Raw genomic sequence first — 55660 nt, forward strand, 5'->3', positions numbered from 1 at the left:
GACCGCTTGGCTCGCGATGACAGTTGCGGCGGTCGCCAGCACGACCATGCAGCCGCGGAAAAAACCTTGCGGAAAGAGCTGGAAGAACGGGCTGACGATCGCGCCGGGGTCGCCGAGCACGAGGGCGCCCTGCCCCAGATAGTTCAATGCCAGCGACGGCACCACGATGAACAGCCAGGCGGTCTGGATCGGTCGCTTGCCGAAATGGCCGAGGTCGGCATAGAGCGCCTCGGCACCGGTGACCGCCAGGAACACCGCGCCGAGCGTCACAAAGCCTATGATGCCGTGGTGGATCATGAAGGACACGGCGTAGAGCGGGTTCAGCGCGAACAGCACCTGCGGCTGCTCGATGATCGGATGGATCGCCGCAATCGCGATCACAGCGAACCAGACGCACATGATCGGCCCGAAGAAGGCGGCGACGCGAGCGGTCCCGCGGGATTGCACGGCAAACAGACCGACCAGGATGATCACGGTCAGCGGTACGATGTAGGGCTCGAAGTGCAGCGTGATGTCCTTCATGCCTTCGATCGCCGACAGCACCGAGAGCGCCGGCGTGATCACGGCGTCGCCGTAGAACAGGGCGCCGGAAATGATGCCGAGCAGGACGATGGTGGCTCCGCGGGTGCCGACTGCGCGCTGGGCCAGCGCCATCAGCGCCAACGTGCCGCCCTCGCCGTTGTTGTCGGCACGGAGCAGGATCACGACGTATTTGAGCGTCACCACGACGATGAGCGCCCACAGGATCAGGGAGAGCACGCCGAGCACGGCTGCCGGCGTCGGCACCCCCTCCGCGCCAGAGGCCGCCATGACGGCTTCGCGGAACGCGTAGAGCGGGCTGGTGCCGATATCGCCATAGACGACGCCGATGCTGCCGAGTGTCAGCGCACCGAAACGGGCGGTGGTGTGGGCATCGCCATGCCCATTGGCCGCCGCCGTTTCCGGGGCGGAAATCGCTACATCACTTGTCATGGGAGAGCCTGATGGCCTCTAAAATGCTTCACTGCACAACGGCAGAAGGGCGCGCGGCTTATAGGCCTGCGCTACCGGCATAGCCTAGCCCGATTTCGGGGCTTAGGCATGCAATTTCGCATAGCTTCGCCGGCCGCCTCTTAGATGGTGACCTGGGTTCCGACTTCAACCACCCGTCCGGTGGGAATCTGGAAATAGTCGGTGGCGTCGTTGGCGGACCGGCTCAGCGCGATGAACAAATGGTCCTGCCAAAGCGGCATGCCGGACTGCGCCGACGCCTTCAGTGAGCGCCGGGACACGAAGAACGACGTCGACATGATGTCGAACTGCCAGCCCTGCTTGCGCGCGATCGCAAGCGCCTTGGGCACATTCGGCTGCTCCATGTAACCGAAGCGCAGGCGGACCTTGAAGAACTTGTCGCTGATCTTCTCCATCCGGAAACGCTCCGACAGATCAACCCGCGGCGTATGCGCGGTCTCGATCGTCAGGACCACGTTATACTCGTGCAGCACCTTGTTGTGCTTGAGATTGTGCAGCAGCGCGGTCGGCACAAAAGAGGGATCGCTGGTCAGGAACACCGCGGTGCCCTTGACGATATGCGGCGGCCGCTTCTCCAGGCTCCGGATCAGATCGTCCAGCGGCACCTCGATGCGGCGTGTTTTCTGGATCAGGATCCCCGACCCTCGCCGCCAGGTCCAGATTGTCCCGGCCATGATGACGCCGAACAGCAGCGGCACCCAGGCGCCTTCCAGCAGCTTCAGAAGGTTCGCGCTGAAGAAGCTGATGTCGACCACGACGAAGGGCAGGATCACGGCTGCGGCCGTCGCGGCGCGCCAGTTCCACAATTTCCAGATCACGATGAAGCCCATGATGCCGTCGGCAACCATGGTGGTGGAGACCGCGATGCCGTAGGCGGATGCCAGGTTGCTGGGGGTGTGGAACAACAGCACCAGCAGCATCACACCAATGAGGAGCAGCCGGTTTACCCGCGGCAGATAGATCTGGCCGGCGTGGGTTTCCGAGGTGAAGCGCACCTCGAAGCGCGGCAGGAGGCCGAGTTGCACAGCCTGATAGACCAGCGAATAGGCTCCGGTGATCACCGCCTGGCTCGCGATCACGGTCGCGGCGGTCGCAAGCCCGACCAGCGGCAGCACGAAGTGCTCGGGCACCATGCGGTAGAAGGAATGTTCGATCGCGCTGGGATCGGACAGCACCAGTGCGCCCTGCCCGAAATAGTTGATCAGGAGCGAGGGCAGCACGAAGAACATCCAGGCCGACTGGATCGGCTTGCGGCCGAAATGGCCAAGATCTGCGTAAAGCGCCTCGCCGCCGGTCACCGCCAGGAACACCGCGCCCAGCGTCACCAGGCCGATGGTGCCGTGCGACAGCAGGAATTGCAGCGCGTAATAGGGATTGATCGCAGCGAGTACCGACGGATCGTCGGCGATGTGAATGGCGCCCAGCACGGCAAGAACTGTGAACCAGACGACCATCACCGGCCCGAAGGCCGAGGCCACCAGCGCCGTCCCCTTGCTCTGGACCGCGAACAGCAGCGCCAGGATGAGAACGGTCAGGGGAACGACATAGTGCTCGAAGGCAGGAGTTGCGAGTTTCAGACCCTCGACCGCCGACAGCACCGAGATCGCCGGCGTGATCATGGAATCGCCGATGAACATGGAGGCGCCGACGACGCCGAGCGCCGTCAGGAACCAGCTCCGCCGCCCGAGCGCGCGCTGGCCGAGCGCCATGAGGGAAAGCGTGCCGCCCTCCCCGTTGTTGTCGGCGCGCAGCAGCAGCAGAACGTATTTGGCGGTGACGACGATCAGCAGCGCCCACAGGATCAGCGAGAGCACGCCGAGCACCATGACCCGCGAGACCGGCTGGCCATGAGCCGCGCCCCTGACCGCCTCGTGAAATGCGTAAAGTGGCGACGTGCCGATGTCGCCGAAGACGACGCCGATGCTCCCGAGCGTCAGGCCCCAGAAACCAGAGGTGACCGGCCCGTCCTGAGCTTCGGTCGATGTGATGCTCGCCGTCATATGAAACTGGAACGCTTCTGCCCGAGAATTGATCCGGCGCCTTTTGACGGTTCCGGCGCCCCTGTCAATCGGCACATCACCATAGCAGGCGCCGGGGCAGATGCTGTGACGCCGCAGCAACGGTCGTCGCCCACGCGACGACATGCCTCAGGTACGATGGTGGCACAAGAGCCCTGAGCCTTTCCGTCCCGATTGAAGCGGAACGGGCTCTACATCCTTGTTTTGTCGCGTTTTCTTCAGACGAAGCGGCGTCCGCCTCGCTCGGAGACGTCCTAAGGCTTCAGATTCGGCGGCAGCGGCGGATCTTCACGCATCAGGGTGATGGTCACCCGCCGGTTGGCGGCAAGCGACGGATCGTCCGGGAACAGCGGCTGGGTGTCCGCCTTGCCGGAGACGGCAAAGACATGGGCGCCCGGCAGGCCCTCGCGTTCGAGGATCTGACGGACGGCATTGGCGCGGTCGGCCGACAGGTCGAAGGCACCGTAGTCGCTGCGGGTCGGCACAAATCCAGCCGCGGTGTGGCCGGCGATGGAGACGCGCAGCGGCGTCGCCTTGAGCGGAACAGCGAGCTTCTCGATCAAGCGGCGGGTGCGGTCATAGGGCACTTTGGAGCCGTCGGCGAACATCGAGCGGCCGTCCTGGTCCACGATCTCGAGGTTGAGGCCCTGCTTGGTCTCCTCGAACATGATGTGCTTGGACATCTCGGTCAGTTCCGGCATGTCCTGCAACGCCTGGCGCAGCGAGGCCGCCGCCAGCGCAAAATTGCGGTCGACCTTGATCTTGGCGCCCGACGTGCGGTCACGATCCTCCTGGTCCGGCGTCGGCGTGTTGGAGGAGTCCTCGGGCTGAATGTGATCGACGTTCTTCAGCCGAGGGCGGGTCGGCAGGCCGTCGGACTCGACAATACCGGAATAGCGCGCTTCGGTCTGGACACCAAAGGCGTCGCGCATTGAGCCTGCGACGACCTTCAGCTTGTTGGCATCCTGGGTCGAAAACGCGACAAGCATCACGAAGAAGCTCATCATCAGGCCCATCAGGTCGGCGAAGGTCACGAACCAGCCGTGACCGCCTCCGTGTGAATCGCCGCGCTTCTTCTTGGCCATATCTCAAATCCCGGCGGGCAGAATCAGGCCGGAACCGGCTCGCCTTCGGCGTGGCGGTGCTTCTCGGGCAGATAGGCCAGCAGCATTTCGCGGACCAACGTCGGACTCTTGGAGTCGCGGATCATCAGGATGCCGTCGATGATCAGCGTGCGGTTGGTCTCTTCGTCCAGGAGCTTGCCATGCAGCTTGTCCGCGATCGGGGTACAGAACAGGTTGGCGACCAGCGCGCCGTAGAGAGTCGCGAGCAGCGCGGTCGCCATGAACGGGCCGAGCTTTGACGGGTCGGTCATGTTGGCGAACATCTGCACCATGCCGATCAGCGTGCCGACCATGCCAAAGGCCGGGGCGCAGTCGCCGATGGCGCGGTAGATCTTGCTGCCTTCGTCCAGATGCATCAAGAAATTGTCGCGGTCGCGCTCGAGATTGTCGCGAATGAAATCGAGGTCGTAGCCGTCGGCGACGTAGCGGATGCCCTTGGCCAGGAACGGCTCGTCGGTCTCTACTTTTTCCAGCCCCACCGGGCCCTGCTTGCGGGCGATCTCGGCGATGCGGGCGAGCTCGTCGACCAGATCGTGCGCCGACAGACGGCTCATTGTGAAGGCAAATTTGGCGCCGAGCGGCAGGCCATGGATCAGCGTCGAGAGCGGAAAGCGGATCATGGTCGCAGCCGTCGAGCCGCCGAAGATGATGATCATCGCATGCTCGGAGACGAACATGTGGAGATCGCCGCCCAGCAGCATCATCGTCGCGATGACGATAATGCCCGCCACGAGCCCGATGCTCGTCATGATATCCATGGGAGACTCCAACGCGAACGCAACAACGGCCGTCCTGGCCGATGGCGCGGCCCAACCCCGAACCGCATCGGAGACCCTAGTGAGCCGCGATTAAAGACGCGTAAAGGTTAAGTTGAGCCGTCGCGCCTGGCGGCCGCAGCGCGCTGAAAGGCGCCGGCTTTTGCCGACTGCCGACAGGGATTTCAACATTTTGCTAACCATACGGCGCCGCGCACCCATCACCGTGCGTGCGCGAAACCTTCGGCTGCGGCCCTGCGCCACATCGGGCGCGACCGATCAGTTGGTATTCTGGACCGGACCGGCACCTCATGGCGGAAGGCATCGCAATGGTGACGCTGTTCAGTCTTCTCACCGCGCTTCCCGCAGTGCTGGCGCTCCACATGCTCGAACCCGAGCTCGTCTTGCCGGCGTTCAGCGTGCTGCTCTTTGTCGAGGCGGCCCTGGCCGTGATCGCAGCGCGCCTGATCCAGATGCCGGACAATGCGGAAGATATCACCCTGTGGGATTTTGCCGGCGGCTTCACCTTGATCGGATGCGCTGCCGCGGTATTCGGCGAGCCAGATCAAGCCGCCCTGTTCCTGACGGACCAGGGCGGCCTGCGAGCAACGTCGCAGCCGTAGATCGTTCCGGTCCGGCCGTTAGTGGATCTCCGCCGACCGCTTCAGTGCGGCCTTCAGCTTCTCCAGCGAGAAGTCGGGGCTGCGGGCGATTTCGAGGATCGGCGTCTCGCGGCGGCCGCAGAGCTCGGCGGCCTCGGGCAGCTTTGCGGCGATGTCGCGCGGGATCACGATGGCGCCGTGCAGATCGGCGTGGATCAGGTCGTCCGACTTCACGGTCATGCCCGCAACGCGCACCTCGCCGCCAAAGCTCTCGGCATGCACCCACGCATGCGACGGTCCGATCGAGCCGGCCAGCGCCTGGAATCCAGGTGCCCATTGCGGGATGTCGCGGATCGAGCCGTCAGTGATCACGCCGAGACAGCCGAGCGCCTTGTGCACGTTGCTCTGGACCTCGCCCCAGAACGCACCGTAGCCGACGTCGGGACCGTCGATGTCCTGGATCACCGAGATGCGCGGACCATGGCCGGTCCCGACATATTCGTAATATTCGATGCGGCGCTTGGACTGCTCTTCCGGCGGTAGCGAATTTTTCAGCACCGAGCGGATCGCGACCGTGCGGGCGTAGCCGACGATCGGCGGCAGATCGGGGAATGGGCAGACCAGTGGCTTGGTGGTGTAGCCGATCAGCCGCCGCTCGGGCGCCACGATCTCCATGGCATTGCAGATCGTCGGGGTGTCATAGCGGCCCAGCGCTTCGAGGACGGAAGCGGGCAGCGGCCCGGTCGCAGTATTCGTCACGGCGTTCTCTCCCAGATTGGCGGCCGCTGTTGGCGCGGTGTCGCCGGCACCTGGCGATATAGCCGAGATCGGGTCTCAACCCAACTCGGGGCGCCTCATGGCAGATATCCAAGTCTTGTTGATCAGTGGCTTGCTGCTCAGCGCCTTGCTGCTTAGTGCCCTGCCGCTCAGTGCAAGCGGTCGGGCCGATCGTCGCCGCGCGGCGGCTCCGACAGGTTTGTCAGCGTCGGTGCCGACGGCGGCGACGAGACTTCGCCTCCTGCCGACCCGGTGGCTTCCAACGCGCGCGCCTGATCGCGATAGGATTTGTAGCCGAGCGGCAAAGCGAGGAGATACAGCACCGTGCCGATCGACAGCACGTGCCAGGGATAGGCGATCAGCAGCGCGATGAAGACGATGACTGCGACGAACGCAGGCAGCACCAGTTCGGGCGGCACCCGCATGCGCTTGGTCTTGCCGGAGAACACCGGTAGGCGCGACACCATCAGGAAGGCGATCAGCAGCGTATACGCAGCCGTCACCGCCGCAGGCAGCCGGCCGAGATCGAGGAACGCGACATAGATCGGCAGCAGTACCGTGATCGCGCCGGCCGGCGCCGGGACGCCGGTGAAGAAATTGGCGGCGAAGGCCGGCTTGTTGGGATCGTCCATGGTGGCATTGAAGCGCGCCAGGCGGAGGCCACCGGAGATCGCAAACACCATGGCGGCGATCCAGCCGGCATTGCCGAGCTCGTGCAGCTGCCAGAAATACAGCATCAGGCCGGGCGCCACGCCGAAATTGACGAAGTCGGCGAGGCTGTCGAGTTCGGCGCCGAACTTGGACTGCCCCTTGATCATGCGCGCGATGCGGCCGTCGATGCCGTCGAGCGCCGCCGCGAACACGATGGCGTAGACCGCGAGCGACATCCGCCCCTCGATCGAGAGCCGGATCGAGGTCAGGCCGGCGCAGATCGCCAGCAGCGTGATGACGTTGGGCACCAGCATGCGCACCGGGATCGGGCGGAACCGCCGCCGGCGTACGTCTGGATCTCTAGAGTCGTAGGGCGTCATGGCTCGTCCTCACCTTGAGGCGAGATATAGCAAGCCGCGTTCCCCTCCGCCATTGCGGCGGAAGGCCCCTCAGGCCGACTTATTGGTTAATTGGCGCGATAGGCGCGGCTCGGGTCGTCTCCGGCGAGATCGGCCAGAATCGTCTCGCCGGCGATCGCCGTCTGCCCTTCCGAGACCAGCGCCTTGGTGCCCAGCGGCAGATAGACGTCGAGCCGCGAGCCGAAGCGGATCAGGCCGAAACGCTCGCCGGCGCCGATCGCCTGCCCCTCTTTGACGAAGCAGACGATGCGCTTGGCGACCAGGCCCGCGATCTGGATCACGCCGATCCGCGCCGTTGGCGTCGTGATCACCAGCGAGTTGCGCTCATTGTCCTCGCTCGCCTTGTCCAGCTCGGCATTGATGAACAGGCCGGGGCGGTAGGCAATACGGTCCACCCGGCCCGCGATCGGGCTGCGGTTCACGTGGCAGTTGAACACGCTCATGAACACCGAGACGCGCGGCAGCGGCCGGTCGCCGAGCCCAAGCTCGGCCGGCGGCAGCGCCATGGTGATCATCGAGACCCGGCCGTCGGCCGGCGACACCACGAGCCCCTCGCGCACCGGCGTCACCCTGACGGGGTCGCGGAAGAACAGCGCGCACCACACGGTCAGGATGGTGCCGATCCACCCCAAAGGCGACCACAGCCAGAACAGGACGAGGCTTGCCAGCGCAAAGCCACCGATGAAGGGATAACCCTCCTTGTGGATCGGCGGGATCTGACGCTGGATCGAATCGAGAATGGACATCGCTATTGCCGCTCAGGGTTGATGGCGCAGGTCGTCCCGCGCGGTGGTGTTGTTTAGGCCAGAGTTGGGACCGGAGACAAGGTCACTCCGCCGCGGCAGGCGTCGTCAGGACATCGGCGACCGGCGGTGGCTCCCGGTTGGGTGCCTCGCCGGAATCGGCCATTCTGGCCAGTTTCTCGCGCGCCGCCTCGGCCTCGCGCTGCCTGTTCCACATGCTGGCGTAAAGTCCCTCCTCCGCGAGCAGTTTCGCGTGGGTGCCGCGTTCGGCGATGCGGCCTTGGTCCAGCACGATGATCTCGTCGGCGCCGACGATGGTCGAAAGCCGATGGGCGATCACCAGCGAGGTGCGGTTCTTCGCCACGCGCTCGAGCGCGCCCTGGATCTCGTGCTCGGTGTGGGTGTCCAGCGCGGAGGTCGCCTCGTCCAGCACCAGGATCGGCGGCGCCTTCAACACGGTGCGCGCGATCGCGACCCGCTGTTTTTCACCACCGGACAGTTTCAGACCGCGCTCGCCGACCTGGGTCTCGTAGCCTTTAGGCGCCATCCGGATGAAACGATCGATCTGCGCCAGCTGCGCTGCCTGCTCGACCTCGGCATCGCTGGCGTCCCAGCGACCGTAGCGGATGTTGTAGCGGATGGTGTCGTTGAACAGCACGGTGTCCTGCGGCACCATGCCGATGGACGCGCGCAAGCTCGCCTGCGTGACTTCGCGAATGTCCTGGCCATCGATCAGGATCTTGCCGCCGGAAATGTCGTAGAGGCGAAACAACAGGCGTGAGATGGTCGACTTGCCCGCACCGGACGGTCCGACGATCGCGACCGTCTTGCCGGCCGGCACCTCGAAGCTGATGCCCTTGAGGATCGGACGGGACGGCTCATAGGCAAAGCGCACGTCCTCGAAACGCACATTGCCCGCGGAGACCACCAGCGGCTTCGCGCCCGGCGCATCCTTGATCTCGGCCTCGCGCCCCAGCACGTTGAACATCTTCTCGATATCGATGATCGCCTGCTTGATCTCGCGATAGACCATGCCCATGAAGTTCAAGGGCTGGTAAAGCTGGATCATCATGGCATTGACCAGCACGAAATCGCCGACCGTGTTGGTGCCGTTGCGCACACCGATCGCGCACATCAGCATGGTCGCGGTCAGCCCCAGCGTGAAGATCACGGCTTGCCCGGTGTTGAGCACGGCAAGCGAAGTGTAAGCCTGGACGCTCGACTCCTCGTAACGCGCGACCGATCGGTCATAGCGCTGCGACTCACGGGTCTCGGCGCTGAAATATTTGACGGTCTCGTAGTTCAACAGCGAGTCGATCGCCTTGGTGTTCGCCTCAGTGTCGGCATCGTTCATCTTGCGGCGGATGCCGATCCGCCACTCGGTCGCGATGTAGGTATAGTACATGTAGACCGCGACAGTGACGAGGGTCGCGAGCACGTAGCGCCAATCGAACTGCCACAGCAGCACGGCCATCAGCAGCGAGACCTCGACGATGGTCGGGATCAACTGCAGGATCACCATGCGCACGATGACCTCGATACCCTCGCGGCCGCGCTCGAGCACGCGCGTCAGGCCGCCGGTCTTGCGCTCCAGGTGGAAGCGCAGCGACAGCTCGTGCATGTGGATGAAGGTGATGGTGGCGAGCTTGCGCACCGCATGCATGGCAACGCGCGCGAAAATGCCGTCGCGCCATTGCGTCAGCACCGCCATCACGATGCGCATCACGCCGTAGCTCGCTGTCAGCAGCAGCGGCGAGGCAATCACCCAAAGGTGCCAATTGTCGGCCTGAACCGGCGCGGTATTGGCGCCGGTCAGCGCGTCGGTCGCCCATTTGAAACTGAAAGGAACCGTCAGCGTGATCAGCTTGGCGGCGAGCAGCAGCACCATCGACCAGACCACGCGCATCTTCAGGTCGAAACGGTCGCCCGGCCAGATATAGGGCCACAGATGCGCCAGCGTGCCCATCAGCGTGGCCCGCTCCAGCGGCCCCCCGGCGGGATCAGGAACGTTGGGGCCGGCGGGCGATTGAGCTTGGTCCATCAAGAAGCCTGAAAAGCCCGTCAGATGCGGGCTGCGTTGCCATTAAGGATTTTCGTTTGTCATATAGAGCCTTACCGATGCCCATGCACCCCGCCAGATGGCGAATCTTCGATTGTTCTTCGTCGTTTACCGGTAGATTTCCGGAAGTCCCGAATCACCGATTGGGCTTGACGCCTCTTCGCTGCAATGCATCATGGCACCAATGAGCACGATCAAAACCGTCTGTGTCTATTGCGGCTCCGGCCCAGGAACAAATCCCCGTTTCACCGAAGGCGCCAAGGCGTTCGGCAAGGCGCTCGCCGAGAACAACATCCGCCTCGTCTACGGCGGCGGCTCGCTCGGCCTGATGGGCTCGGTCGCGACCTCCGTGCTCGATCACGGCGGCACCGTCACCGGCATCATCCCCGACTTCCTGCGGATGCGCGAAAACGCGCTGACCCGCGTGCAGGAGATGATCGTCACCCCCGACATGCACGAGCGCAAGCGGCTGATGTTCGAACGCTCCGACGCTTTCGTGGCCTTGCCTGGCGGCGTCGGCACGCTGGAGGAGTTGGTTGAGCAATTGACCTGGAAGCAGTTGGGACGTCATGCCAAGCCGGTGCTGCTTGCCAACATCGATAATTTCTGGGAGCCGCTGTTCTCGCTGCTGTCGCACATGCGTCAGACCGAGTTCATCCGCGCCGGGCTTTCGGTCGACATCCTCAAGGCCGATCGGATCGAAGAGATTTTGCCGAAGCTGAAGGCGGCTGCGGCACAGATCGACGATGCCGAAAAGCAGCTCGCCCCGGAAATGGCGCGCAAACTTTAGTCCGCAGGAAACGTCACCGCCTCGATCCGGTTACCATCGGGGTCGACGACAAAGGCTGCGTAATAACGCACGCGGTCGTGCGGGCGGATACCCGGCGCGCCGTCGGACGCGCCGCCGGCGGACAGCGCGGCAGCGTGAAATGCATCGACCTCGGCGGTCGTCTTGGCCCGCAGGCAGATATGCACGCCGCTCTCCGGCGGCACGTGCGGCATGCCCTCGCGCAGATTGATCCAGACTTCGGGATAGGCCTTGCCAAAGCCGATCGTCCGCGGCCGCGTGACGACGCGCGTGAGCCCGATGGCCCCGAGCGTTGCTTCGTAAAATGTCGCCGAGCGTTGCAGATCGCTGACGCCGACGGAGATGTGGTCGATCATGGGTCGCGCTCCCCTCTCTCCTCGTCATTGCGAGCGAAGCGAAGCAATCCAGACTGGCTCTGCGGAAGCACTCTGGATTGCTTCGTCGCTTCACTCCTCGCAATGACGGCATTGATGGCGCCGCCATAGCTCACGTCACTATTCCCTACGCCGGCGCCCCCGACTTCACCAGCTTGTAGATCACCGAATCCATTAGCGCCTGGAACGAGGCGTCGATGATGTTGGGGGAGACGCCGACCGTGGTCCAGCTGTCGCCGTTCTCGTCCTCGCTCTCGATCAGGACGCGCGTGACCGCGCCGGTGCCGCCGTTGAGGATACGCACGCGATAGTCGATCAGCGTCAGGCCTTCGATATATTTCTGGTACTTGCCGAGATCCTTGCGCAAGGCAACGTCGAGCGCGTTGACGGGACCGTTGCCTTCGGCTGCCGAGATCAGATGCTCGCCCGCGACGTCGACCTTGACCACCGCCAGCGCCACGGTGACGCGCTCGCCATGCGAATTGTAACGCTGCTCGACATTGACGTCGAACTGTTCGACCTCGAAATAGTGCGGCACCTTGCCGAGGGTGCGCCGCGCCAGCAGCTCGAACGAGGCGTTGGCGGATTCATAGGCGTAGCCTTGCGCCTCGCGCTCCTTCAACTCCTCGACCAGCCGCGACAGCTTCGGATCGCTCTTCTCGTAGGCGATACCGGCGCGATCGAGCTCCGCAATGACGTTGGAACGGCCGGCCTGATCGGACACCAGCACCTTGCGGTGATTGCCGACCAGCTCCGGCAAGACATGCTCGTAGGTCTGCGGATCCTTCAGCACGGCGGAGGCATGGATGCCGGTCTTGGTGACGAAGGCGCTCTCGCCGACATAGGCTGCATGACGGTTCGGCACCCGGTTGAGCATGTCGTCGAGCGTGCGCGATACCTTGACCAGAGTTGCGAGCTTCTCCGCCGTGACGCCGATCTCGAAGGCGTCACCATACTCGGCCTTCAGCTTCAAGGTCGGGATCAGCGAGCAGAGATTGGCGTTGCCGCAGCGCTCGCCGAGGCCGTTCAGCGTGCCCTGGATCTGCCGCGCGCCGGCGCGCACCGCGGCCAGCGAATTCGCCACCGCCTGCTCGGTGTCGTTATGGGCGTGGATGCCGAGATGATCGCCGGGGATGTGCTTGGTCACCTCGGTAACGATGGCTTCCACCTCGTTCGGCAGGGTGCCGCCGTTGGTGTCGCACAGCACCACCCAGCGCGCCCCGGCTTCATAAGCAGCTTTGGCGCAGGCGAGAGCGAAACTGGAATCCTCCTTGTAACCGTCGAAGAAATGCTCGCAGTCGAGCATCACCTCGCGGCCGGCGGCCTTTGCTGCTGCGACACTGTCGCGGATCGAGGCGAGGTTTTCCTCCTTCGTCGTCTCCAGCGCAACGCGCACCTGATAGGCCGACGCCTTCGCCACGAAGCAGATCGCGTCGGCTTTGGCTTCCAGCAGCCCGGCCACGCCCGGATCGTTGGACACCGACCGGCCAGCTCGCCGCGTCATGCCGAACGCCGTGAAGCGCGCATGCGAAAACTTCGGCTTGGTGCCGAAGAACTCGGTGTCGGTCGGATTGGCGCCCGGATAGCCGCCCTCGACATAGTCGATGCCGAGTTCATCGAGCATCTGGGCGATGATTTGCTTGTCGGTCAGCGTGAAGTCGACGCCATTGGTCTGCGCACCGTCGCGCAGCGTGGTGTCGAACAGATAGAGGCGCTCTTTGCTCATTGCAGTGCTCCCGATGCGGGTCCGCTGCCGAGCGTCTTTTGCATGGTGGTGTTGGCCAGCCATTCGTCGTTGACGGTGATGCTGTTGCGCTGCATGGCGACATAGCCGCGCTTGGCGAAAAAGCCCTGTACGTTGTCGCTGGCGTCGACCGTCAGCTTGTCGGCACCGCGGCCGCCCGCAAGCTTTTCCAGCGCATCGACCAGCATCGTCGCGAGGCCCTGCCCGGCCACGGCCGGATGCACATAGAGCATGCGGATATGATCCTTGCCGCGCAGCGACGCAAAGCCCACGGGCGATCCCTCCAGCGTTGCGATCAGCGTCAGGTCGGAGGCGAGCCGATTGCCGAACTCTTCGTCCTCCGCCGCCGCCATCCAGGCCTGCTGCTGCGCTTCGTTATAGTCGTCGCCGGTCAGCTCTTCGATGCTGGCCGTGAAGATCGCGGCGAGAACCGGCACGTCTTCCGGCAGGAAGGGCCGCAGGCCGGGCTTTGGGAGTGCTTGTGCCATCGTCTTCACCACATCCCATAGAGTTTCAGCGCCAGCGCCACGGCAGCGCCGAGCAGTAGGATTTTCAGCGCGATGTAATAGAACCAGTGCCGCGGAAAAGGCGTGTCGGGCCGCTTCATCGCGCGACCTCCCAAGTCGTCCCTTCCTTGGAATCCTTGATCGCAACGCCCATCGCGGCAAGCAGATCGCGGATACGATCGGATTCCGCAAAGTCCTTGCGCGCACGCGCCGCCGTTCGCTCAGAGATCAGGCGCTCGACTTCCTTGGCATCGACGCCGCTCGCCTGCTGCTTGCGCCCTTCCCACTGCGCGGCACTCTCGGAGAGAAAGCCGAGCAGACGCAACGAACCCGCGAGCGCACCAACATCGCTGCCGCGCAGGCCATGCAGCGCCGCGATCGCCAGCGGGGTGTTGAGGTCGTCGAGCAGCGGCTCGACCACTGACGGGGCGGGCTTGCCGGGTACGACGTCAGCCGCAACCCGATACCAGTCGTCGAGCGTCTTGGCGCTCTCCTCAAGCGACTTCATCGTCCAGTCGATCGGCGAGCGGTAATGCGTCTTGAGCATATTCAGGCGCAACACTTCGCCCGGCCAATCCGCGAGCAGCTCGTGAATCGTGACGAAATTGCCGAGCGATTTCGACATCTTCTCGCTCTCGACCTGCAGGAAACCGTTATGCATCCAGTAATTCGCCATCCGCTCCCGGTGGAAGGCGCAGCAGGTCTGCGCGACCTCGTTCTCGTGATGCGGAAACACGAGATCGATGCCGCCGCCATGGATGTCGAAGTGCTCGCCGAGATGCTTCCAGGCCATGGCCGAGCACTCGACGTGCCAGCCCGGGCGCCCCTGCGCGGTTATGCCGGCCGGTGACGGCCATGACGGCTCGCCGGGCTTGGACGGCTTCCACAGCACGAAGTCGGTGTTGCCCTTCTTGTAGGGCGCGACATCGACGCGGGCGCCGGCAACCATCTCGTCCAGCGAGCGGTTGGACAGCGCGCCATAGCGCGGCAGCCCGGAATTGGCCGCGTTCATCGCCTGCGGCGAGAACAGCACGTGATCCTCGGCAGCATAAGCAAAGCCGCCGGCGACCAGCCGCTCGATGATCTCGCGCATTTCGCCGATATGCTCGGTGGCGCGCGGCTCGACGCTGGGCCGGAGCGCGCCGAGCGCGTCGACGTCGGCGTGAAACTGTCTGCCGGTCTGCTCGGTGACTTTTCGAATCGCCTCGTTCAGCGGCAGGCCGGGGAAATCCCGCGCCGCGCGGTCGTTGATCTTGTCGTCGACGTCGGTGATGTTGCGGACATATTTGACGTGCGCCTCACCGTAGAGATGGCGCAGCAGCCGGAACAGCACGTCGAACACGATCACGGGCCGGGCGTTGCCGATATGGGCGAAGTCATAGACGGTCGGTCCGCAGACATACATGCGGACCTCCTTGGCATCGAGCGGCACGAAGGTGCGCTTTTCTCGGCTCAGCGTATCGTAGAGGCGCAATTCCATAAGGATACCCGTCGGCTGTTGGCCGGGCGTCCAGTGCTCTCAATGGTTTTGAGAAAAGACGGCTCCAGCCAGCGAATCGCTAGCTCGTAATCTCGCGGCAAATGGCGCAAATGACGAGGAGACCGTTCATGATGGAACATATGGGCTATGAGGCGGCCCCGCGTCAAGAGAGCCGCGAAAATGCCGTTTCATCTCCGCCATGCGCAGCCGCCAAGCATAGATGGTTCATCTCCTTAACCATTTGAGCCCATTCTGGAACTGGCAGTTCCCATTTTTTTGCCCCCGGTGTTTTCATGCGATCATTGCTCGCGCTCATTTCCTGCGCCTCCATCCTTGTCGTTTCCAGCGCTTGCGCCGAGACCCGCGTCTTCATCATCCCCAACCAGGCGGATGGTTACGGCGTCGATCAGTGCCTGGCCAAGAGCGACAAATGCGGCGCGCAGGTCGCGCGCACCTACTGCCAGTCACGCGATTTTGCCCAGGCTTCGGCCTATCGCCGGGTCGATCCCGACGAAATTACCGGCTCTGTCCCCAAATCCGGCGCAAACTGCTCCCATGGCCATTGCGACGAATATGTCGCAATCACCTGCCAGCGCTGAATTCGCTCGGAACTGGCGTACTTTAGGCCCAATCGCTGGCCTCTGAAACGACGTGACGATGCCGCAGGAAGCGGCTATGGGAGGGCGCGCTTCGGCCCCCCACATCACGCGTGGCCGTGACCTCGCTAGAATGGCGGATATGCCTGAATTTTTGTCTCTCTCCCGTGCTCGCTCGATCCTTGCCTGCGCCGTGCTCTTGAGCACGGTCATGCTCGTCAATAACGCGTTCGCACAGGCCGGACCGCCGGGACCGCCGCCTCAGCCCGGCCAGAACGGGCTCGGACCCAACCCTATGTGCGCGCGCCTGGAAGGCCAGCTCGCCGGTCTCGATCGTGGCGGCGGCGGTGATCCCGCGCGCGAAGACCAGATCCGCCGCTATCAGGAGTCCCAGACCAAGCAGCAGGCCGAGCTCGACCGCGTCACCATGCAGGCCAAGCGCATGGGCTGCGATTCCTCCGGCTTCTTCTCGCTGTTCAGCGGCCAGTCGGCGCAATGCGGTCCGGTCAACACCCAGATCCAGCAGATGCGCGCCAATCTGGACCAGATCACCGGCAATCTCGAACGCCTGCGCGGCGGCGGGCCCGGCGGCTTCAGTCCCGAGCGTGACAATCAACGCCGCTCCGTGCTGGCAGCGCTGGCACAGAACAATTGCGGCCCGCAATATGCCAACGCCGCGCAGTCGCAAGGCGGCGGCAACTTCTTGAGCAATCTGTTCGGCGGCAACAACCCCAACAATCCGCAAGGCGTGCCGCCGTCCGATCTCGGCCCGCAATCAGGCACCTATCGCACCGTGTGCGTGCGCACCTGCGACGGCGCTTACTTCCCGGTCTCGTTTGCGACCGTGCCGGCGCGCTTCCCCGACGACGAGAAGACCTGCAAGGCGCTGTGCCCGGCCGCGGAAGCCGTGCTCTATACCCATCGCAATCCCGGCGAGGACATGAACTCCGCGGTCTCCACCAGCGGCCAGCCCTACACGGCCCTGCCGACCGCGTTCAAATTCCGCAGCGAGTTCAACCCGTCCTGCTCCTGCAAGGCCGCTGGTCAGACCTGGGCCGACGCGCTCAAATCCGCCGACGACAAGGCATCGGCCGAACAGCAGGGTGACATCATCGTCACCGAGGAGAGCGCCAAGAAGATGCAGCAGCGGCAGCTCAACAAGGGCACGCCTGCGAATGCAAAGAAGGGCGCGGCTCCGGCACCGACGACTGCTGGCGCGCCGGCAGCAACGCCGCCGGCGGAAGCCGGCACCCCTGCAAACTCCGATAACAAGCCGATCCGCTCGGTCGGGCCGAGCTTCCTGCCGCAGCAGCAGAAGTAGGTCACCACGCACAACTGTCATGCCCCGTGAAGGCGGGCATCCAGTACTCCGTGTCATCACTTGGGTTTCGACAACGCCCGCCGCGGCGTACTGGATCATCCGCCTTCGCGGATGATGACGGCGTCGTACGTGGCGACAGCGTCCATCCACGAACTTCGGCCAGCCTCACCCTTCGAACGCGTCGATCGAGGCTTTGCTCCCGCGCGATACCAGCGTCTCGTCCGGGGCGGCGAGCTGCTCGCCTTTGTCGCGAAAACGGTTGGTGATGGGATAGCGGCGGTCGCGGCCGAAATTCCTGGCCGTGACCTTGACGCCGGGGGCGGCCTGGCGGCGCTTGTATTCGGCGACATTGAGGAGATGATCGATGCGGATGACCGTCTCGCGGTCGAAGCCGGCGGCGATGATCTGGTCGAGCGGCTCTTCGCGCTCGATGAGACGCTCCAGGATGGCATCGAGCACGTCGTAAGCCGGCAACGAATCCTGGTCGGTCTGGTTCTCGCGCAGCTCCGCGGTCGGTGGACGCGTGATGATGTCGGGCGGGATCACCTCACCGGCCGGCCCCAGCGCCCCCTCGGGTTTCCACGAATTGCGCAAGCTTGCCAGCCGAAACACCTGCGTCTTGTAGATGTCCTTGATCGGATTGAAGCCGCCGTTCATGTCGCCGTAGAGCGTGGCGTAGCCGACCGACATTTCCGACTTGTTGCCGGTTGTCACCACCATCAGTCCGGTCTTGTTGGAGATCGCCATCAGCAGCGTGCCGCGGGTGCGGGCCTGGAGATTTTCCTCGGTGACATCGGGCGGCAGATTCTTGAAGACGCCGGACAGGATGGTCTCGAACCCGGTCACCGCTTCCGCGATCGGCAGCACCTCGTAGCGGATGCCGAGATGGCCGGCGAGCTCGCCGGCATCCGCAATCGAGCTTGCCGCAGTGTAGCGATAAGGCAGCATCACGCCGTGCACCTGATCGGCACCCAGTGCATCGACCGCGATCGCTGCGCACAGCGCGGAGTCGATGCCGCCGGAAATCCCGAGCAGCACGCCCGGAAAGCCATTCTTGGCGACGTAGTCGCGCAAGCCCAGCACGCAGGCCGCGTAGTCGGCGTAGTCGCCCTCGGGCTGCGCGGCGATCGAACCGGTGCAACGCCAATCGTCGCCGCTTCTCGCGAAGCGCAGTGTGGTGATACTTTCCGCGAAGGCCGGCAATTGCGCCGCGAGCGAAAGGTCGCCGTTGAGCGCGAAGGAAGCACCGTCGAACACCAGCTCGTCCTGGCCGCACACCTGGTTGAGATAGACCAGCGGCAGGCCGCTCTCGGTGACGCGCGCGACCGCGACCGACAAACGCACGTCAGCCTTGTTGCGGGCGTAAGGCGAGCCGTTCGGCACAAGGATGATCTCGGCGCCAGTCTCGGCCAGCGTCTCGACCACGTTCTCGTAGTCCTCGGACTCCTCCAGCCAGATGTCCTCGCAGATCGGCACACCGATGCGCACGCCGCGCACGGTGACGGGACCGGCCGCAGGGCCGCGCGAAAACAGCCGCTTCTCGTCGAACACGCCGTAGTTCGGCAGATTGCATTTGAAGCGCAAGCCAGCGATACGGCCGCCATCGAGCAGCGCGCAGGCATTGTAGAGCCTGCCCTCCTCGACCCAGGGCGTGCCGATCAGCATGGCCGGCCCGCCATCGGCGGTCTCGCGCGCGAGCGCTTCGATCGCAGCGCGGCAGGCGGCCTGAAAGGAGGGCTTCTGCACGAGGTCTTCCGGCGGGTAACCGGCGATGAACAATTCCGGGAGCAGCACGAGATCGGCGCCGTCAGCGGCTGCCCGCAGGCGAGCCGCGCGCGCTTTCGCGGCATTGCCGTCGATGTCGCCCATGGTCGGATTGAGCTGGGCGACCGTGACCGCGAATGCGTTGAGACGTTCGGTCATGGCCGCCGCGCTCCGATCACGGCATGATCCGGAAAAGTGTGAAGCGGTTTTCCGAAAAGATCATGCTCAAAAAACAGCCTAGAGCGCGATACGCGCTTTAGAGAAATCCCAAACGCTCGATGATGGCGATGATCCAGAACGCGCCGGCCATCAGGAGCGCAATACCGACCGCGGCCGAGCCCATGTCCTTGACCCGTCCGATCTGCTTGTCGTGATCCATGGTCAGCCGGTCGGCAAGCTTCTCGATCGCAGTATTGAGCAGCTCGACCACCAGCACGAACGCGACCGCGCAGATCAGCTCGACCGCGCGCATCGCGGTCGCGCCGACGAACCATGCGAGCGGCAGCGACAACAGGAGCGCAACGATCTCCTCGCGGACGGCCTGCTCCGAGCGGAACGCAAAGGCCAGACCGTTACGGGAATTGATCGTGGCCTTCCAGATTCGCAGCAAGGTCTTAGAGCCCCGCCGCGGCCGGCATCGGCCTGACCTTGCCTGCGCGTTCCTGCTTGAGCAGTTCTGCGACCAGGAAAGCCATGTCGATGGATTGCTCGGCGTTGAGCCGGGGATCACAGACCGTGTGATAGCGGTCGTTGAGATCCTCGTCGGTGATCGCGCGGGCGCCGCCGAGGCACTCGGTGACGTCCTGACCGGTCATCTCCAGATGCACGCCGCCGGCATGGGTGCCTTCCGCGGCGTGGATCGCGAAGAACGACTTCACCTCGGACAGGATGCGGTCGAAAGGCCGCGTCTTGTAGCCTGACGTCGAGGTGATGGTGTTGCCGTGCATGGGATCGCACGACCAGACAACCACCTTGCCCTCGCGCTTCACGGCGCGGATCATGTTGGGCAGGTGCTCGCCGATCTTGTCGGAGCCGAAGCGGCCGATCAGCGTCAGCCGGCCCGGTTCGTTGTCGGGATTGAGCACGTCGATCAGCTTCAGCAGCTCGTCGGGCTTGAGCGACGGGCCGCATTTGAGCCCGATCGGATTCTTGATGCCGCGGAAATATTCGATATGGCCGTGGTCGAGCTGGCGGGTGCGGTCGCCGATCCAGATCATGTGACCCGAGGTCGCGTACCAGTCGCCAGTGGTGGAATCGACACGGGTCATGGCCTGCTCGTAGCCGAGCAGCAGGGCCTCGTGGCTGGTGTAGAAATCGGTGGCGCGCAGCTCGGGATGGGCCTCGAGATCGAGGCCGCAGGCGCGCATGAAATTGAGCGCATCGGAGATCCGGTCGGCCAATTCCTTGTAGCGGCGGGACTGCGGACTATCCTTGAGGAAGCCGAGCATCCACTGATGCACGCTGCCGAGATTGGCGTAGCCGCCGGTCGCGAACGCGCGCAACAAATTTAGGGTTGCCGCCGACTGGCGATAGGCCATCAGCTGGCGCTGCGGATCGGGGACGCGCGCTTGCTTGGTGAAGGCGATGTCGTTGACGATATCGCCGCGATAGCTCGGCAGCTCGACGCCGTCGATCTTCTCCATCGGCGAGGACCGGGGTTTTGCGAACTGGCCGGCGACGCGCCCGACCTTCACCACCGGGACGGCGCCGGCATAAGTCAGCACCACCGCCATCTGGAGCAGCACGCGAAAGAAGTCGCGGATGTTATTGGCGCCGTGCTCGGCAAAACTCTCGGCGCAATCGCCGCCCTGCAGCAGGAAGGCCTCTCCGGCCGCGACCCGCGCCAGCGCCTTCTTCAGATTGCGCGCCTCGCCCGCGAACACCAGCGGCGGAAAGGTCGCAAGCTGCGCCTCGACGTCGGCCAGGGCCTTGGCGTCGGGATAATCGGGCACCTGTAGCACCGGCTTGCTGCGCCAGGACTCGGGCGTCCACCGCTCGGACATCGCAATCTCTCCGTGAAGCAAAAAGCACAACCTGATCTGTGGGTTGCGAGGGTCGCCTTATACACAGGCTGGCCACCGGCCGCCAGTTGTAAATCCGTCTGGCACTGCAAAGCCTTGCGGGGAAAGCCAAATTCGCATTTGCTGGGAAACGGCTCGGAACTGGCAAGATACCTTCGGCCCATGGACGTGGCACTGGACGACGTTTTCATCGACGAGATCAGCTTCCCGGCGACCGACGGGTATGCGCTGAGCGGTACGCTATTCTTGCCGCGCGGCACCAAACGTCATGCCGTGTTGGTCAATTCGGCGACCGCCGTCCCGCGAAAAATCTATCGCGGCTTTGCCTCCTATCTCGCCCATCGCGGCTGCGCGGTCCTGACCTACGACTATCGCGGCATCGGCGACTCCCGGCTGCCGGCGATGGTCGGCTACAACCAGCCGAAATCGCTGGTCGGCTTCAAGGCCTCGATGTCGGACTGGGCCGCGCTCGACGTCACCGCCGCAGTGCACTGGATGCGCCAGCGCTACAATACCCTGCCCTTGACCTATGTCGGGCACTCCTTCGGCGGCCAGGCGCTCGGGCTGATCGCCAACAACACGGACATTTCGCGCGCCGCGTTCGTGGCCTCGCAGGCGGCGACCTGGCGGCTGATGACGTCGCCGGAAAAATACCGCGTCTTCGCCTTCATGAATTTTGTCGGCGTGCCGCTCGTCCACGCGCTCGGTTATGCGCCGGGCTGGGCCGGCATCGGTGAGGATTTGCCCAAGGGCGTCTTCCTGCAATGGGCCGATTGGGTCTCGAGCCCGCGCTATCTCTTCGATTCAAAGCTGCCGGAGCTGGAGAATTTCGCCAAGTTCAAGGGCGAGCTGCGCACACTCTGCTTTTCCGACGATCCCTGGGCGACGCGGCCCGCTGTCGAGCTGCTTGCGAGCGGATTCACCGCAATCAAGCCGGAGGTAATTAACGTGAAGCCGTCCGACGTCGGCGCCAAGGCGATCGGCCATTTCGGCTTCTTCCGCCCCGACCACCGGGACACATTGTGGCGTGGCGTCGCGGAATGGATTCAGGGAGAGTAGACGGCGCTTACCGGAGGATCGTCGTCAGCGACGAGTAGCGCTTGTTCGGCTTGGCCTCGCCCGGCGCGAATTGCGCAAATGCCTCGCTGACGCGGACGGCCGGCGGCGTATCGCCGGCGAAACGAAACTCCTTCGGCCGCGGCGCGTAGAAGCTGGCGCTGTAATAGGCTTCGTCGAAGCGCGCCTCGCCGATCCCGAACATTGCGTCGCACGCGAACAGAAGTGCGTACACTCCCGCGATCGCGACGACGACCTCCCTGAGAACTGACATGCTGATGCCCCACCCTGTTGCAGGCAGAATGCACGTCGGTTCCAAAGCCGGGGTTTAAGGCCGCACAGTTCTTGTTCGCAGGGTTTGCCGCCGCTGAGCGGAATGCAGACAATTTTATCGATCTCGAAAAAAGAGCCCGCCTGCACGGGTGGTCAGGCGGGCTCCAGGCTTGGCCGCTCGGGAGGTATCAAACGGCCAAATTCATCCACACAGCCTTGGGCTCGGTGAAATTGTCGAGCGCGGCGGAACCGTGCTCGCGGCCAAGGCCGGAGTCGCGCTCGCCGCCCCAGGGCAGGCGCACGTCGGTGTAGCCATAGGTGTTCATCCACACCGTGCCCGCGCGCGCCCGCTTGGCGAAGCGCTGCAGCCTGCCGATGTCGCGGCTCCAGACGCCGGCGGCGAGGCTGTAAGCCGTGCCGTTGGCAATCCGCAAAGCGTCGGCCTCATCCTTGAACTTGATGACGCTGACGACGGGGCCAAAGATCTCCTCCTGCGAGATCCGCATCTCGTGCGCGACATTCGCGAACACCGCGGGGCTGATGAAGTAGCCGCGATCGCCGACCTTCTCACCACCGGTGACGAGGGTCGCACCCTCCTTGCGGCCGATCTCGACATAGTCGAGGACCGACTTCATCTGCTTCTCGGAAATGACAGGGCCGAGCGTCGTCTTGCGGTCGAGCGGGTCGCCGATCCTGAGCGACTTTGCGCGCGCCGCCAGTCGTTCGACGACCTCGTCATAGGCCTTCTCCTGCACCAGCACGCGCGAGCCGGCCGAGCAGACCTGGCCGGCATTGAAGAAGATGCCGGAAGCCGCAGCTTTCGATGCGGCTTCGAGATCGGCATCGTCGAAAATGACGTTGGCCGACTTGCCGCCCAGCTCGAGCGAGACGCGCTTGAAATTGCTTGCGGCGCCCTTCATGATTCCCCGCCCCACACCGGGAGAGCCGGTGAAGGTGACCTTGTCGACGTCGGGGTGATTGACCAGCGCGTCGCCGACGACGCGGCCGGGGCCAGTGACCACGTTGAAGACGCCCGCCGGCAGGCCGGCTTCGAGCGCGAGCTCGGCGATGCGCAGCGCCGACAGCGAGGTCAGCTCGGCCGGCTTCATCACGATGGTGCAGCCGCAGGCCAGCGCCGGCGCGAGCTTCCACATCCCGATCATCAGCGGGAAATTCCAGGGCACGATCGCCGCGACCACGCCGACCGGTTCGCGCACGGTGTAAGTCAGGGCATCGTCGCGCACGGGCACGACGTCGCCGCTGATCTTGTCGGCCCAACCCGCATAGTAGATCAGCGTGTCGACGGCGGCCGGAAAATCCTGCCGCGATGTCGCGGCGATCGGCTTGCCCGCATCGATCGACTCGAGCTCGATGATCTCCTCGGCGTGAGCCTTGAGCAGGTCTGCCCAGCGCAGCAGGATCTGGCCGCGCTCGGACGCCCGCATTGTGCGCCAGGAGCCTTCGAAAGCCCGGCGCGCGGCGGCGACCGCATGCTCCACATCGGCCTCGTTGCCTTCGGCGACGACGGCGATGACCTGCCCGGTGGCCGGATTGAGCGACTTGAAGGTGCGACCGGAGCTTGCGGGGACGCGGCGGCCGTCGATCAGCAGATGCTGTGGCCGGGACATGAACTCGCTCGCAGGCGAATGTGCAAAGTCATATGCAACAGACATCATATTTCCTCCAGTTCTGGTATTCCAAACTAGACGCCGCCAAGCCCGAGTAAATATGATATGAATTGCAAATGGATCGCCGTCATATGAAGTGTAGTTCATAAGGAGGACCAATGCTTCAGATCGAGATCGAGGCCGTCTGGCGGTTTCGCCGCGAGGGCAATCCGCGCACCGCCATCGTCATGCTCGGCGTCCTCAACGAGATCAGGAGAACCGGGAAGATCACCAGCGCGGCCAAGGACGCGCACCTCTCCTATCGCCACGTCTGGAATCTGATCGAGCAATGGTCGGAGTTCTTCGGCACGCCGCTGGTGGAAACCCAGCGCGGCAAGGGCTCAAAACTCACGCCATTCGGCGAGCGGCTGGTGTGGGCGGGCGAGCGCATGCAGGCCCGGCTCGGACCTCAGCTTGAGAATCTGGCGCAGGAGTTGGCGAGCGAGATCAAGCCGTTCCTCGAGCAGCGCCCGTCGGTGATCCGCGTGCACGCCAGCCACGGTTTTGCGGTCGCAAAACTGCGCGAATTCCTCGACCGCGAGCCCGGCATCGGCGTCGATCTGCGCTATGTCAGCAACCAGCATTCACTGGTCTCTCTGGCGCAGGGGGCCTGCGATCTCTCGGGCCTGCATCTGCCGCACGGCGCCCTACGCGCCCAGGGCATCAAGGCTGCGCGCGAATGGCTCGATCCGCGCGAGGATCGCATCATCAGCTTCGTCACACGCGAAATGGGATTGATGGTCGCACGCGGCAATCCGCTGCGCATCGCTTCGCTTGATGATCTCACCGGACCAAAAGTCCGCTTCGTCAATCGCGACCACGATTCCGGCACGCGGCTTCTGTTCGACCAACTGCTCGCGGCAAGCGGAATTGACGAGAGCCGCATCAACGGCGCGCAGCAGATCGAGTTCACCCACGCCGCGGTCGCAGCCTATGTCGCGAGCGGCATGGCTGATGCGAGTTTCGGGGTTGAAGCCGCCGCCCGGCATTTCGGCCTCGATTTCATCCGGCTCCTGACCGAGGATTATTTCTTCGTCTGCAAGCGCGCGTTCCTGGACACCGGGCCGATGCAGCGCATCCTGGAGATCATCCGCAGCGCCGATTTTCGCGCGGCCGTCGCCACCCTGCCGGGTTATGTGCCGTCGGACACCGGCACCGTCACCGGCGTGAAGGCGTTTCTGGAGATGCACGCCGTGCGATGATGCCGACGGATTCCATCGCCTGTCCGCGCCGGTCAGATCGCCGGCTCGTCCTTCAGCGCTGACATGACCTGCTCGCCCTGCGCGGTCAGGCGATACGTCACCAGCGGACGGCTCGACGGAGGCTTTCGCGCGAGCTCGACGATGTAGCCGCGCACCATCAGGGCTTCGAAGCTGCCGTAATAGCCGAACATGCTGATCTGGTTCTGCCTGAGCAGCTTGAACTCGCGCAGGAGACGTATCTCGTTGCCCGACAGCAGCGACCGGCGCACGCGCTGAACGAACCGTGCGCGCTGCTCAAACCAGGCCTGGTCCGGCAGTTCGTACGAGACTGGTGCCGGGGCCCGTTCGCAGGGACGCGCGTCCTGCGCAATCTCGGCCGTCACCTGCGGCAGGCATGGTATGCTGCTGCTGACAACCGCGTCCTTCGCCACGTCGAGCAACACGAGCGGCCAGCGCCGCTTGTTGTCCACCATGACCGGCGGTGGCACGACGCTGTCGCGCACCAGCTGCTCGAAGCGTCCGGCGGTCACGCCGACATAGGCAGCCGCGCGACGGCGATCGACCAGACGCGTGTCCGGCGCGACCTCGCAAACAATGTTCTCGTCCACCCCGGATCCCCTCGCGCCTCGTTGCGCATGGCATGACGGTCCGGCGGGACCGGCCAAGCCGGCGGCGAACCTAGGTGGGAGAAGCGCGCTCGAAAAGCAGAGAATTTCGTACATGTTGATGCCGTTTCGGCAACAGTTATAGTCAGACCCGGGGGTCCCATGCGCTTTCACTCACCGGCCATCCAGTACTTCCACGCCGTCCGCCGCACCGGTTCGATCCGGGCCGCGGCGCGCGTGCTGAACGTTGCCTCGTCGGCTGTAAGCCGCCAGATTCTCAAGCTTGAACAGGAGGTTGGGTCACCGTTGTTTGAGCGCAATGCGCGCGGCCTGACGCTGACGACGGTCGGCGAGATGTTGGCCCGGCACGTCATGAACGTGCTCCAGGACCTCGATCGCTTCCGCTCGGACGTCGCGTCCCTGTCGGGGACCTGGCATGGCACCGTCAGCATTGCCTGCATCGAGTCGCTCACGGAATCGGTGCTGCCAGACCTGATCGCCTCCCATCGCGGCCGGGCCCGGCGCGTCAGCTTCACCGCCGAGGTGAAGGGATCGTCGGATGTGCTGGAGGCACTGAGCCGGGGCGAGGCCGACATCGGCATCGCCATGGCGCTGCGCCATCCGCCGGACCTGCGCCAGGTCGCCTTGAAACGGTTTCGCCTGGGTGCAGTCGTCGCGCGCGAGCATCCGCTGGCGCGCGGCAAGACGGTCACGCTGACCCAATGTCTCGCCTTTCCCGTCATCCACGCGCTGCCGGAGCTGTCGATCTACCATCTGCTCCAGCCGCTGATCGCTCAGCTGTCCGAGACGCCGGAGCCGGCGATCCAGGCCAACTCGATCGACCTGATGCGCGAGCTCGCCGCGCGCGGCGTCGGCGTCGCCTTCCAGACCCAGCTCGGCATCGGCAGGCTGTCACGCGACAGCCGGCTCGTCTTCCTGCCGCTCGACAATGCCGGCAGCCCGGTCTGGTCCGACCTCGGCATCTACGTTCGCGCCGAGCGCACCCTGCCCGCCTACACGGAATCCTTCCTCCAAGAGCTGGTGCGCGAATTGGGCGAGCGCGAGCGGCAGGAAAACGCGGCCTACCCGCAGATCGCCTGATCAAGCGCGCCGGTCGAGTGCTCAGCCGTGGCCGGCTCCCTTGCGCTGGCCGCTCTCGCTGAGGCGGTCGACCCAGGCGATGCCGATCGCGGAGATGATGAAGGTCAGATGGATCAGCACCTGCCACATCACGCCGCTCTCGGTGAAATTGCTACGCGTCGTGCCGAGATTGCCCGCCTCGATGAAGGTCCTGAGCAGCGAGATCGACGAGATGCCGATGATCGCCATCGCAAGCTTGATCTTGAGCACGCTGGCGTTGACGTGGCTGAGCCATTCCGGCTCGTCCGGATGACCGCTGAGGTTCAGGCGCGAGACGAAGGTCTCGTAACCGCCGACGATCACCATCACCAGCAGGTTCGAGATCATCACGACGTCGATCAGCCCGAGCACGACCAGCATGATCTGTTGCTCGCTGGCGTCGAACGAGTGCACGACCAGGTGCCAGAGCTCCTTCAGGAACAGCAGCACATAGACGGCCTGCGCAACGATCAGGCCGACATAAAGCGGAACTTGCAGCCAGCGCGAGCCAAAGATGAGTTGGGCGAACGCGCCGATTTGCGGCGCCGGCACGGAAACCGCCGAAGGTGCTTTGGGTTCGGACGTCATTGATCACTCCGGATGATAGACAGACGTTGCCTCAGAGACTCGCGATCACAGGCGCGAGCTCGAGCGACCCGCGATAGATCATCTCGAAGGCGACGTAAACGATGATGGCGAGGCCGACATAGCCGATCCAGCGCTGCTTCTGGAGCACGCGGCCGAGCAAATCGGCGGCGACGCCCATCAGCGCGACCGACAATAACAGGCCGAAGGCGAGGATGTAGGGATGCTCGCGCGCAGCGCCCGCGACCGCGAGCACGTTGTCGAGCGACATCGAGACGTCGGCGGCGACGATCTGCACGGCCGCCTGTCTGAAGGTCTTGCGGGAGGCAGGAGCAGCGCTGCTGCCGCCGTGGCTGAACGCGAACTCGTTCGCATGCGCGGACTGCTCGCGCAGCTCCCGCCACATCTTCCAGCATACCCAGAGCAGCAGCACGCCACCGGCGAGCAATAGCCCGATCACTTGCAGAAGCTGGGTCGCGACGCCGGCAAAGACGATGCGCAGGGCGGTGGCGGCGATGATGCCGACGACGATTGCGCGCCGCCGCTGCTCGGCCGGCAGGCCCGCTGCGGCAAGGCCAATGACGACGGCATTGTCGCCGGCGAGCACGAGGTCGATCAGGACGACCTGAAACAGCGCGGTCAGCGCTTCGGTTGTGATGAATTCAGTCATGATTGGTCATTTTTCGGTGCGGACGAATCGAGCCAGTGCGGCTTCTTCCGCTCGACCCAATCCAAAACCTTGGCGCGCGAGGATCGCAGCGCGGGCACGTCTTCAGCGAGCAAAGCCAGGCCGAGCGGGAGCATCCAGACGCCGAGCACCGGCAGGAAGGAGAGCACGCCGCCGACAATGAGCAGCGCGCCCGAGGGAATTCTCACCCAGCGGCTGGACGGCTTGAGCAGATAGGTGACGGTGTCGCCCATGCGCGGCGGCAGGCGAAGGACAAGCTTGTCGAGGCGCGGGTCGCCGCCGGCCATCTGGCCGGTAGCGCCCGCAGTCCCTGTCTTATCCTCGTCCGAAACTGCGCTCATGCTTATTCCTCGGCGGCGATGCGCTGATCGGCACGCACTGCACCCGGCGCCACCTGCTTTGCGCGCGGCAGCACCAGCGTCAGCAAGCGCAACAGCTTGATCGCCTGCACTTCATGGGGATGCACGTCCTCGTCCGCGGCCGCGACGCGCTCCGACAGTTCCATCAAATGAGCCGACAGCGGCAGGTCCGAAACCGGACGCAAATTGTCGATCACCACATTGGCGAAATCCGGTTCTTCGAGACGTTCGGCAAGCTCGTCGAACATCGCGTAGAGCCGGTCGTCAGACATGTGCGGTGCCAGCTTGCGATCCCGGATGAAACGGACGACCTCGTCGCGTTCGACCGGCGAAACTTGCCGGTCGGCGACCGCAACCAGCGCGCCGACGATCACCAGCGCTACCGCAGCCTGCTCGTTCAGGCTGGACGGCTCCGTGATCTCGATTTCGATCGGATTTGAATGCTTGGCGTCGGACATCGTTGCTCCCGTATCTTGCGAAATGACCGCACGGGGCTGCGATGGGGACGATTGGTCGGAGAGACTCTCAAGAAGGCCCGACGATCGGCCGATCCATCGCATTCGCGCGGGACAGGTCATCCGACATCGCGAGGTTTTGCCGACAACGTCGACTTCCTCGCCAGAGGGGCCCGGATTCTTGTTCCTTTCACACATAAAGGTGGGGCCGTCGGAATCAAGACGACGCGACTGCGACCAGCCGCCGCATCGGTTCCGTGTTGCCACATTGGCTAAGCAGTTCTCGTGCTCCGCCTGCGATCATGTCTTTTGCTGTCATCGCCCGCGCAGGCGGGCGATCCAGTACTCCGAGACGTCCGTAGTTTGTCGAGAAGCCGCAGCGTACTGGATTCCCCGCCTGCGCGGGGAATGACAGCGGAGTGCGGAGCGCTCAGCCTACCCCGTCCGCTTGACAAGATTCGCCCGCGAGGGCGACGGCTCGAACCTGTCGCCGAAATATTGCGTCTCGTGCGCCACCAGGCCGTCGCGGAATTCCATGATGCTCACGACGTAAGACGGCACCCCGTCATAGGTCAGCACGAACTCGCTCACCCAGAGATCGTTAGCGCCGACCATTCGCCGAACCGTGAAGCGCTTCTTGTTCGGCTGCACGAACCGGCTCTGCTGGATGTTGCTGCGACCGCGGATCCGCTCGCCGGACTGCGGATAGTCGAGCACCGCGTCCTCGCGATAGATGTCGTGCTCGGCCTCGAAATCGTTCGCATCCGAAGCGATCCAATGGCGCTGAAGCGCGGCCAGCTTGCCCTGATCATCCATCGTGATCTCCCGTTGTCCCGACTGCGTCCTCGTTACGCCATTACAGATTGGCGCGCAGGGAGCCGGTGACAAGACTTGCTCGCAACCTCTAACAACGACTAACGAGCCAAAAAGGCCCTCCGGATGCAAGGATGATGGCAGAGCCCGCAGTGATTGGGGAACCCGCAATGGCACGTCTGCTTTCGGTCAATGTCGGTCTGCCGCGTGACGTCGCCTGGCAGGGTCGGACCGTCCACACCGGCATCTGGAAGGCGCAGGTCACAGGCCCGCGCAGGGTGCGCCGGCTCAACATCGATGGCGACGGTCAGGGCGATACGGCCGGTCATGGCGGCGAACATCGTGCTGTATTCGTCTATCAGGACGAATCCTATCGGTACTGGCAGGAGCATCTGGGTCGATCGAACCTCGTTCATGGCCAGTTCGGTGAGAACTTTACGGTTAAGGGCCTCGCCGACACCAACGTGTGCATCGGAGACCGCTACAGGATCGGCTCCGCGCTATTCGAAGTGACGCAACCGCGCGTCACCTGCTACCGGCTCGGCATTCGCATGGACGAGCCGGACATGGCCGCGCTGCTGGTCAGGCACGGCCGGCCCGGGTTCTATTTCCGTGTGATCGAGGAAGGCGACGTCGAAGCCGGCGACGAGATCACGCAGATCGCCGTGGGACCCGAGCGCATGAGCGTGTTCGAGATCAATGCACTGCTCTACATGCCGCCGCATCCGCGCGAACGCCTGGAGCGCGCGCTGCGGATTCCCGCGCTGAGCCGCGGCTGGCAGCGTTCCTTCGAGGCGCTGCTCGAGCAGCAGAAGGACAACAAGACCGCGGGAAACGCCGGGCTTGGGCCGGCGGCGAGCCCACTACCGGCCTGGCGCGGATTCCGCTCCTTTCGCGTGGCGCGCAAGATCGCGGAAAGCGGCAACGTGACGTCGCTGATCCTCGAACCCGTCGACGGACTTCCCGTAGCGGCTGCCCTGCCCGGTCAATACGTCGTCATCAGGCTCGAGCCTTCCGCTGCGCAGGCGATGACACGCAGCTATTCGCTGTCGAGCGGCTCCGATGCCGCGTCCTATCGCATCAGCATCAAGCGCGAAGCGCACGGCGCCGCCAGCCGCTACATCGCCGACGAGCTGCTGGCCGGCGCTGCCGTGCAGCTCGGTGCGCCGCGCGGCAGTTTCACGCTTCGACCAGGGGCCCGGCCCGTCGTCCTGCTGAGCGCCGGCATCGGCGTCACCCCGGTGCTCGCAATGCTCCACGCGCTCGCGGCGGAAGCGACGACGCGGGACGTGTGGTGGCTGCATGGCGCCCGCAACGGCCGCGAACAGGCGTTCGCCGCCGAGGCGCGCGAATTGCTAAGTGGGCTCTCTCATCACCGTAGCCACGTCTGCTACAGCGCGCCTGACCCGGGCGATCGTCTCAATGTGGAGTTCGATACAGCCGGACATCTCGACGCACGCCTGCTCCAGAGTCTGAGCGTGCCGCGTGACGGCGATTTCTATCTGTGCGGACCGGCAGCTTTCATGAGCGATCTGAAAGCTGGCCTCACCACGTTGGGCATCGCACCGGATCGCATCCACACCGAATTGTTCGGCGCCGGACCATCCTTGACGCCCGGCATAGTGTCCTCCCCGCAGAAGCGAGTGCACCCGCCGGTCGGCGCTCCCGGCCCCGGCCCTGTGGTTTCGTTCGCCCGCAGCGGCCTCAATGTCTGCTGGGGGCCATCCTACGCCAGCCTGCTGGAGCTGGCCGAAGCCTGCGATGTCCCCGTGCGCTGGTCGTGCCGGACCGGCGTCTGCCACAATTGCGAGAGCGGATTGATCGCGGGGACGGTCGACTATGCGCCGGATCCGCTCGATCCGCCGGCGGACGGCAATGTCCTGATCTGCTGCTCACACCCCCGCAACGACCTCGTGATTGATCTATAAAAGTGGAGACCTGTTATGCGAGGTGGCGCCCCGGCCTCCTTGCGTTGTGGGACCAGGGCCGCAAGGAGCATTTTCATCCCTACGGCAAGGCTTACGTCGAAACTCTCGGCGAACGGGATTAGAACCACATTCCGACATGGTCCGCTCGGGCGAATGCCGGCTTGGAATGTGGATGATCCAGATGAAGACCAAACCCGCCCCCCGTGCCGACCGCATGGGCGCGCGCCAGATCTACGAGGCCCTGAGAGATCAGATCGTGGCGCAGGTGTACGGGATCAACGGGTTGCTGCCGTCCTCCCGCGCGCTGGCCGGCGAGATGGGCGTGGCGCGCTCGACCGTCACGGTCGCCTACGAACAGCTCGCCGCCGAAGGCTTCATCGAGACACGCCATGGTGCGCGGCCGCGTGTGGCCCGCGCCGTCGTCGAACGGGGACGCACGCGCGTAGTGTCGCAGCCATCGGCGCGGAAGGTGCGGCTGTCTGCGTTCGGTGAGCGATTGCTTCAGGACCCGCCGCGCTGGACCGAGGCGCCGCGCGGGCTCGTCGCGAACTTCCGCTATGGCGAGCTCGCGCCGTCGGATTTCCCGGTGCTGGCATGGAAGAAGGCCGTGACTGCCGCGATGGCGCGCAAGCCCGAGCGGCTGGCCTATGACGATCCCTGCGGCGCGCTGCGGCTGCGGACCGCGCTTCAGGGTTATCTGTGGCGGTCGCGCAGCGTCCGCTGCGAGGTCGATCAGATCGTCGTCGTGAACGGCTCGCAGCAGGGCCTCGACATCTGCGCCCGCCTGCTGCTCGACGCCGGCGACCGCTTCGTGATGGAGGATCCCGGCTATCAGATGGCGCGGCATACTTTCGCAGCGACGGGCGCCGAGACGATCCCGATCCCGGTCGACGCGGATGGACTGGAGACCACGCGGCTCGATGGCGTCGAAGCCCGCCTCGCCTATGTCACGCCGTCGCACCAATATCCGCTCGGCGGCGTCATGCCGATCGGACGCCGGCACCAATTGCTCGCCTGGGCCAGGGCAAACGACGCCTACGTGATCGAGGACGATTACGACAGCGAGTTTCGCTACGACACCAAGCCGATCCCGCCGCTGCATACGCTGGAGGGCGGCGACAACGTGATCTATCTCGGCACCGTCTCCAAGACGCTCTCCCCCACCTTGCGGATCGGCTATCTGGTGGTGCCCACCGCCCTGCGATCCCTGTTGGCCGTCGCCAAGCAGATCATGGACCGGCACACGCCGCTGATCGAACAGGACGCTCTCGCTTCGATGCTCGAAAGCGGCGCCTATGACGGCCACATCAGGCGCGTGCGCCGGCGCAACGCCGAACGCCAGGGGGCGCTGCTCGACGCGCTCCGCCGCCGCTTCGGGGATCGCGTCCGGATCGAGGGCACGGCCGCAGGCCTGCACATCGTGGCGTGGTTCGATGATCTGCCGCAGAAGCGTGAGGACGCGTTGATCAAGGCGGCCCATGCAAAGGGCCTCGGCATCTATCCCGTCTCGGCACTGTTCGTCGGACCTCGCCGACCGCGGAAGACAGTCGGCCTCGTCATGGGCTATTCGGCGCTGGAGGTCGCACAGATCGAGCGCGGCTGCAGGCTTCTTGCACAGGCCGTCGCCGAACTGGACTGATCAAACAGACGATAACTGGCAGTTTCTTATAGGCCAGATTCCGGCTATCTCCAGATCAACACCGGAGATAGACCATGTACATCCCTCCCGCCTTCAAAGACGACATCGAGAGCATCCGGGCGACCATTCGCGGCGCCCGGCTCGCCAGTCTGGTCACGGCCACCAGCGAAGGCCCGGTCGCCACGCCGCTGCCGCTCTTTCTCGACGAGAGCGAAGGCGAGCACGGCGTGCTGTACGGACATTTGGCGAAAGCCAACCCGCAATGGAAACTGCCGCCGATCGGAGATGCGCTGGCAATCTTCAGCGGTCCCGACGCCTATGTGACGCCGTCCTGGTACGCGACCAAGCAGGAGACCGAAAAGGTCGTGCCGACCTGGAACTACGTCGCGGTCCATGCTTACGGCCCGGTTGAATTCTTCCAGGAGCCTGAGCGCCTGCTCGATGCCGTGACGCGGCTCACGAACAGGCATGAAGGATCGCGCGCCAAGCCGTGGGCCGTTACCGATGCCCCCGAAGATTTCATCGCAGCGCAGCTGCGCGGAATCGTCGGCGTGCGCATTCCCGTCGTGCGGTTCGAAGGCAAGCGCAAGATGAGCCAGAACCGTCCCGAGGCCGACCGTGTCGGCGTCGCACAAGGTCTCGCAGCAAGCGAGAGCGTACACGATCGGGAAGTTGCGCCATTGATTCCGGTTCCGGTGTAGTGACCACTTGGTTTCCGACATTCGCGTCGGGAACCATCGTCCTGTCAGGTTGGTTGATACATTTCAGCAAGCATCTCCTGACAGGATTCCTATGTGCCGCTGGATCGCATACCGGGGCGAGACGACGTCCTTCGAACCCTACGTCACCGAGCCCGAGCATTCGCTGATTGCGCAAAGCATCCGCTCGCTTCAGTCGACGGCCGGCTCGAATGGCGACGGCTTTGGTCTCGGCTGGTACGGCGAGCATCCGGAGCCTGGTCTTTATCGTGAAACACGCCCCGCCTGGTCGGACGAGAATCTCCGCTACCTCTGCCGACATCTCCGCTCGCATCTGTTCTTCGCCCACGTGCGTGCCGCCACCGGCACGGCGGTCACCCGGCAGAACTGTCATCCCTTTGCCTGCGGCCAGTGGATGTTCATGCACAACGGCTTCGTCGGAAGCTGGAATCGCCTGCGGCATAAGGTCGAGGCGCTGATCCCCGACGCCTACTACCCCTCACGGACAGGCACGACGGATTCGGAAGCTGTCTTTCTCGCCATGATGGGCGCGGGTCTCGACGCCGATCCGCTCGGCGCAACGCGTCGCGTGCTTCAAGCCCTCGTCGGCTTGGTCAACGAAGGCGAGCTTCGTGAGCGGCTACGCTTCACCAGCGCCATCGCCAACGGCCGGGATCTCTATGCCTTCCGGGTTGCGGTCAACGATGCCGCCAACACGCTGTATTTCCGCGAGGCTGGCGGCCAGGTCATCGTCGTGTCCGAGCCGTTCGACCAGGAAACGGACTGGACGGAAGTGCCCGCGAATCACGCTGTGGTCGCGCGCGCGTCAGAGAGCGTGAAAATAGTTCCGTTCGATCTTGCAATTTCCGGTGAGGCCGACGCGGAACCCGCCCCGGTCAGAAGGATTATCGCCCGCAGGTAAATACCTTGGCCGGGTGGCACGATGACATTTGCTTCAGACGTTTTGAAACTGCTGCGGCTTGATTCATCGGAAGACAAGCAGCACCTCGTCATTCGCTCGGCTGGAGGACGCGGCAAGGCCGCGGAATATTCGTTCGGTATCGAGGAGGAATACTTCCTCGCCGATCGCCGCAGCCTGGAGGTCGCGATCCAGACCCCGAATGAGCTTTTCGAATCTGCGAACTGGTCGACAGGCGGTCAGGCGATGCGGGAGATGTTGCAGTCCCAGCTCGAGGTCGCCACCAACGTTCATGTCGACGTCGCCGATGCGCGCGAAGAGCTTCGCTTCCTGCGTCGCGAAGTCGCGAACGTCGCGGCACAATACGGTTTCGTGATCATGGCCTGCGGCACGCATCCGACCGCGGTGTGGCGCATGTCGCAGCCGAGCCCGAAGCCGCGCTACGAGGAGATGATCGAAGATCTGCGCAGCATCGGCCACCGCAACCTGATGTGCGGCATGCATGTGCACGTCCAACTGCCCGATCCGGAAAAGCGCATGGCGGTGATGCGAGCGATGCTGCCGCAGCTGCCGCTGTTCATTGCCCTATCTGCCTCCTCTCCGTTCTGGAATTCACACAAGACCGGACTGAAGGGCTACCGGCTCGCCGCCTATTCCGAGCTGCCGCGCACCGGCCTGCCCGAATTGTTCGAGAGCAGGCGGGACTACGACGAGTATGTCGGCGCGTTGCAGCGCTCCGGCGTGATCCCCGATGAAAGCCACATCTGGTGGGCCATGCGCCCTTCCATGAAGCACCCGACCCTCGAGCTGCGTGCGCCCGATACCTGCACCTTCGTCGACGACGCCGTTGCCATTGCCTCGCTCTATCGCTGCCTGACCCGCTATCTCTATCTACGGCCTCATCTGTCGAAAGAGGTCACCGCGGTCGAACGCGCAATCGCGGTGGAGAACAAATGGCGGGCCCAGCGCTACGGCACCGATTGCATCTTTGCCTCCAAGGACGGGCCGGTCGAGATCTCGGAGCTGCTCTCCCGCGTGATCGAGGACATCGCCGAAGACGCCGCTGCGCTGAACTGCGCCGCCGAGGTCGAACACTGCCGCACCATCGTGGAACGAGGCAGCTCGGCTGAATTCCAACTTCGCGCCTTCCGCGACAACGCGGAGGACATCGCCGCCGTGTCGCGCTGGATCGCAGACGCGACGATCTCGGGGACGAGCACCCCGGCCGCAGGCGTCGCCGCGCCCTCATAGCGTCCGCGCAAGCTTCGGGAGCGACAATGTCGGTCCTGAATCCGGAAGGTCGCGGAGAGAACCATGAATCGCGTCAAATGTTGCGCCGGCTGCGGCCATGGTCTCATTCCGATGCTCTCTGCCAAAGGGCTCGCGGAGCTCAGCTGCCTGTGGTGCGAGCTCATCGAGGCGCGTGCAGTGGACATGGCGAAGTGGGCTGACAGCCCATACGGCAAGCCCGAGCGGATCGTCCGTCGATCTTTCGAATGAACGGCTTCAGACACCCGGCCGCCGGCAGCTACTGATCGGCGCGGCTGCACGACCGCGCCAGAATGCCGACAAATTAGACAGGACACCTCTCGTCGCCGGGTTTGCAGACGGGGCGAACATGGCCATGCAGGCTGACGAAGCTTGTCATCTAACCTCAGGTGCAACCTCGATTTTTCTTCGCGTGGCGGCGGGTGGCAAAGCCTCGGTGCCGCGCGGCGCCTCGACTGGCCCAAAATTCGCAAGGCAGCATCAGGCCTGATCCCCTGCTCTCCCGATTGGAGCAGCGAGATGCGTGCGCCGAGAGACCGGGTGAGCGGCCTAGAATCGGAGAATGCCATGAACGTGCATGCCGCCGGCGATCTCAAAATCACCGGCCTCACCCGCCCGGACGGCGCGCCCCTTCGCCTCAACGCTCAGGATTTCGTGGCGATCGACCGCGACCGGAATGCGAAGTTCGAGGCGACGTACCGGCCGCAAGCCCTCTACAATCGCGCCAACGAGGGCTTTCACGCCAACAACGAAACCTTCTTGCTGCACGAAGTCGCGACCAATCTGCCGATCTATCTGCCCGACACCGGTCCGACCGATTTCCATCTTCATCTGCCGCCAGGCGGCTTTCAGCTCGTGCTGGTCACCTCGGGCGCATTCACCTTCGACTATGACGGACGCTTCTACAATGTCGGCCCCGGCGCGGTGATGCTGCAAAGCGCGATCGTGCACCGCCAGCTGTTCTACACCTGGTCGGGATTGTCGACCGAAGAGAATTTGAAGACGCCACAAACGGTGGCGCCGGATCCGATTTCCATGGGCTATTCCGGCAAATTCCTCGAAGCCTTCATCACCGATCCGACGACCTTTCCAAATCCGACCATTGTCGGCCCGGATCAGATCAACGAAGACGAGACGCCACGGGTCGCATGGAGCCACTCCCTGCATGATCGCCCTGCGGACGCAGGCTTCTGGCTTCAGGACCCGCTGGCGCTGGATGCGCTGTTCAAGCCGCTCACCGACAACCCGGTCAAATCATCCATGCCGGTCTATGTGCGCGACATCGGCATCGAAGTGCCGAGCGGCCATCTCGTCACCGGCCACATCATCGCAACCGATCCGCGCGGCCAATCGCTCTTGCCCAAGAGCACGTCGGCAGCGGCTGACATCACATGCTTCGCCAAGGGCGAGGTCGTGATCTACCGCGTCATCCGCGGCACGGCCGAATTCAGGAACAAGACTGGCGAGAGCTTTGAGCTCACGGCCGGCGACGTGGTGACGGCGGGGAAGAACGCCACAAGCCTCGTCGGTGTCGGCGAGAACACCCAGGTCCTTCGGCTCGGCCTTCTCAAGGGCATGAACGACCTCCGCAGCTGGACGCCGACACAGCGCGACGAGATCGACGGCCTCGCCGGTCAGATCATCACGCAGAGGGACATCCGTCCTCTGCGGACCGAGGGCAAGCCGGTGGGCTACCTCTACGGCTGAGCGGGCTACTCCGCCGCCTGGCGTACGTGGCGTGCGGTCGGGGTGCGCATGGTGACGAGCTCTTCGGCCGCGGTCGGATGCAGCGCGATCGTCGCATCGAAATCGGCCTTGGTGGCCTTCATCTTCACCGCAATCGCGACCGCCTGCGTGATCTCCGCCGCGGCATCGCCGACGATGTGACAGCCGAGCACGCGGTCGGTTGAACCGTCGACGACGAGCTTCATCAACACGCGGGTATCGCGGCCCGACATTGTCGCCTTGATGGGGCGGAACGTGGTCTTGTAGATGTCGACATGGCTGAATTGCGCCCGGGCCTCGGTCTCGGTGAGGCCGACGGTGCCGACCTCCGGCTGCGAGAACACGGCGGTCGGGATGTTGGCGTGATCCACCTGCACCTCGCGCTTGCCGAACACGGTGTCGGCGAACGCATGGCCCTCGCGGATGGCGACCGGCGTCAGGTTGAAGCGGTGGGTGACGTCGCCGATCGCATAGATGCTGTCGACCGAGCTCTTCGAGAAATGGTCGACGGCGATGCCGCCGTTCCGCGGGTTGATGGCGACGCCGGCCTTCTCCAGGCCGAGATTGGCCACCGCCGGATGGCGGCCGATCGCGAACATCACCTGGTCGGAGGCGAGGCTCGATCCGTTCGACAGATGCGTGGTGAATTCCTCGCCGTGCCGATCGACCTTCGCCACCGTGCAGCCGGTGAGGATGGTGATGCCCTGCTTCTCCATCTCGGCGCGGACGTGGGCGCGAACATCCTCGTCAAATCCGCGAAGAATGTTGTCGCCGCGATAGATCACTGTGACGTCGGAGCCGAAGCCGGCGAAGATGCCGGCGAACTCCAGCGCGATGTAGCCGCCGCCCTGGATCACGATCCGCTTCGGCAGCTTCGTCAGGTGAAACGCCTCGTTGGAGGAGATCACGTGCTCGATGCCGGGAATCGGAGCGCCGTGATTGGGCGCGCCGCCGGTGGCGATCAAAATGTATTTTGCGGTGATCTTCCGGTCGTTCTCGAGCAGGCGGACGGTGTGCTTGTCCTCGATCACCGCGCGGCTCTTGACGATTTGCGCGCCCGACTTTTCGACATTGGCGGTGTAAGCCGCCTCCAGACGCGCGATCTCCTTGTCCTTGTTGGCGATCAGCGTCGGCCAGTCGAAGGTCGCAGGTGGAACGGTCCAGCCGAAACCGGCGGCGTCCTCGATCTCATGGCGGAAATGCGAGCCGATGACGAACAGCTTCTTCGGCACGCAGCCGCGGATCACGCAGGTCCCGCCCATGCGGTACTCTTCCGCGATCATCACGCGAGCGCCGTAACCGGCCGCGATGCGGGCGGCACGCACGCCGCCCGAACCGCCACCGATGACAAAGAGGTCGACGTCGAATTCAGCCATTGTCCACTCCGACCTCTTTCAGAACATGATCCGGATTCTGATCAGATAGGAACTGTCATATCTCCTTGCCACGCTTGCGCATCTCGGCGCGGAAGTTGCCCATCACGGTCTCGGAGAAGTTCTGGGCCCAGGAGTTCATGAAGGCCATGCTCAGCCCGATGGCGCGCGGCTCGGCCTCGATCAGCTTCTTGCCCAGCGGCGACTTGTAGAAGGTGACGAGATCCTTCAACTCCTGCTCGGTGAACTCGCTGGCATAGACCTGCGCCATGCCTTCGCCGATTTCGTTCTCGCGGCCCTTGAGCTGCTGGGCGACGACCTGGGCGACCTCGGTGAGGTCCTTCTGGTAGTTGAGGTTCTGCTGGATCAGCGCGATCTTGGTCTTCTCGACCAGGCCGGGCACGGCGTTCGCGTACATCGCACTGGCGTTCTTGATCGCCAGGATTTCCTTGGCGGCCGCGATGGCCGCCGGCGACGATTTCGGCGCCGCTGGCTGCTGGGCCCCGGCCGGGGCGACCGAGAGAGCCAGTCCCACAGCGAGGGTCGCGACGGGCAACAATTTCCAAACGCTCTTCATTCCTAGTCTCCCTTCGGCTTTCGCCGTTCAATCACGCGAATTCCCTCGCCACCCGCCAAAACAGCCGAGCTGGCCAAGCCGATGAACAAACCATGTTCGACGACGCCGGGGATCGCGCTCAACGCCGTGGCGAGGCGCGCGGGATCCTCAATCATTTCGAGCTGGGCATCGACGATCCAGTGGCCGCCATCGGTGACGAAAACGTGGCCGTCCTTGCCGTTGCGGACCGCCATCTGCCCGGAAACGCCGCATTCCGCAAACGCCTTCTCTATCGCGCGTCGCGTTGCGCCGAGCCCGAACGGGATGACTTCGACCGGCAGCGGAAAGCGGCCGAGTGTCGGCACCCATTTGGTGTCGTCGGCAATCACGATCATGCGATCCGAGGCGGCCGCCACGATCTTCTCGCGCAACAGCGCGCCGCCGCCGCCCTTGATCAGATTGAGTTCGGGGTCGATCTCGTCGGCGCCGTCGACCGTGATGTCGAGATGGTCGATCTCGTCCAGCGTGGTCAGCGGCACGCCGCATCGCAGCGCATCGAGGCGCGTCGCCTCGGAGGTCGGCACGCCGATCACTTTCAGTCCGGCGCGGACCCGCTCGCCGAGCAGTTCGACGAAATGTTTTGCGGTCGAGCCGGTGCCGAGCCCGAGTTGCATGCCGTCACGGACGTCCTCGAGGGCGCGCGCCGCAGCCTGCCGCTTCAATTGGTCCATGTTCACGTTTGCGCCGTCCCTGAATGACGAGTGTGCTGCCGGATAGGCTCGCGGCGGCCTGTGTAGCCTCGTTTTCCCTCGGAGAACAGGGTCTGGGGGAACAGGCCTCAGGGGTCCACCTTATAAGGTGATCTTATGGCTTCGGCCCTTGCGCGGGCGGGGCCGGGCCGGTAGCGCTGGACCATGACCCCCTCCTACACCATCGTCTTCGATCTCGACGGCACGCTTGTGGATACGGCGCCCGACCTGATCACCGCGCTCAATTACGTGCTCGACCGCGAAGGGCTGCCGCCCGTGCCGATGGCCTCGGCCCGCAACATGATCGGCGCCGGCGCCCGCAAGCTGATCGAGCGGGGGCTGGAGGCCGAGGGCCGCAGCGTCACGGTTGCCGACATGGACCGTATGACGGCCGATTTCATCGCCTATTATGCCGACAATATCGCCGTCGAATCCCGGCCCTTCGAGGGGCTGGAGACCGCACTCGACCATTTTGCGGCCCAGGGCCATCGCCTCGCGGTCTGCACCAACAAGCTGGAATGGCTGTCGAAACGCCTGCTGGACCAACTCGACCTGAGCCGGCGCTTCGCCGCGATCTGCGGCGCCGACACTTTTGGCGTCCAAAAGCCCGATCCGACCATTTTCCGCGAAACGGTGGCGCAGGCCGGCGGCGAGGTCAAAGCCAGCATCATGGTCGGCGACGCCGGACCCGATGTCGGCGTGGCCCGGCGCGCCAGAGTTCCCGTCATCGGAGTGAGCTTCGGCTATACGGACGTGCCGATCGCCGAGCTGAAGCCGGACCGGCTGATCCATCACATGCGCGACCTGCCGGCCGCCGCCAGCAGCCTGATGACTGCGCACGCAGATCTCAAGTAATTGACATCGCTTGGTTATTCCGCGGAATCCCGCGTTAACCATCTGCTAACTATGCGCGGCCCGCCGGTTGCTCGTTCGGAACGACGCTCCTAAGTTCGTCCGGGGATGTGGCGGTTCGTCGCACTAGGTGGATGTCATGCGTCGTGTCATCTCGTTTGCGTTAGCTCGAGTAAGTGTCCTCGGGGCAACAAGCCTTGCCGGCTGCTCCTCGATGTCTTCGGTTTCCTGGGACATGTTCAAATCGGCCCCGCCGACCGTCCAGGTCCGGCTCGAATCCAATCCCCCGGGTGCGGACGCCACGACCTCACTCGGAGCGGGCTGCAAGACCCCCTGCTCCGTCTCGGTTCCCGCGCCCGACGCCCCCTTCACGGTCGCTTTCGCATTGCCAAAACACCAGCCGGTAAGCGTGCCGGTGAACGTCATCAGGAATCCCGGCGACTTCACGACGCCCGCCTCGGTCACCACCGACCCCAACCCGGTTTTCGCGGAGCTCCAGCCGGCCATTCCACCGAAACCGGTGCGCAAGCCGCACCGGCCGAAGAAGCCGAAATCGGCGGCGCCCGTCGCTGCCCCGGCTGCTGCTGCCGCGCCGGCCGCGGCCTCGCCGTTCCCCGATCCAAACACGGGCAAGCGCTGACCTCCGTCATCCCCCCAATTGTCTCTGACGCGTTCGATGCTTAGATTGCTTCCAGGACACCGCTGAAGCAAAACTGCTCGCGTTGCCGCAAGTGACAAGGCATTTTGGTATGAACGGACTTTCCGCGAGCCCCCGCACCGCGCTGTCGAGCGCGATGACCGATCCGTTCGGACGGACCATCTCGTATTTGCGCGTCTCCGTCACCGACCGCTGCGACCTGCGCTGCTTCTACTGCATGTCGGAAGACATGACGTTCCTGCCCAAGGCGGATCTGCTGACACTGGAGGAACTCGATCGGTTGTGCTCGGCCTTCATCGCCAAGGGCGTGAAGAAGCTGCGCCTCACCGGCGGCGAACCGCTGGTCCGCCGCAACGTGATGACGCTGGTGCGCTCGCTGTCGCGGCATCTCAAGAGCGGCGCCCTGAGCGAGCTGACGCTGACCACCAACGGCACCCAGCTTGCGAAACACGCAAGCGAACTCGCCGATTGCGGCGTCCGCCGCATCAACGTCTCGCTCGACACGCTCGACCCGCAAAAGTTTCGCGAGATCACCCGCTGGGGCGAGATCGACAAGGTGCTGGAAGGCATCGACGCGGCACGCGCTGCGGGCCTCGCGGTCAAGATCAACGCGGTGGCGCTGAAGAACCTCAACGAGGACGAACTTCCCGACCTGATGCGCTGGGCCCACGGCAAGGGCATGGGGCTGACGCTGATCGAGGTCATGCCGATGGGCGAGATCGGATCGGGTCGAATCGATCAATACCTGCCGCTGTCGCTGGTGCGCGCGCGCCTCGCCCAGCAGTTCACGCTGACGGATCTGGCCGAGAGCACCGGCGGGCCGGCGCGCTATGTCAGCGTCGCCGAGACCGGCGGCAAGCTCGGCTTCATCACCCCGATGACCCATAATTTCTGCGAATCCTGCAACCGCGTACGCGTCACCTGCACGGGAACGTTGCACACCTGCCTCGGCCACGAGGATGCCTCCGATTTGCGCAAACCTCTGCGTGCATCGGACGACGATTCGCTGCTTGCGGATGCGATCGACCGCGCCATTGGCCTGAAGCCCAAGGGCCACGATTTCATCATCGACCGCCGCCACGACCGCCCCAGCGTCAGCAGGCACATGAGCGTCACGGGCGGCTAGCGCCGGCTACCCGGCCGCGGCTTATTCCCCTTAACTATCAACAAACTTCCGATTGACTGGCGGCAAACTCGCTGGTTTGGTGCGGCTGCCTCATGCCTGCGCGGCGAGACAAGCCAACGCGCCACTCGGCGCAGTCAAGACGGCCGGGGCAAATCGGGGAGGACCAATCTTGCAAGCGCTCCTGAAGCTGAGCAATGGAATTGACGCGTTCACACGTTGGACCGGCAAGCGTCTGGCGTGGCTGATCCTGGTCGCAGTCGTCATCTCGGCGGTCAATGCGATCATCCGAAAGACGTTGGACACGTCCTCCAACTCGTGGCTCGAGCTGCAATGGGTGCTTTTCAGCATCGTGTTCCTGCTGTGCGCGTCCTGGACGCTGCTCGACAACGAGCACATCCGGATCGACATCTTCAACAGCATGATGCCGAAGCGGGCTCGCAACATCATCGACATCATCGGGCACATCTTCTTCCTGATCCCGCTGACCGTTGTCATGATCGTGACCGGGATACCGTTCTTCCTGCGCTCGCTCCAGATCAACGAGCAATCCGGCAATGCGGGCGGCCTGCCGCAATGGCCGGCAAAAGCCCTGATCATGATCGGCTTCGCCCTCCTGCTCGTCCAAGGCATCTCCGAGCTGATCAAACGAATTGCAATCATGCGCGGCATGATCCCGGACCCTCACGAGTCGCAGGTATCCGCACTAGAGGCCGAGGTCGAGCACCTCGTTGAAGCGATCGAAAAGAAGTAGCCGTTGGCGACGGTTTAGGGGGAAGTCATGACTGCGTTTATCATCGCCAATCTGGCGCCCATCATGTTCGGGACGCTCGTCGTCGTGCTGCTGCTCGGCTATCCGGCGGCATTTTCGCTCGGCGCCGTCGGCCTCTTCTTCGCAATCATCGGCGTCGAGCTCGGGCAATTCCACCCGGACTTTCTCCAGGCCCTGCCCGAGCGCGTCTATGGCGTCATGAACAACGACACCCTGCTCGCCATTCCCTTCTTCACCTTCATGGGACTGGTGCTCGAGCGCTCCGGCATGGCCGAGGATCTGCTCGACACCATCGGCCAGTTGTTCGGCACCATCCGCGGCGGCCTCGCCTACGCGGTGGTGTTCGTCGGCGCCCTGCTTGCGGCGACGACCGGCGTCGTGGCGGCCTCGGTGATCTCGATGGGCTTGATCTCGCTGCCGATCATGCTGCGTTACGGCTACGACCGCCGCGTGGCGACCGGCATCATCGCGGCCTCCGGCACGCTGGCGCAGATCATTCCGCCCTCGCTCGTCCTGATCGTGATGGCCGACCAGCTCGGCAAGTCGGTCGGCGACATGTACGAGGGCGCGTTCATTCCGGGCCTGGTGCTCGCTGGCCTCTATGCAGGTTACGCGTTCCTCGTGACCATGATTTTCCCGAACGCCGCCCCGGGCCTGCCCAAGGAAGCCATCGGTTTCCGCGAGGAGAGCGGCGACCGCGGCCTCAGATCGCTCGGCGTGCTGTTCCTGGCGAGCTGCGTGTTCGGCTGGTTCATGATGCGGAATTCGGAGACACACGGCGCCGACTTCGTCGTGCTCAGCATGTTCTTCGGCATCCTCTTCGCGTTCTTCGTCGCCATCGCGAACTGGGTCCTCGACAAGCTGACGGGCTTCCGTTTCCTCTCGAAGATGGCGCAACAGACCACCTTCGTCATGGTGCCGCCGCTGTTCCTGATCTTCCTGGTGCTGGGCACGATCTTCATCGGTGTCGCGACGCCCACCGAAGGCGGCGCCATGGGTGCAGCCGGCGCCCTCATTCTCGGAGCCGCGAAGCGGCGGCTGACCTGGGACCTGATCCGTCAGGCCACCGAATCGACGGCGAAGCTGTCCGCGTTCGTCGTCTTCATCCTGGTCGGGGCACGCGTGTTCTCGCTCACCTTCTACGGTGTCAGCGGCCACGTCTGGGTCGAGCACCTGCTGACCTCCCTGCCCGGCGGCCAGGTCGGCTTCCTGATCTTCGTCAACGCCTTCGTGTTCGTGCTGGCGTTCTTCCTCGACTTCTTCGAACTCGCTTTCATCGTGATCCCGTTGCTCGGGCCGGCTGCCGAGCATCTCGGCATCGACCTGATCTGGTTCGGCGTCATCCTCGGCGTCAACATGCAGACGTCGTTCATGCACCCGCCATTCGGATTTGCGCTGTTCTATTTGCGCTCGGTTGCGCCTAAGGAACGTTATACCGATCGCGTCACGGGCAAGCGCATGGAGCCGGTCACGACGGGACAGATCTATTGGGGTGCGGTGCCGTTCGTCGTGATCCAGATGATCATGGTGCTGCTCGTGATCATGTTCCCGTCGATGGTGATGCACTACAAGGGCGTGCAGTCCACCGTCGATCCCAACAGCATCAAGATCGACATTCCCCAGATCGATCTGCCGCCGCTCGACTTCGGCCAGCCGAAGCAATAGCGCCCGGCCCGCCCGCAAAAAAGAACCCGGAGCTTTCGCTCCGGGTTCTTTCGTTTGGGCCGATCGTGGCTCGCAATCAGCTCTGCGAGTTGCGCGCCATGAAGTTGTCGTAGCCGACTTCGGCGACCTGGAACCACTGATATCCGTTGTTCGAGAACGCGGTCAGCGATTCGTAGACCTTCTTGAAGTCCGGATTGCTGGCCGAGACTTCGGTGTGCAGCTCCTTTGACGCCTTGAAGCAGGCCTGCATGACCTCGGGCGAGAACGGATGCAGCTTGGCGCCGGCCGCGAGCAGGCGCCGCAACGCCGGTGGATTGGCCTGGTCGTACTTCGCCATCATCCAGTTGTTGGCATAGTGCCCCGCCTGCTCGAGGATGCTCTGATAGTGCTTCGGCAGCGCATTCCACTTGTCCTGGTTGACGAAGGCGAGAAGCATTGGCCCGCCTTCCCACCAGCCCGGGAAGTAATAATGCGGCGCGACCTTGACGAAGCCGAGCTTCTCGTCGTCATAAGGTCCGACCCATTCGGCAGCGTCGATGGTGCCCTTCTCCAGCGCCGGATAAATGTCGCCTCCGGCGATCTGCTGCGGCACGGCGCCGAGTTTGGCCATCACTTTTCCGGCGAAGCCCCCGATGCGGAATTTCAATCCGCTGAAGTCCTGGGGAGTCTTGACCTCCTTGCGGAACCAGCCACCCATCTGACAGCCGGTATTGCCGGCAAGCAGCGAGACGACGTTGTACTTCTTGTAGAACTCGTTGAGGATGTCCCTGCCGCCGCCGAGTGTGTACCAGGCCTGGTTGATGCGCATGTTCGGTCCGAACGGCACCGCCGATCCGAAGGTGAAGGTCGGGTCCTTGCCAAAATAATAGTAGGACGCGGTGTGGCCGATTTCGCAGGTACCGTTCTGCACGGCGTCGAGCACCTGAAGGCCCGGCACGATCTCGCCGCCCGCAAATGTCTGAATCTGGAATTTGTTGTCGGTTGCTTCCGCGACCATCTTGGCCATCATCTCGGCGCCGCCATAGAGCGTATCGAGTGATTTCGGCCAGCTCGTCGGCATGCGCCATTTGATCTCGGGCGTCGTCTGCGCGATCGCTGGAGCGGCGAGCGTGGCGACACCCGCCGCACCAAGCCCGGTGACCTTGATGAAGTCTCGTCTTTTCATGATTTCCTACCCTGATGGATTGTGACGGTGGGCCTTCTTGCCGAGGCTTGGAGGCCAGCATGGAACATGTCTCGTCCGATTTCCATCCCTCACGATGTCAGGGATGAAAATGCTCAGCTCCCGCGCCATCGGGTCCTACGACTTTAGGCTTAGATCGATAGCCGGTGATCGGAAGACGGAGCACGAAGTGGTGCAGACCCGTTGGACGCCTGGCGACCACACGCCGCCATCGAGACGGCGCAGGTTCAACCTGCCGCCGCTCCGGCCGCCGAATTGGGGCCGGCTGGCTGCACGCCATCCGCCAGCCTGAACCGCAGCGTGAACTGCGCGCCACCGCCCGGAAGATTCGCCACCGCAACCGTCGCCGCGTGATCATCCGCGACGGCGCGCACGATTGACAGCCCGAGCCCGGCGCCGTCGCTGCGCTGGCGGTCGGCGCGCCAGAACCGGTGGAAGATCAATTCGCGCTCGGCTTCCGCAATTCCCGGGCCGCAATCGCGCACGTGCACCGCACCGTCCTCGCTCACATCGACATCGACCGACGTGTCCTTTGCCGTGAACTTGATGGCGTTCTCGGCGAGGTTGAAGATCGCGCGCTGGAGCATCACGGAATTGCCGTGGATCAGCACCGGCGCCTCGGTGCCCCTCAGCGCGATATCCTTGTGCTGCGCGATCGCGAGCGGCGCGATCGAACCGACCACCTCGGCGCAGACCACGCGCAAATCCGCGGTCTCGCCGGGATCGAGCACCAGCGTGTCGAGTTCAGCGATCTCCAGCAGCTGCACAACGATGCGGCTCATGCCCTCGATGTCGGCATGCAGCGCCTGCCTCGCGGCGCCGTCGCCGAGCGTCTCGATCCGCGTGCGCAGGATCGCGAGCGGCGTGCGCAACTGATGCGCGGCGTCGGCGGTGAACTGCCGCTGCACCCGAAAGCCATCCTCGAGTCGGTCGAGCGCCTGGTTGACGGCGATGACGAGCGGCATGATTTCGCGTGGGATCTGCTCCGTCGGCAGGCGGATGTCGGTGCGCGCCGGGCCGATATTGCTCGCCTCCTCGGAGGCCTTCCACAGCGGCGCGACAGCGCGGCGAAAGATGATGATGTCGATGGCGAGCAGGACCAGCAGGATCGGAATGGTGATCCACCCGACCCGCCGGAAGAAGTTCGACACGATATCGTCGATGATGACGTCGCGGTGCCCGAGGTCCTCCGCGACGCGAATGCGTATCACCTTGCCGTCAATGGTGCGGGTGACACCGGCGCCGGAAATCGTCTCGGAGAGCGGCGGTGCGGCCGTGGCAGTGCCGGTCTTGCGCCGCGACGAGAACAGCAGATGTCCCTCGGCATCGCGAATGTCGTACTGGTAGCGGCCATAGGCTTCCGAATAAAGGCCCTTGAGACTGTCCGGCAGGTTGAACGTCAACAGACCGTCGGGCTGGGCGACGATGCGCTCGGCCAACACCTCGGCCTGCGCGCGCATGGCATCGCGATGCAGCTGGTCGATCTCGGAATTGAGCAGCCAGAACAGCACCAGCGGCAGGAAAATCGCGACCACCGCGACCGCCACGATGTGCAGGAACACGATGCGCCAGATCAGCGATTTGAACGTCGGCGACCTCGCACGGACCCCGGCGCGTAATCCGGCGTGAGGTGCGATCCGGGCCACGCTATTTCTCCTCGGCCATGAGATAGCCGACGCCACGGATGGTGTGGATCACGACCTTGGCACCATGCTCGGCGAGCTGCTTGCGCAGCCGCGAGACGTAGACCTCGACCGCGTTGGAGGCGACCTCGCCGTCGAGTCCGAAGATGTGGTCCTCGACGTTCTTCTTCGGCACCACCCGCCCCTGCCGGCGCAGCAGGATCTCAAGCACCGAGGTCTCGCGCGCGGAGATGATGCGCGGCTGGTCGTCGACGAAGATCTGGCGGCTTTCGGTGTCATAGACGAGGTTGGCGAGGCTCAGCGAGCGGCCGAGCAACTGGCCCGGACGGCGCAGGATCGCCTCCAGCCGCGCCACCAGCTCCTCCATCGCGAACGGTTTTGCGAGATAGTCGTCGGCGCCGCTGCGCAGGCCGCTGACGCGATCCTGCAAGCCGCCGCGCGCGGTCAGCACCAGAACCGGCAAGGGCTCCATCTGCCGGCGCAGCTCGCGCAGCACCGACAGGCCATCGCCGTCGGGTAGTCCGAGGTCCAGGATCATCGCGGCATAGCTGACGCTGCTCACGGCTTCGCGCGCCTCGGCGGCGCTGCCGACGATGTCGCTCTCATAGCCGGCCGCCGACAGCCCGCCGGCAACCAGCCGCGACAGCTCGGCATTGTCTTCGACGATCAGAAGGCGCATCGCATTTTCCCGCGGGATGTTCCGGTATCACCGCACGGCTCGCGCCGCATCTTCGATCTCTTCCACCATCCGGGGCATCTCGGCCAGCGAAAAAGCAGCAGGCCGGGCCGGCCGCTCCCTTCCGTCAGGTTCCTGTAAGCCAATCAGGGCACGTGCGGATGAGGTCGCGTATGGCGGACGTTTGCCTCCTTGGGCCTCGCCGCCGGCGCCGCATCGATCCTGCCAAGGAACGAACACCCCGGCGAACCGTTTAACTCAGCTGCAACATTTCTCATTTGATGGGGCGTCGTGCAGACCACCTAAGGTAATGCACATGCGGGTTGCACGACGAACACGTTCCAGCTCCCTTCTATCCGATTGCTTGACCGCTATCACGCGACATCCGGGCGGCGCCGCGTTTGCTGCAGCAGGTACCCTCATTGCGGCTACCGCAATCATGAACCGGCGGCTCGCGAACAAAGCGCAACGCGATAATCCTCCGCAGGGGCGGTTCATCGACGTCGAGGGCGTTCGCCTGCACTATTTGGAACGCGGCAGGGGCAAGCCGCTGGCTTTGTTTCACGGCAATGGCAGCATGGTCCAGGATTTCGACTCGAGTGGATTGATTGATCTCGCAGCCGAGAACTACAGGGTCTTGGTGTTCGATCGTCCCGGTTTTGGGCACAGCTCGCGGTCGAGGCACGTCGTCTGGACCCCGGAGGCCCAAGCGGACCTGTTCAAGAACGCGTTCGATCAGCTCGGCGTCTCTCAAGCGATTGTCCTTGGCCATTCGTGGGGAGCGTCGGTTGCGGTTGCGCTGGCGACAAGACATCCTTCGTTCGTGCAGGCTCTCGTGCTGGCGTCGGGTTATTATTTCCCGACTCCCCGCTCGGACAGCGCCGCGTCGGTGCTGTCCGCCATACCGGTGCTCGGGGACATCATCAGCTCCACGATTTCGCCGCTAGCCGGTCGGATGATGTGGCCCGCGATCTTGCGCAAGCTGTTTGGCCCCCGCCCGGTCCCGAGCAAGTTCGCGGGCTTTCCGAAAGAAATGGCGGTCCGCCCATCACAGATGCGGGCCACAGCGGCCGAAGCGACGATGTTGATCCCCGCCGCATTCTCAGGTTCGAAGACTTATGCAGAACTCAAGATGCCCACGATCATTATCGCGGGCCAGGACGATCGCCTGATCGATATCAAGCAGTCGGTTAGGCTGCATGGCGAGATCAAGCAGAGCAAATTGCGCCGGATCGACCGAGCGGGACACATGATCCATCATTCCGCAACCGCTGAGGTGATGGCGGCCATCGACGAAGCTGCTGCCGAGGCCGTGTTGACTCATGGACGGGAAGGTCCGGGCGTACAGCAGCCCCGAGAGACTTCCGGCGCCTGACGAGCGCGAGGAGCCACCCAAGCCAACAATTTCGGATTTTGCGATAATGCCTTTATGCCACTGTTTTGCCCGACGAGTCAAACGGTCTCGCTGAAGCACGCGCGCCTGCCCCGCTTTGGCGCCCAAAATGCGAAGTTGCCATCGACCGTGCGATGCTCGGGCCTGCCCCCAATTAGCTCCATCGCATCAAGCGTTTGGCTGCACTCGCAACGCGTTGTCCGCTCACCCCTCGTCTACTGTGCATGGGGTTGTTTTTCAGATTTTTTGTTGGACGCCCCGCCCGGCCCCCGGCGACACCGCCGCTCGGCGGCTTCCGCCTCGCCTTTTCCGATCGCGTCGCCCCAAAGAAAAAGCCCGGCCTCGCGAACGAGACCGGGCGCGTCGTCTTGTGACTGGTTCGAAGATCAGCCGCGGGTGCGCGAGCGGATCATGAAGCTGTCGTAGGTGTATTCGGCGACCTGCCACCAAAGATATTCGTCGGAGCGGTAGGCCTGCATGGCATCGATCGACTTCTTGAAGTCGGGATTCTTGGCCGAGATCTCGCCCCACAATTCGTTGGTCGCCTTGAGACAGGCTTCCAGAACTTCGTTGGTGAAGGGGCGAAGCTGCGTTCCGCCGGCGACCAGACGCTTCAGGGCGCCGGGGTTCACCATGTCGTAGCGCGCGGCCATCCAGGTGTTGGTGTTGACGGTCGCGTTGGTGAGGATCGCCTGATAGTTCTTCGGCAGTTCGTTCCACTTATCGATGTTGGCGAAGGCGTGAACGGTCGGACCACCTTCCCAGAAACCCGGGTAGTAGTAGTACTTGGCGACCTTGGCGAAGCCGAGCTTCTCGTCATCGTAGGGACCGACCCATTCGGCGGCGTCGATGGTGCCCTTTTCGAGCGACGGATAGATGTCGCCGCCGGCGAGCTGCTGCGGCACCACGCCGACCTTCTGGAGCACCTGACCGGCGATGCCGCCGATGCGCATCTTGAGGCCCGAGAGGTCGGCAACGGTCTTGATCTCCTTGCGGAACCAGCCGCCCATCTGGGTGCCGGTGTTGCCGCAGGGGAAGCCGACCACGTTCGACTTCTTGAAAAACTCGTTGGCGAGTTCGTTGCCGCCGCCCTGGTACAGCCAGGAATTCTGCTGGCGTGCGTTCAGGCCGAAAGGCACCGATGCGAAGATCGCGAAGGTCGGGTCTTTGCCGACGTAATAATACGACACCGTATGGCACATCTCGACGGTGCCCTTCTGCGTCGCATCCAGCGCCTGCAGGCCCGGAACGATTTCACCCGCCTGGAAGACTTGGATCTGAAACTTGTTGTCGGTCATCTCGGCGACGTACTTCGCCATCTGCTCGGCACCGCCATAGATGGTGTCGAGCGACTTCGGGAAGCTCGACGTCAGGCGCCACTTGATCTCGGGCGAGGACTGCGCGATCGCCGGCGAGGCCACCGCGGCGGTCGCCGCCGCGCCGGCTGCCGACACTTTCAGAAAATCACGACGCTTCATCTTTAGTCTCTCCTTGTTGGGGCGTTTCCCCTAACTTCCTCTTTGCTGCCGCTCATTCCGGCGACGCGTTCTTGGGCCGCGTCGAACCGAAGGGGCTTGACTGCCGTGGGCCTTTAACACGGAAGCCCCGCTTTCGAAACGCGACATTGGCATGACAGGGCTCTACGAAAGTCGCATGTCCCCATTATTGATTTTGGTTTGGATCCGCTCAGGCCGCGGCGATGACGCCCTTGAGCTGGTCCCGCACCTGTCCCGCAATGGCGCGGTAGATCGCCGCATGAGGACCATCCGGTTCGCTGTCCACCACGGGCGTGCCGGCATCCGAGGTGGCGCGAATCGCCATGTGCAGGGGGATCTCGCCCAGGAACGGCACCCCGAGCTTCTCGGCCTCGTGGCGCGCGCCGCCATGGCCGAAAATGTCGGATTTCGTGCCGCATTGCGGGCATTGGAAATAGCTCATGTTCTCGACGATGCCGAGCACGGGCACGTTGACCTTCTTGAACATCGCAAGCCCCCGCCTCGCGTCGATCAGGGACAGGTCCTGCGGAGTCGAGACGATCACGGCGCCCTTCAAGGGGACGTTCTGCGCCAGCGTGAGCTGGGCATCACCGGTGCCTGGCGGCATGTCCACGACGAGGACGTCGAGCTGGCCCCATGCGACGTCGCGCAGCATCTGCGTCACCGCCGACATCACCATCGGTCCGCGCCAGATCATCGCGGTCTCTTCCTCCACCAGGAAGCCGATCGACATGATGGCCAAGCCAAAGCGCCTGAGCGGAATCATCTTGCGCTCGCCATCCAGCTCCGGCTTCTCATGCAATCCCGTCAGCCGCGGCACCGAGGGACCGTAGATGTCGGCATCGAGCAGCCCGACCTTGAGGCCGAGATCGCGCAGGCCCAGCGCAAGATTGAGCGCGGTGGTGGACTTGCCGACGCCGCCCTTGCCCGAGGCGACCGCGATCACGGCCGCGACGCCCGGAATCTCGGACTGCCGCGCCATCGGCGATTGGGCGCCGCCCTGTGGCGGCGGCTTGTGGGCGTGGACCGGCTGCACGCCCGGCGTGCCGCGGCTGGGAGTTGGCGGCGGTGGCGGCGTCGCGCCGGCCTTGCGCTCGGCGGTCAGCGCCACCATGACGGTGGTGACGCCGGGAATGGCGCGCACCGCGGCCTCGGCCTCGGCCCGGACGGATTCCCAGGCGCGCGCCTCGGCGGCATCGACATTGATCGAGAAGAACACCTTGCCGTCGGCCGCGCTGATCGCGCTCAGCACGTTGGCATTGGTGAGCGCGACCCCGCGGGGCGACTTGATCCTGGCGAGGCTGTCGAGAACCTGTTGCTGCGTCACGCTCAAAGCGCATCTCCTAGAATTCAAGATGCCCCATTAGAGCGGAAACGCCCAAAAGGCTACTGCCTGCCGATATCGTCAGCCATCTCGGCGGGCGCCGCGCCCTGCTCCAGCGCCGCCTCGTAATTCAGCTCGATCATGACCCCGTTGGGGTCGTGAACGAAGATCTGCCAGAGTTCGCCGCCGGGCACCTGGCGGGAGTCGAACGTCATCCCCTTTGAGGCCAGCCGCTGCTTCATGCCGTCAAACCCGCGGCTGGCGAAGGCGACATGGTGGACAACGCCGGAATCCGGCTTTTGTGGCTCGGCAGTCGGAGAAATATCGACGAGGTGCACCACCGGCTTACCCTCGCTGTACATCCAGGCGCCGGGGAAGGCGAAATTCGGCCGGGCGCCTTTTTCCAGGCCCAGCACGTCCTCATAGAAGCGGACGGTCTCGGCCAGATTCCGGGTCCGGATGTTGAAATGATCGAGCACGCCCACGCTTACGCCGCCCATGCCTTTGCTCCCTTTTTTTGAAGTCCTTAGGTCCGCCATCCTAGCACAGGCGGGGGCCAAACGAAGCCGTTGCCCTCCGGCCTCAAGGGTTTATGGTGCGCCCGATCTGCCGCAATGGCGGAACCGGGCGCCCCTTGCCCGGCAAGAACCGTAAAACCCAAACTACGGACAAGGTACCACAGATGGCTAAAGTCGCTTTCCTCGGTCTCGGCGTGATGGGCTTCCCAATGGCCGGACACCTCGTGAAAAAAGGGGGCCATGAGGTCACCGTCTATAACCGCACCGCGGCCAAGGCGAAGGAGTGGGCCGACAAGTTCGCCGGCAAGACCGCGGCGACCCCGAAAGCCGCGGCCGAGGGCCAGGATTTCGTGATGTGCTGCGTCGGCAACGACAACGATCTGCGCGCGGTCACGATCGGGGCCGACGGAGCGTTTGCCGGCATGAAGAAGGGTGCGACCTTCGTCGACCACACCACCGCTTCCGCCGAGGTCGCCCGTGAGCTCGATGCGGCCGCCACCAAGGCGGGCTTCAAGTTCATTGACGCACCCGTGTCCGGCGGCCAGGCCGGTGCCGAGAACGGCGTGCTGACGGTGATGTGCGGCGGCGCGCAGGACGCCTATGCCGGCGCCGAGCCGATCATCACAGGCGCCTATGCGCGGATGTGCAAATTGCTCGGGCCCGCCGGCTCCGGCCAGCTGACCAAAATGGTCAACCAGATCTGCATCGCCGGCCTCGTCCAGGGCCTCTCCGAGGGTATTCACTTCGCCAAGAAAAGCGGCCTTGACGTCGCGGCCGTGATCGAAACCATCTCAAAGGGCGCCGCGCAGTCCTGGCAGATGGAGAACCGCTACAAGACCATGAACGACGACAAATACGATTTCGGCTTCGCGGTCGAATGGATGCGCAAGGATCTCTCGATCTCGCTCGCCGAAGCCCGCCGCAATGGCGCCAATTTGCCGGTGACCGCGCTGGTCGACCAGTTCTACTCCGAGGTCGAGAAGATGGGCGGCAAGCGCTGGGATACGTCGAGCCTGCTCGCGCGCCTCAATCGCTGACACCTGACGAAGTGATCCTGCCTTGCTGATCGCACTCGCCGCAATCTTCGTCCTCGCCTATGCGGCGATCGCGCTTGAGCATCCTATCGGGGTGAACAAGAGCGCGTCTGCGCTACTCGGCGCAGGCGTGCTCTGGACAATCTATGCGCTCGCGACGGGAGACCACACGCTGGTCGGTCGTCAGCTCGATGAGTCCGTCGCCGCCACCGCGCAGATCGTGTTCTTCTTGATTGGCGCGATGACCATCGTCGAGGTCATCGACGCCCATGACGGTTTCGAGGTCATCACCTCCCGCATCAGCACGACCAGCCAGGTCCGTCTGATATGGCTGATTGGCTTCGTGACCTTCTTCCTCAGTGCCATTCTCGACAATCTGACCACCACCATTGTCATGGTCTCGCTGATCCAGCGGTTGATCGCCAAGCGCGACGACCGCCTGCTGTTTGCCTCGCTCATCGTCATCGCCGCAAATGCCGGCGGTGCATGGACCGTGATTGGCGACGTCACCACGACCATGCTGTGGATCGGCGGACAGATTTCGCCGGTGAATATCATGGGCGCGGTGTTCCTGCCCTCGCTGCTCAACCTGCTGGTGCCGCTCGCATTCATCAGCTTTTCGCTCAAGGGCAAGACCATCGCACCGCCGCCGAAAGAGGACGGATTGCAGAGTGTCGATCCGTTCGAGCGGAATGTGATGTTCTATCTCGGACTCGGCGTACTGATCGCGGTGCCCGCCTTCAAGACGATCACGCACCTGCCGCCCTTCATGGGTGTCCTGCTCGGGCTCGGCATCGTGTGGTTGGTCGGCGAGATCGTTCATCGCAACAAGGATGAGCATGTCCGTGGTCCGCTTACGCTTGCGAATGCGC

The 55660-nt window shown here is 64.1% G+C and carries 54 protein-coding genes (2 of these 54 only partly in view); 22 read left to right on the forward strand and 32 right to left on the reverse strand.

The window, feature by feature from the left end; translation table 11 throughout:
• The 4 genes from GWG67_RS01705 to GWG67_RS01720 all read right to left on the reverse strand — a co-directional run.
• Positions 1–972, reverse strand: the 5' portion of a protein-coding gene (locus GWG67_RS01705; protein WP_275167423.1) for a potassium transporter Kup. The gene continues 957 nt to the left of window position 1, outside the view; 972 of the gene's 1929 nt are visible here — the first part of the coding sequence; the start codon lies at positions 970–972; its stop codon lies beyond the left edge, outside the window.
• 140 nt (positions 973–1112) lie between these two features.
• On the reverse strand, positions 1113–3011 hold the full coding sequence (locus GWG67_RS01710) for a potassium transporter Kup (protein WP_275167424.1): 1899 nt from the start codon (positions 3009–3011) through the stop codon (positions 1113–1115).
• Positions 3012–3283: 272 nt separating this feature from the next.
• Complete coding sequence (locus GWG67_RS01715) at positions 3284–4114, reverse strand: flagellar motor protein MotB (protein WP_007608835.1); 831 nt, start codon at positions 4112–4114, stop codon at positions 3284–3286.
• Between the two features lie 23 nt (positions 4115–4137).
• Positions 4138–4911 carry a motility protein A gene (locus tag GWG67_RS01720; RefSeq protein ID WP_275167425.1) on the reverse strand — a complete coding sequence of 258 codons (774 nt, stop codon included), beginning with the start codon at positions 4909–4911 and terminating at the stop codon, positions 4138–4140.
• 326 nt (positions 4912–5237) lie between these two features.
• Here GWG67_RS01720 and GWG67_RS01725 point away from each other — a divergent pair, with 326 nt between their 5' ends.
• Positions 5238–5531, forward strand: a complete 294-nt coding sequence (locus tag GWG67_RS01725) for a hypothetical protein (protein WP_342761013.1) — start codon at positions 5238–5240, stop codon at positions 5529–5531.
• A gap of 18 nt (positions 5532–5549) precedes the next feature.
• Here GWG67_RS01725 and GWG67_RS01730 read toward each other — a convergent pair whose 3' ends face one another.
• The 4 genes from GWG67_RS01730 to GWG67_RS01745 all read right to left on the reverse strand — a co-directional run bounded on the left by GWG67_RS01730 (position 5550) and on the right by GWG67_RS01745 (position 10141).
• Positions 5550–6269 carry an RraA family protein gene (locus tag GWG67_RS01730; protein WP_275167427.1) on the reverse strand — a complete coding sequence of 240 codons (720 nt, stop codon included), beginning with the start codon at positions 6267–6269 and terminating at the stop codon, positions 5550–5552.
• Between the two features lie 167 nt (positions 6270–6436).
• A complete protein-coding gene (locus GWG67_RS01735; RefSeq protein ID WP_275167428.1) occupies positions 6437–7318 on the reverse strand; it encodes a phosphatidylcholine/phosphatidylserine synthase in 882 nt (293 codons plus the stop codon).
• An 86-nt stretch (positions 7319–7404) separates the two neighbouring features.
• A complete protein-coding gene (locus GWG67_RS01740; RefSeq protein WP_275167429.1) occupies positions 7405–8103 on the reverse strand; it encodes a phosphatidylserine decarboxylase in 699 nt (232 codons plus the stop codon).
• 82 nt (positions 8104–8185) lie between these two features.
• Complete coding sequence (locus GWG67_RS01745; RefSeq protein WP_275167430.1) at positions 8186–10141, reverse strand: ABC transporter ATP-binding protein/permease; 1956 nt, start codon at positions 10139–10141, stop codon at positions 8186–8188.
• Positions 10142–10343: 202 nt separating this feature from the next.
• Here GWG67_RS01745 and GWG67_RS01750 point away from each other — a divergent pair, with 202 nt between their 5' ends.
• On the forward strand, positions 10344–10949 hold the full coding sequence (locus tag GWG67_RS01750; RefSeq protein ID WP_275167431.1) for a TIGR00730 family Rossman fold protein: 606 nt from the start codon (positions 10344–10346) through the stop codon (positions 10947–10949).
• Here GWG67_RS01750 and GWG67_RS01755 read toward each other — a convergent pair.
• From GWG67_RS01755 to cysS, 4 genes are all read right to left on the reverse strand, one after another.
• Positions 10946–11323: a VOC family protein gene (locus GWG67_RS01755; protein ID WP_275167432.1), complete on the reverse strand. Its 378-nt coding sequence runs from the start codon at positions 11321–11323 to the stop codon at positions 10946–10948. The two genes, GWG67_RS01750 and GWG67_RS01755, sit on opposite strands and share 4 nt — an antisense overlap.
• A 145-nt stretch (positions 11324–11468) precedes the next feature.
• Positions 11469–13067, reverse strand: a complete 1599-nt coding sequence (gene cimA, locus GWG67_RS01760) for a citramalate synthase (RefSeq protein ID WP_275167433.1) — start codon at positions 13065–13067, stop codon at positions 11469–11471.
• A complete protein-coding gene (locus tag GWG67_RS01765) occupies positions 13064–13573 on the reverse strand; it encodes a GNAT family N-acetyltransferase (protein WP_275167434.1) in 510 nt (169 codons plus the stop codon). Before GWG67_RS01765 ends, cimA begins: the two co-directional genes overlap by 4 nt.
• A gap of 115 nt (positions 13574–13688) precedes the next feature.
• Positions 13689–15071, reverse strand: a complete 1383-nt coding sequence (gene cysS / locus GWG67_RS01770) for a cysteine--tRNA ligase (RefSeq protein WP_275167435.1) — start codon at positions 15069–15071, stop codon at positions 13689–13691.
• A gap of 293 nt (positions 15072–15364) precedes the next feature.
• Here cysS and GWG67_RS01775 point away from each other — a divergent pair, with 293 nt between their 5' ends.
• Both GWG67_RS01775 and GWG67_RS01780 read left to right on the forward strand, forming a co-directional pair.
• A complete protein-coding gene (locus tag GWG67_RS01775) occupies positions 15365–15670 on the forward strand; it encodes a hypothetical protein (protein ID WP_275167436.1) in 306 nt (101 codons plus the stop codon).
• Positions 15671–15800: 130 nt separating this feature from the next.
• Positions 15801–16988, forward strand: coding sequence for a DUF2865 domain-containing protein (locus GWG67_RS01780; RefSeq protein WP_275167437.1), 1188 nt, complete (start codon positions 15801–15803; stop codon positions 16986–16988).
• Positions 16989–17153: 165 nt separating this feature from the next.
• Here GWG67_RS01780 and GWG67_RS01785 read toward each other — a convergent pair whose 3' ends face one another.
• The 3 genes from GWG67_RS01785 to GWG67_RS01795 form a co-directional block, all read right to left on the reverse strand.
• Positions 17154–18911, reverse strand: coding sequence for an NAD+ synthase (locus tag GWG67_RS01785; RefSeq protein WP_275167438.1), 1758 nt, complete (start codon positions 18909–18911; stop codon positions 17154–17156).
• 97 nt (positions 18912–19008) lie between these two features.
• Entirely contained in the window at positions 19009–19362 is a 354-nt protein-coding gene (locus GWG67_RS01790; protein WP_275167439.1) for a diacylglycerol kinase, read from the reverse strand.
• 4 nt (positions 19363–19366) lie between these two features.
• On the reverse strand, positions 19367–20755 hold the full coding sequence (locus GWG67_RS01795; protein ID WP_106943045.1) for a class II 3-deoxy-7-phosphoheptulonate synthase: 1389 nt from the start codon (positions 20753–20755) through the stop codon (positions 19367–19369).
• A 180-nt stretch (positions 20756–20935) separates the two neighbouring features.
• Between GWG67_RS01795 and GWG67_RS01800 the strand changes: the two genes are divergently transcribed.
• Positions 20936–21832 carry an alpha/beta fold hydrolase gene (locus GWG67_RS01800; RefSeq protein ID WP_275167440.1) on the forward strand — a complete coding sequence of 299 codons (897 nt, stop codon included), beginning with the start codon at positions 20936–20938 and terminating at the stop codon, positions 21830–21832.
• Positions 21833–21839: 7 nt separating this feature from the next.
• Here GWG67_RS01800 and GWG67_RS01805 read toward each other — a convergent pair whose 3' ends face one another.
• Together GWG67_RS01805 and GWG67_RS01810 are read right to left on the reverse strand one after the other, a co-directional pair.
• Positions 21840–22103: a hypothetical protein gene (locus GWG67_RS01805; RefSeq protein WP_275167441.1), complete on the reverse strand. Its 264-nt coding sequence runs from the start codon at positions 22101–22103 to the stop codon at positions 21840–21842.
• Positions 22104–22290: 187 nt separating this feature from the next.
• Positions 22291–23775 carry an aldehyde dehydrogenase family protein gene (locus tag GWG67_RS01810; RefSeq protein ID WP_275167804.1) on the reverse strand — a complete coding sequence of 495 codons (1485 nt, stop codon included), beginning with the start codon at positions 23773–23775 and terminating at the stop codon, positions 22291–22293.
• A gap of 113 nt (positions 23776–23888) precedes the next feature.
• Between GWG67_RS01810 and GWG67_RS01815 the strand changes: the two genes are divergently transcribed.
• Positions 23889–24971 (forward strand): substrate-binding domain-containing protein, encoded by a 1083-nt coding sequence (locus GWG67_RS01815; RefSeq protein ID WP_007608802.1) that lies wholly within the window; start codon positions 23889–23891, stop codon positions 24969–24971.
• A 32-nt stretch (positions 24972–25003) separates the two neighbouring features.
• Here GWG67_RS01815 and GWG67_RS01820 read toward each other — a convergent pair whose 3' ends face one another.
• Complete coding sequence (locus tag GWG67_RS01820; protein ID WP_275167442.1) at positions 25004–25579, reverse strand: hypothetical protein; 576 nt, start codon at positions 25577–25579, stop codon at positions 25004–25006.
• Between the two features lie 159 nt (positions 25580–25738).
• Here GWG67_RS01820 and GWG67_RS01825 point away from each other — a divergent pair, with 159 nt between their 5' ends.
• Positions 25739–26677, forward strand: coding sequence for a LysR family transcriptional regulator (locus GWG67_RS01825; RefSeq protein WP_275167443.1), 939 nt, complete (start codon positions 25739–25741; stop codon positions 26675–26677).
• Positions 26678–26698: 21 nt separating this feature from the next.
• On the opposite strand, the gene GWG67_RS01830 is transcribed toward GWG67_RS01825, so the two are convergent.
• From GWG67_RS01830 to GWG67_RS01850, 5 genes are all read right to left on the reverse strand, one after another.
• The gene (locus GWG67_RS01830; RefSeq protein ID WP_007608795.1) at positions 26699–27283 is read right to left on the reverse strand and encodes a TIGR00645 family protein; all 585 of its coding nucleotides are present in this window, start codon (positions 27281–27283) and stop codon (positions 26699–26701) included.
• Positions 27284–27314: 31 nt separating this feature from the next.
• The gene (locus GWG67_RS01835) at positions 27315–27950 is read right to left on the reverse strand and encodes a TerC family protein (RefSeq protein ID WP_063992876.1); all 636 of its coding nucleotides are present in this window, start codon (positions 27948–27950) and stop codon (positions 27315–27317) included.
• The gene (locus GWG67_RS01840) at positions 27947–28309 is read right to left on the reverse strand and encodes a hypothetical protein (RefSeq protein WP_275167444.1); all 363 of its coding nucleotides are present in this window, start codon (positions 28307–28309) and stop codon (positions 27947–27949) included. The genes GWG67_RS01835 and GWG67_RS01840 overlap by 4 nt, the downstream gene beginning before the upstream one ends.
• A 2-nt stretch (positions 28310–28311) precedes the next feature.
• Positions 28312–28785 (reverse strand): tellurite resistance TerB family protein, encoded by a 474-nt coding sequence (locus GWG67_RS01845; RefSeq protein ID WP_275167445.1) that lies wholly within the window; start codon positions 28783–28785, stop codon positions 28312–28314.
• Positions 28786–29217: 432 nt separating this feature from the next.
• Positions 29218–29598: a nuclear transport factor 2 family protein gene (locus tag GWG67_RS01850; RefSeq protein WP_275167446.1), complete on the reverse strand. Its 381-nt coding sequence runs from the start codon at positions 29596–29598 to the stop codon at positions 29218–29220.
• Between the two features lie 167 nt (positions 29599–29765).
• Here GWG67_RS01850 and GWG67_RS01855 point away from each other — a divergent pair, with 167 nt between their 5' ends.
• The 7 genes from GWG67_RS01855 (at position 29766) to GWG67_RS01885 (ending at position 37755) form a co-directional block, all read left to right on the forward strand.
• Positions 29766–31523: an MOSC and FAD-binding oxidoreductase domain-containing protein gene (locus tag GWG67_RS01855; RefSeq protein WP_275167447.1), complete on the forward strand. Its 1758-nt coding sequence runs from the start codon at positions 29766–29768 to the stop codon at positions 31521–31523.
• Positions 31524–31695: 172 nt separating this feature from the next.
• Entirely contained in the window at positions 31696–33162 is a 1467-nt protein-coding gene (locus GWG67_RS01860; protein ID WP_275167448.1) for a PLP-dependent aminotransferase family protein, read from the forward strand.
• 74 nt (positions 33163–33236) lie between these two features.
• Entirely contained in the window at positions 33237–33863 is a 627-nt protein-coding gene (locus tag GWG67_RS01865; RefSeq protein WP_275167449.1) for an FMN-binding negative transcriptional regulator, read from the forward strand.
• A 91-nt stretch (positions 33864–33954) separates the two neighbouring features.
• Positions 33955–34782 (forward strand): class II glutamine amidotransferase, encoded by an 828-nt coding sequence (locus GWG67_RS01870; protein WP_275167450.1) that lies wholly within the window; start codon positions 33955–33957, stop codon positions 34780–34782.
• A 21-nt stretch (positions 34783–34803) separates the two neighbouring features.
• The gene (locus GWG67_RS01875; RefSeq protein ID WP_275167451.1) at positions 34804–36030 is read left to right on the forward strand and encodes a carboxylate-amine ligase; all 1227 of its coding nucleotides are present in this window, start codon (positions 34804–34806) and stop codon (positions 36028–36030) included.
• 63 nt (positions 36031–36093) lie between these two features.
• Entirely contained in the window at positions 36094–36279 is a 186-nt protein-coding gene (locus GWG67_RS01880; RefSeq protein WP_275167452.1) for a hypothetical protein, read from the forward strand.
• 336 nt (positions 36280–36615) lie between these two features.
• Positions 36616–37755, forward strand: a complete 1140-nt coding sequence (locus tag GWG67_RS01885) for a hypothetical protein (protein ID WP_275167453.1) — start codon at positions 36616–36618, stop codon at positions 37753–37755.
• Between the two features lie 5 nt (positions 37756–37760).
• On the opposite strand, the gene gor is transcribed toward GWG67_RS01885, so the two are convergent.
• The 3 genes from gor to rpiA are packed head-to-tail and all read right to left on the reverse strand — an operon-like array spanning position 37761 to position 40439.
• Positions 37761–39149, reverse strand: a complete 1389-nt coding sequence (gene gor / locus GWG67_RS01890; protein WP_275167454.1) for a glutathione-disulfide reductase — start codon at positions 39147–39149, stop codon at positions 37761–37763.
• 55 nt (positions 39150–39204) lie between these two features.
• Positions 39205–39723, reverse strand: a complete 519-nt coding sequence (locus tag GWG67_RS01895) for a DUF2059 domain-containing protein (RefSeq protein ID WP_275167455.1) — start codon at positions 39721–39723, stop codon at positions 39205–39207.
• A gap of 2 nt (positions 39724–39725) precedes the next feature.
• A complete protein-coding gene (gene rpiA, locus GWG67_RS01900) occupies positions 39726–40439 on the reverse strand; it encodes a ribose-5-phosphate isomerase RpiA (RefSeq protein WP_275167456.1) in 714 nt (237 codons plus the stop codon).
• A gap of 177 nt (positions 40440–40616) precedes the next feature.
• Between rpiA and GWG67_RS01905 the strand changes: the two genes are divergently transcribed.
• The 5 genes from GWG67_RS01905 to GWG67_RS01925 all read left to right on the forward strand — a co-directional run bounded on the left by GWG67_RS01905 (position 40617) and on the right by GWG67_RS01925 (position 45521).
• The gene (locus tag GWG67_RS01905) at positions 40617–41306 is read left to right on the forward strand and encodes an HAD-IA family hydrolase (protein ID WP_275167457.1); all 690 of its coding nucleotides are present in this window, start codon (positions 40617–40619) and stop codon (positions 41304–41306) included.
• Between the two features lie 136 nt (positions 41307–41442).
• Positions 41443–41943, forward strand: a complete 501-nt coding sequence (locus GWG67_RS01910; protein WP_275167458.1) for a hypothetical protein — start codon at positions 41443–41445, stop codon at positions 41941–41943.
• A 109-nt stretch (positions 41944–42052) separates the two neighbouring features.
• A complete protein-coding gene (gene moaA, locus GWG67_RS01915; protein WP_275167459.1) occupies positions 42053–43087 on the forward strand; it encodes a GTP 3',8-cyclase MoaA in 1035 nt (344 codons plus the stop codon).
• A gap of 169 nt (positions 43088–43256) precedes the next feature.
• Entirely contained in the window at positions 43257–43838 is a 582-nt protein-coding gene (locus GWG67_RS01920) for a TRAP transporter small permease subunit (RefSeq protein WP_275167460.1), read from the forward strand.
• A 27-nt stretch (positions 43839–43865) separates the two neighbouring features.
• Positions 43866–45521 carry a TRAP transporter large permease subunit gene (locus GWG67_RS01925; RefSeq protein WP_275167461.1) on the forward strand — a complete coding sequence of 552 codons (1656 nt, stop codon included), beginning with the start codon at positions 43866–43868 and terminating at the stop codon, positions 45519–45521.
• 76 nt (positions 45522–45597) lie between these two features.
• Here the strand turns inward: GWG67_RS01925 and GWG67_RS01930 are convergent, their stop codons facing one another.
• From GWG67_RS01930 to GWG67_RS01940, 3 genes are all read right to left on the reverse strand, one after another.
• The gene (locus GWG67_RS01930; RefSeq protein WP_275167462.1) at positions 45598–46686 is read right to left on the reverse strand and encodes a TRAP transporter substrate-binding protein; all 1089 of its coding nucleotides are present in this window, start codon (positions 46684–46686) and stop codon (positions 45598–45600) included.
• 245 nt (positions 46687–46931) lie between these two features.
• Positions 46932–48350, reverse strand: coding sequence for a HAMP domain-containing sensor histidine kinase (locus tag GWG67_RS01935; protein ID WP_275167463.1), 1419 nt, complete (start codon positions 48348–48350; stop codon positions 46932–46934).
• 1 nt (position 48351) lies between these two features.
• Positions 48352–49026: a response regulator transcription factor gene (locus GWG67_RS01940; protein ID WP_275167464.1), complete on the reverse strand. Its 675-nt coding sequence runs from the start codon at positions 49024–49026 to the stop codon at positions 48352–48354.
• Positions 49027–49339: 313 nt separating this feature from the next.
• Between GWG67_RS01940 and GWG67_RS01945 the strand changes: the two genes are divergently transcribed.
• Positions 49340–50398 (forward strand): alpha/beta fold hydrolase, encoded by a 1059-nt coding sequence (locus tag GWG67_RS01945; protein ID WP_275167465.1) that lies wholly within the window; start codon positions 49340–49342, stop codon positions 50396–50398.
• Between the two features lie 404 nt (positions 50399–50802).
• Here GWG67_RS01945 and GWG67_RS01950 read toward each other — a convergent pair whose 3' ends face one another.
• From GWG67_RS01950 to GWG67_RS01960, 3 genes are all read right to left on the reverse strand, one after another.
• Positions 50803–51894: a TRAP transporter substrate-binding protein gene (locus tag GWG67_RS01950; RefSeq protein ID WP_027517246.1), complete on the reverse strand. Its 1092-nt coding sequence runs from the start codon at positions 51892–51894 to the stop codon at positions 50803–50805.
• Positions 51895–52102: 208 nt separating this feature from the next.
• On the reverse strand, positions 52103–53245 hold the full coding sequence (locus GWG67_RS01955; RefSeq protein ID WP_275167466.1) for an Mrp/NBP35 family ATP-binding protein: 1143 nt from the start codon (positions 53243–53245) through the stop codon (positions 52103–52105).
• Between the two features lie 53 nt (positions 53246–53298).
• On the reverse strand, positions 53299–53736 hold the full coding sequence (locus tag GWG67_RS01960; protein WP_275167467.1) for a VOC family protein: 438 nt from the start codon (positions 53734–53736) through the stop codon (positions 53299–53301).
• 182 nt (positions 53737–53918) lie between these two features.
• Here GWG67_RS01960 and GWG67_RS01965 point away from each other — a divergent pair, with 182 nt between their 5' ends.
• Positions 53919–54791 (forward strand): NAD(P)-dependent oxidoreductase, encoded by an 873-nt coding sequence (locus GWG67_RS01965; protein ID WP_275167468.1) that lies wholly within the window; start codon positions 53919–53921, stop codon positions 54789–54791.
• 22 nt (positions 54792–54813) lie between these two features.
• Positions 54814–55660: the 5' portion of a sodium:proton antiporter NhaD gene (nhaD, locus tag GWG67_RS01970; protein WP_275167469.1), read on the forward strand. Its footprint extends 431 nt past the window's final position; only the first 847 of its 1278 coding nucleotides appear in the window; the start codon lies at positions 54814–54816; the stop codon falls past the right edge of the window.

It is taken from the genome of Bradyrhizobium sp. CSS354, from assembly GCF_029051725.1.
Lineage (GTDB): Bacteria > Pseudomonadota > Alphaproteobacteria > Rhizobiales > Xanthobacteraceae > Bradyrhizobium.

What these genes read in the sequence shown, in the direction of transcription:
- GWG67_RS01710 (WP_275167424.1), bottom strand. Translation starts at nt 3,011, where the DNA reads ATGACGGCGAGCATCACATCGACCGAAGCTCAGGACGGGCCGGTCACC.
- GWG67_RS01715 (WP_007608835.1), bottom strand. Translation starts at nt 4,114, where the DNA reads ATGGCCAAGAAGAAGCGCGGCGATTCACACGGAGGCGGTCACGGCTGG.
- GWG67_RS01720 (WP_275167425.1), bottom strand. Translation starts at nt 4,911, where the DNA reads ATGGATATCATGACGAGCATCGGGCTCGTGGCGGGCATTATCGTCATC.
- GWG67_RS01725 (WP_342761013.1), top strand. Translation starts at nt 5,238, where the DNA reads ATGGTGACGCTGTTCAGTCTTCTCACCGCGCTTCCCGCAGTGCTGGCG.
- GWG67_RS01735 (WP_275167428.1), bottom strand. Translation starts at nt 7,318, where the DNA reads ATGACGCCCTACGACTCTAGAGATCCAGACGTACGCCGGCGGCGGTTC.
- GWG67_RS01740 (WP_275167429.1), bottom strand. Translation starts at nt 8,103, where the DNA reads ATGTCCATTCTCGATTCGATCCAGCGTCAGATCCCGCCGATCCACAAG.
- GWG67_RS01745 (WP_275167430.1), bottom strand. Translation starts at nt 10,141, where the DNA reads ATGGACCAAGCTCAATCGCCCGCCGGCCCCAACGTTCCTGATCCCGCC.
- GWG67_RS01750 (WP_275167431.1), top strand. Translation starts at nt 10,344, where the DNA reads ATGAGCACGATCAAAACCGTCTGTGTCTATTGCGGCTCCGGCCCAGGA.
- GWG67_RS01755 (WP_275167432.1), bottom strand. Translation starts at nt 11,323, where the DNA reads ATGATCGACCACATCTCCGTCGGCGTCAGCGATCTGCAACGCTCGGCG.
- cimA (WP_275167433.1), bottom strand. Translation starts at nt 13,067, where the DNA reads ATGAGCAAAGAGCGCCTCTATCTGTTCGACACCACGCTGCGCGACGGT.
- GWG67_RS01765 (WP_275167434.1), bottom strand. Translation starts at nt 13,573, where the DNA reads ATGGCACAAGCACTCCCAAAGCCCGGCCTGCGGCCCTTCCTGCCGGAA.
- cysS (WP_275167435.1), bottom strand. Translation starts at nt 15,071, where the DNA reads ATGGAATTGCGCCTCTACGATACGCTGAGCCGAGAAAAGCGCACCTTC.
- GWG67_RS01775 (WP_275167436.1), top strand. Translation starts at nt 15,365, where the DNA reads ATGCGATCATTGCTCGCGCTCATTTCCTGCGCCTCCATCCTTGTCGTT.
- GWG67_RS01780 (WP_275167437.1), top strand. Translation starts at nt 15,801, where the DNA reads ATGGCGGATATGCCTGAATTTTTGTCTCTCTCCCGTGCTCGCTCGATC.
- GWG67_RS01785 (WP_275167438.1), bottom strand. Translation starts at nt 18,911, where the DNA reads ATGACCGAACGTCTCAACGCATTCGCGGTCACGGTCGCCCAGCTCAAT.
- GWG67_RS01795 (WP_106943045.1), bottom strand. Translation starts at nt 20,755, where the DNA reads ATGTCCGAGCGGTGGACGCCCGAGTCCTGGCGCAGCAAGCCGGTGCTA.
- GWG67_RS01800 (WP_275167440.1), top strand. Translation starts at nt 20,936, where the DNA reads ATGGACGTGGCACTGGACGACGTTTTCATCGACGAGATCAGCTTCCCG.
- GWG67_RS01805 (WP_275167441.1), bottom strand. Translation starts at nt 22,103, where the DNA reads ATGTCAGTTCTCAGGGAGGTCGTCGTCGCGATCGCGGGAGTGTACGCA.
- GWG67_RS01810 (WP_275167804.1), bottom strand. Translation starts at nt 23,775, where the DNA reads ATGTCTGTTGCATATGACTTTGCACATTCGCCTGCGAGCGAGTTCATG.
- GWG67_RS01815 (WP_007608802.1), top strand. Translation starts at nt 23,889, where the DNA reads ATGCTTCAGATCGAGATCGAGGCCGTCTGGCGGTTTCGCCGCGAGGGC.
- GWG67_RS01825 (WP_275167443.1), top strand. Translation starts at nt 25,739, where the DNA reads ATGCGCTTTCACTCACCGGCCATCCAGTACTTCCACGCCGTCCGCCGC.
- GWG67_RS01830 (WP_007608795.1), bottom strand. Translation starts at nt 27,283, where the DNA reads ATGACGTCCGAACCCAAAGCACCTTCGGCGGTTTCCGTGCCGGCGCCG.
- GWG67_RS01835 (WP_063992876.1), bottom strand. Translation starts at nt 27,950, where the DNA reads ATGACTGAATTCATCACAACCGAAGCGCTGACCGCGCTGTTTCAGGTC.
- GWG67_RS01840 (WP_275167444.1), bottom strand. Translation starts at nt 28,309, where the DNA reads ATGAGCGCAGTTTCGGACGAGGATAAGACAGGGACTGCGGGCGCTACC.
- GWG67_RS01845 (WP_275167445.1), bottom strand. Translation starts at nt 28,785, where the DNA reads ATGTCCGACGCCAAGCATTCAAATCCGATCGAAATCGAGATCACGGAG.
- GWG67_RS01850 (WP_275167446.1), bottom strand. Translation starts at nt 29,598, where the DNA reads ATGGATGATCAGGGCAAGCTGGCCGCGCTTCAGCGCCATTGGATCGCT.
- GWG67_RS01855 (WP_275167447.1), top strand. Translation starts at nt 29,766, where the DNA reads ATGGCACGTCTGCTTTCGGTCAATGTCGGTCTGCCGCGTGACGTCGCC.
- GWG67_RS01860 (WP_275167448.1), top strand. Translation starts at nt 31,696, where the DNA reads ATGATCCAGATGAAGACCAAACCCGCCCCCCGTGCCGACCGCATGGGC.
- GWG67_RS01865 (WP_275167449.1), top strand. Translation starts at nt 33,237, where the DNA reads ATGTACATCCCTCCCGCCTTCAAAGACGACATCGAGAGCATCCGGGCG.
- GWG67_RS01870 (WP_275167450.1), top strand. Translation starts at nt 33,955, where the DNA reads ATGTGCCGCTGGATCGCATACCGGGGCGAGACGACGTCCTTCGAACCC.
- GWG67_RS01875 (WP_275167451.1), top strand. Translation starts at nt 34,804, where the DNA reads ATGACATTTGCTTCAGACGTTTTGAAACTGCTGCGGCTTGATTCATCG.
- GWG67_RS01880 (WP_275167452.1), top strand. Translation starts at nt 36,094, where the DNA reads ATGAATCGCGTCAAATGTTGCGCCGGCTGCGGCCATGGTCTCATTCCG.
- GWG67_RS01885 (WP_275167453.1), top strand. Translation starts at nt 36,616, where the DNA reads ATGAACGTGCATGCCGCCGGCGATCTCAAAATCACCGGCCTCACCCGC.
- gor (WP_275167454.1), bottom strand. Translation starts at nt 39,149, where the DNA reads ATGGCTGAATTCGACGTCGACCTCTTTGTCATCGGTGGCGGTTCGGGC.
- GWG67_RS01895 (WP_275167455.1), bottom strand. Translation starts at nt 39,723, where the DNA reads ATGAAGAGCGTTTGGAAATTGTTGCCCGTCGCGACCCTCGCTGTGGGA.
- GWG67_RS01905 (WP_275167457.1), top strand. Translation starts at nt 40,617, where the DNA reads ATGACCCCCTCCTACACCATCGTCTTCGATCTCGACGGCACGCTTGTG.
- GWG67_RS01910 (WP_275167458.1), top strand. Translation starts at nt 41,443, where the DNA reads ATGCGTCGTGTCATCTCGTTTGCGTTAGCTCGAGTAAGTGTCCTCGGG.
- moaA (WP_275167459.1), top strand. Translation starts at nt 42,053, where the DNA reads ATGAACGGACTTTCCGCGAGCCCCCGCACCGCGCTGTCGAGCGCGATG.
- GWG67_RS01925 (WP_275167461.1), top strand. Translation starts at nt 43,866, where the DNA reads ATGACTGCGTTTATCATCGCCAATCTGGCGCCCATCATGTTCGGGACG.
- GWG67_RS01930 (WP_275167462.1), bottom strand. Translation starts at nt 46,686, where the DNA reads ATGAAAAGACGAGACTTCATCAAGGTCACCGGGCTTGGTGCGGCGGGT.
- GWG67_RS01940 (WP_275167464.1), bottom strand. Translation starts at nt 49,026, where the DNA reads ATGCGCCTTCTGATCGTCGAAGACAATGCCGAGCTGTCGCGGCTGGTT.
- GWG67_RS01945 (WP_275167465.1), top strand. Translation starts at nt 49,340, where the DNA reads ATGCGGGTTGCACGACGAACACGTTCCAGCTCCCTTCTATCCGATTGC.
- GWG67_RS01950 (WP_027517246.1), bottom strand. Translation starts at nt 51,894, where the DNA reads ATGAAGCGTCGTGATTTTCTGAAAGTGTCGGCAGCCGGCGCGGCGGCG.
- GWG67_RS01960 (WP_275167467.1), bottom strand. Translation starts at nt 53,736, where the DNA reads ATGGGCGGCGTAAGCGTGGGCGTGCTCGATCATTTCAACATCCGGACC.
- GWG67_RS01965 (WP_275167468.1), top strand. Translation starts at nt 53,919, where the DNA reads ATGGCTAAAGTCGCTTTCCTCGGTCTCGGCGTGATGGGCTTCCCAATG.